The organism is Variovorax sp. J22G73 (assembly GCF_030317035.1).
In the GTDB taxonomy this organism is placed as follows: domain Bacteria; phylum Pseudomonadota; class Gammaproteobacteria; order Burkholderiales; family Burkholderiaceae_C; genus Variovorax.
In genome coordinates this window covers 1-56,838 of the sequence record NZ_JASZYK010000017.1, presented here as the reverse complement: position 1 = coordinate 56,838, position 56,838 = coordinate 1, and the positions used below count along the sequence as shown (strand labels likewise).

Sequence of the window (56,838 nt, the reverse complement as noted above, 5' to 3'; positions counted from 1 at the left end):
TAGCGCGGGTCGAGCGCGAAGAAGCCGATGGTGTCGTAGCCCCAGAAGTTGGTGAGTTCCTTTTCGAGCAGCGACGACTGGTTGAGGAACATCTGCACCGGCAGCAGTTCCACGCTGGTCACGCCCAGCGCGCGGATGGGCGCGAGCACCTCGTCGCGCGCCATGCCGGCGAAGGTGCCGCGGAACTGCTCGGGCACCTGCGGGTGCTTCATGGTGAAGCCGCGCACATGGGTTTCGTAGAACACGGTTTCCTTCCATGGCACGCGCAGCGCGTCGGTCTGCGTCCACTCGAAGCGGGAGTCGACCACCACGCACTTGGGCATGAAGGGGGCGCTGTCGCGCTCGTCGAAGCTCAGGTCGCCGTCGGCGTGGCCCACGGTGTAGCCGAACACCTCGGGCCCCCACTTGAGCTCGCCCATGTAGGCCTTGGCGTAGGGGTCGAGCAGCAGCTTGTGGTGGTTGAAGCGGTGGCCCTTCTCAGGCTCGTAGGGGCCGTGCACGCGCAGGCCGTAGCGCGCGCCGGGCTGCAGGCCCGGCACGAAGCCGTGCCAGATCTCGTCGGTGTACTCGGGCAGCGTGACGCAGCCGATCTGCGTGGTGCCGGCCTCGTCGAAGATGCAGACCTGCACCTGCGTGGCATGGGCCGAGAACACGGCGAAGTTGACGCCGTCGCCGGTGAAGGTGGACCCGAGCGGGTGCGAAGTGCCTTCCAGCACGGTCAGGGGCTGTGCAGCGGAGGGGGTGTCGGCCATGGTGTGTGGGGAGGCGTGGTGGTGCGGGTTGCAGAAGGAAGCTGCAAAGTTTCCACGCCGGTGCCCGCGGCACCGGTAGTCAATGGCGCAGCCGCGCGTAGGCGGCGGACCCATCCGGCGCGCAGGTCGGGCAAAGGCGCTCGAATGAACGCGTTTTGAAAGGCCGCCGGGTTACCCTTTGAACGAAGCGGCACGGTGCCGGATTTCATTCTCAGGGGGTACGCGTTTGTTCACGACAGTGATCTTGTGGCTGATCGCCATCGGTTGGCTGGTGGCCAACGGCATGTGGGCCCAGAAGCCTTCGTCGGCGTATGCGCGGCGGCGTTCGGTGTGGGCTTGGGCGCTGGCGGGCGGCTGCGTCGGCGCGCTCGCGGGATGGGCCCTGGCGGCCTCTCCCTTTGCCGGCTCCCTGCTGGGGAGCGTGGTGGCCGGGCTGGTGGCAGGCCGGCTCACCAGGGCGCGGTCGAACGCGCCCTGAAGCTTTTTGCTTGTCTGTTCTTACTTGTCGTGGTGCAGGTACGAGGCCTGCTTCGGCAGCAGCAGGCTCACCAGGAAGGCCACGGCCATCATGCCGGTCACGTACCAGTAGAAGTACGACTCGTGGCCGATCGACTTCAGCCCCAGCGCCACGTACTCCGCGCTGCCCCCGAAGATCGCGTTGCCCACCGCGTACGACAGGCCCACGCCCAGCGCGCGGACTTCGGGCGGGAACATCTCGGCTTTCACGATGCCGCTGATCGAGGTGTAGAAGCTCACCACCGCCAGCGCCACGGTGATCAGCACGCCGGCCATCAGCGGGCTGGCCACGTTCTGCAGGCTGCTGAGCACGGGCACCGTCATCAGCGCGCCCAGCGCGCCGAACAGCAGCATGTTGGTGCGGCGGCCGATGCGGTCAGACAGGGCGCCGAACACCGGCTGCATGCACATGTAGATGAACAGGCAGGCCGTCATCACGTTGCTGGCCGTCTTGATCGACATGCCGGCCGAGTTCACCAGGTACTTCTGCATGTACGTGGTGAAGGTGTAGAAGATCAGCGAGCCGCCGGCCGTGTAGCCCAGCACCACCAGGAAGGCGCGCTTGTGGTGCGTGAACAGTTCGCGCATGGTGCCCGCGCCCTTGGCGGCGCGGGTCTTGTTGCTGGCGGTTTCGGTGAGCGTGCGGCGCAGCATCAGCGCCACCACGGCCGCCACGGCGCCCAGCACGAAGGGAATGCGCCAGCCCCAGCTCTTGAGCTCGGTGTCGTCCAGCAGCTGCTGCAGCACCACCACGACCACTACCGCCAGCAGCTGGCCGCCGATGAGCGTGACGTACTGGAACGACGAGAAGAAGCCGCGCTGGCCGCGCATGGCCACTTCGCTCATGTAGGTGGCGGTGGTGCCGTATTCGCCGCCGACCGACAGGCCCTGCAGCAGGCGCGCGGCCAGCAGCAGCGCGGGCGCGGCGGCGCCGATCTGCGCGTAGGTGGGCAGGCAGGCAATGATCAGCGAGCCCACGCACATCATCGTGACCGAGACCACCATCGAGGTCTTGCGGCCCTTGCGGTCGGCCAGCCGGCCGAACAGCCAGCCGCCCACCGGGCGCATCAGGAAGCCGGCCGCAAACACGCCGGCCGTGTTCAGCAGCTGCACGGTCGGGTCCGACTTGGGGAAGAATGCCGGCGCGAAATAGATCGCGCAGAAGGCGTACACGTAGAAGTCGAACCATTCGACCAGATTGCCCGACGATGCGGCAAAGATGGCGAAGATGCGCTTGCGTTTTTCTTCGAAGGTGTAGGGCGCGTTGGCGTCGGAGGTGTCCGCGCCGGCGCTGCCGGTGTTGGCGATGGTGGTCATGGGAGCAGTCCTTGTCGTCTCTGGCGGCGTCTGCCGCGCGGCCTCGGTGGCCGCGGGGAGCCGTACCGGCGAGTCTCTTCGGCGGCGGGGCGCTTGTCGTCCGTAGCCGGCCGGCGGGGGGCTACGTATCGGTACGCAAGGGTAAATACCTAGAAGACCCGGCAGCCGCCTCGCCCACGGGGGTGTTCACCAGGAGACCAGCGGCGACCGGTGCAGCCAGGCATCGCTGCTCACCTGGTCCAGCACAAAGCTCGCGGCGTCCGCCCTCGCGATGGTTCCCCCGTGGAAGCCCGAGAGGTCCGTGAAGGCGCGGACCACCGGCCCGGAGGCCTTGTCGTTGAGCACCGAAGGCCGCACCAGCACCCAGTCCAGCCCGCTCTGCCTGACCAGCGCTTCCTGCCGGTTCTTGTCGGCGTAGACCTTCTTCAACAGCGCCGGAAAAATCACGCGATCGAAGAAGAACCCGCCGTGCCCGACGCTGTCGCCTGCCCCCATGCCGGTGATGCACACCAGCCGCCTGACGCCTTCAGCCCGCATGGCACCGACGAGTGCGCGCGTCGACTCGGAGAGCGCCGTCACCTCCCGCAACGGGCTGGCCGGCGTGCCCAGCGCGCTGACCACGGCGTCCCTGCCCCGCAGGGCGTTGCGCAACGCACGCTCGTCGCGAGCGTCCCCGACGGTGACCGTCGCGCCCTCCAGGCCCGTCGCCTTCTCCAGCTTCTCGGGTGAGCGCACCAATACGTGAACGTCGTGTCCGCGCGCCAGCGCCTGCGCGACGATGAGCCGGCCCGTGCCGCCGGTGGCGCCGAGCACCAGCACGCTCCGGCGAGCCGGCCCGGTACCGGCAGGGGTTGCGGTCGAATAGATCATGAGGCGGTCCTTTCCTTGAGGTGGCTCGGGGCTCGGGCGCTCGCCCTTCAGGCCGAGGCGAAGGCCTCGGAAGCGAACTCGCGGTACGAGCGCAGGGGCCGCCCCAGCAGCGTCGCCAGCCGCTCCACATCGCCGGCCTGCGGGACCATTCCGTCCGACAGGAAGCGCTCGCTCATGAGGCGCATGTCGTACGCCATCCAGCCCAGCATGAAGTTCAGCAGGTTCTTCTCGAAGCCCGCGGTGTCGTCGCCGCCATAGGCCACGGCGCGACCCGTCACGGCGGACCAGATGCCGGCGACGTCGGCACCCGTCAGCGTGTCGGGGCCCACCAGGTTGATGCGCTTGAGCGGCAACGGCTTCGAGGTGCCGCGCTCCAGCAGCTCGACGGCGGCGATCTCCGCGATGTCGCGCGTGTCGATCATCGCGAGGCCCTTGGCGCCGATGGGCATCGGGTACACGCCGTGCCCGAGCACCACGTCCTTGATGGTCAGGTCGTTCTGCATGAAGTAGGCCGGCCGCAGGATGGTGGCGCCGAAGCCCATCTGCTCGAGCATTCGCTCGACGCCGAACTTGCCCGCGAAGTGGGGCACGTTGAGGTACTTGTCGCTGTGGATCACCGACAGGTACACGACACGCTCTATTCCCGCTTCTCGCGCCAGGTTCAGCGTGACCAGGGCCTGGGTGAATTCGTCGGGCACCACGCCGTTGAGCAGGAACAGGGTGGTCACGCCGGCTAGGGCACGGCGCAGCGCCTGCACGTCCAGCAGGTCGCCCTGCACGACCTCGACCCCCGCGGGGAAGCTGGCCTTGGATGGATCGCGCACCAGTGCGCGCACTGCCGCACCGCGTTCGACGAGTTGCTGGACGACCTGGCGGCCGATGTTGCCGCTGGCGCCGGTGATAAGGATGGTCATGGAATTGCTCCGGTTCGTTGAAGGAGCCTCGATCTTCAAAGTTCCAGGGGCGGACCGATAGCCTCTATATTTAGACACCTCGTCTCACTGTTGGAACACATGGACTTCCTCGCCCTCACCGACTTCAACCTCGTGGCGCGCCATGGCGGCTTCGGGCGCGCTGCCCGGGAATCCGGGCGGCCGAAGGCCACGCTGTCGCGGCGGGTCGCCGACCTGGAACGCGGGCTCGACCTGCGTCTGTTCGAGCGGGGTGCGCGCACGCTGAAGCTCACCGAGGAAGGGCGCGCGCTCTACGAGAGAACCTCCGTGCTGCTGATCGAAATTGACGAGACCGCGGCGGCCATCGCGGCCGGCGGCGGTGCGCCGCGCGGCAGGCTGAGGGTGAGCGCGCCGCTGCTTTTTTCGCAAGCCGCGATGGGCAAGCTCGCCGCGGGCTTCGCCGCGAGGTACGGCGACGTGCGGCTCGAGGTCACCACGGAGGACCGGGCGGTCGACATGGTCGAGGAGGGCTACGACCTGGTGATTCGCGTGAACCCCGACCCCGACGCGCGGCTGGTCGGGCGGGTCTTCTTGAGGGACCGGCTCGTCGTGGTCGCAGCGCCGGAACTGACGCGGCCCAAGGGCACCGTGCCGGTCCCGGCGGTGGTGCGCGGCGGCGGCACGGGCGACCAGAACTTGTCATGGGAGATGACCGGTGCGTCAGGCACGAAGCGCATCGCCGTGGAGCCTGTGCTGCACCTGTCGTCGTTGTTCATGGTGCGCGACGCGGTCAGGGCGGGCGTCGGCGTCGCGCGCCTGCCGTTGTCGCTGGTCACGCACGACCTGGCCGCGGGAAAGCTGGTGCATTGGGGCGATGTGGAGGGGCCCGAGATCGCGCTGTGGGCGCTGTACCCGTCGCGCCGGTTGCTGAGCACGCGGGTCTCCGTGTTCCTGGATTTCCTTAAAGAGTGCTTTCCCACCGGGGCGCCTGACGAGCTGGCGGCGTTCATCGATTGAAATTCGCGGACGCAATGCTCCGAGCGTTCACTTGCCGGATGTCGTCCCCGCCCGACCCCGCCTACATGCCGGCACACGCATGGCTCACCACAGGAGAAGCTCCAGCAGCGCCAGCCAGCGGCTCAGGTTGCAGCTCGACACGGAAAACGCAGGAATACGGCGGCCACCGGTTGGACCGCTGGCTGGTGCATTCCAGCGCCGCCTTCTCGCCGGACGCCGCTTGCGTGCCTGCGCTGCAGGCGTAGCCATTCGCCGCCAACGTCCGGGCGAGCCTGTCGGTCGGTTGTCCCTTGGCCGAGGCCAGGATGGCGTCGAGCCGTTGGCCTTCTTTCACCTCGACGGAGGCGCATCCGCTTGTCACTAGCAGCACCGTGGAAAAGACCAGCACGGGCCAAGCTGCCGGGAAACGCCGTGAAGAATTTGCTGCTGGCATAGGTTCAGGTTTGCGATTGGTGAGAGGTTCCGGCCGCTAGCCGGCTTGGCGAACCCGCTGCAGCGCACGCTCCCCGGCCCGAGCGGCCTGCGGATGCCGATGCGCCGCGCACAGCTGCGCAACCGGCAACAGCGCAGGCGACGGACGCTTCGCGATCTCGTTCGCCACGGCCTCGCCGAGAAAGAAGTCTTCGTCCTGCACGAGCCGCTGCAGCAAATCGATGTCCGCGAGGTCCAGCGATGGAACCAGGCAAACCACCACATCGCTCAGTTCGTCGGAGGCGAGCAGGCCGCGAACGAATGCGCCCAGCGCGCCCTGGTCTTGCGCGACCGGCGATTGCGCGGGATGCAGGTCGGTCACGTCGACATCGCTTTCACGCGCCTCGTGAACGGCGGCCAGAAAGGCCACGCCGGAGTCGAACACGACGCGCGTGTCGGCGTCGTGCGCGAGGAAGAGCACGCTTCCGGCGAGGGGCGAGCGGGTCACCAGAACGTGGTGGTCGCTCGTGTCGGCATCGTCCAGCACGTAGCCGCCCAACTGCGCAACGACGGGGTGGTAGGCGAAGCGCTCGCTTTGCTCGCGCACCGCAGGTTCGGGGAGAAGGGCCGAGCCCTCACCGTCGAACAGTGCGAGCGCATCGAAGTAGGCCTGCAGCACCGCCGCCGCAGACCCGTCCGGGTGCTGCTGCCCGTCGTCACCCTCGGGCAACTTGTCGAAGAAAGAACTCGCCATGGTCCAACGCCTCCCGATGTCACGACAACCGACCGACAAACTGACAAACAGAACAAGGCCCTACAGCCCATGCTCCCGCAGGAACCTGTCGAGCTGGTGGCTGTTCGACAGCCCCAGCTTCGCGAACACATGCGCCCGGTGGGTTTCCACCGTGCGCTGCTCCAGCGGCGCGAGCTCCAGGGCAATCTGCTTGTTCGGCTTGCCCTCGGCCACCAGCCGCGCGACCTGCATCTCGCGCGGGGTGAGCTTGTTCCACAGGGCCTGCGCCGCCTGGCGGGCCTGCTGCCGCACGGCGATGTCGCCGGCCTGCTGCAGCGCCTTGGCGATGCTCTCGAGCAGGCGCTCGTCGTTGCACGGTTTCTCCAGCCAGCCGAAGGCGCCGTTCTGCACGGCCTCCACGGCCATGGGAATGTCGCCGTGGCCGGACAGGAAGATGACCACCAGCGGGCTGTGCTGCGCGCGCAGCGCGTCGAACACCTGCAGGCCGCTCACGCCCTCCATGCGCAGGTCGAGGATGACGCAGCCCGCGCGCTGCAGGTCGGCGCCCGCCAGAAAGGCCTCGCCCGACGCAAAGGTCTGCACCGCGTAGCCGCGCGACAGCAGCAGCAGGCCGAGCGAACGGCGCACGGCCTCGTCGTCGTCCACCACGCAGAGGTTGTTGGCCAGGGGGTTGATGGCGTTGGCTGCGTTCATGGCGGTGAGATCTCCAGCGCAAGGGTGAAAACGGTGCCGCCGCCGGGCCGGTCGGCAAAAGACAGCCGGCCCCGGTGGGCCTCCACGATGGTGCGGCAGATGTTCAGGCCCAGCCCCAGCCCGCCGGCCTTGGTGGTGAAGAAGGGCGCGAACACCTGCTCGGCCAGCGCGGCGTCGATGCCGGGGCCGTGGTCGGCCACGCGAATGTGCACGCGGGCGTCGAGCAGCTCGGCCTCTATCTCCACCACGCGCTGTTCCACCGGCGTGGCTTGCATGGCCTGCAGGCTGTTGGACACCAGGTTGAGCAGCACCTGCTCCAGCAGCACGCGGTCGCCGCGCACCGGCGGCAGGGCGGCGGGCATGCGCACCTCGGCGCGCGCCTGGCGCTGGCGCATCTCGCCCTGCAGCAGCGCCAGCGCGTTGGCCACCAGCGCGTTCACGGCGCAGTCTTCGGTGCCCACGGTGCGCTGGCGCACGAAGCCGCGAATGCGCCGCACGATCTCGGCGCTGCGCTGGGCCTGCGCCATGGTCTCGTCGAGGCTGCTCACCAGCAGCGGCTGGTTGCCCTGTTCCGCGAAGGCCTTGGCCGCGCTGGCGAAGTTGCTCAGCGCCATCAGCGGCTGGTTGAGTTCGTGGGCCAGGGTGGAGGCCATTTCTCCCAGGCTGGCCAGGCGCTGCGCGTGCTGCAGCTGCTCGTCGTTCTGGCGCTGGCGCAGCTCGGCGCGCTTTTGCTCGGTGATGTCGACCACCGAGCTCATCCAGCCGCTGTGCGCGCCGTCGGCGTCGATCAGCGGCGCCGTGTAGACCATGGTGATCACCTCGCGCCCGTCGCGGTGCCGCAGGCGCGACTCGAAGCCCGAGCGCGCGGGCTGGCCGCTCATCATGGCGTCATAGTGGTGCCAGTGCTGCGTCACGTCGTCGGGGTGCCAGTAGGGGTAGGGCGGCAGCTTGCCGAGCAGCTCGTCGGCGCCGTAGCCGGTCATGTCGCAGAAGGCCGGGTTGACGTAGGTGATGCGGCCCTCGCGGTCGCGCGCGCGCATGCCGACCAGCAGTGAGTCTTCCATCGCCTTGCGAAAGGCGTGCGCCTCGTCCAGCGCATGGGTACGCTCGCGCACGCGCAGCTCCAGGTCGCGCCGCGCGTCGCGCTGCTCGGCAAAGCGACGCTCGCGCAGCCGCCAATACAGGCCGCCCAGCAGCAGCACGCCGGCGCACAGCAGGCCCAGCATCCAGGCGCGCTCGCGGGCGCGGCTCACCTCGGCGTGGTCGGCCATGACGGTCAGCGTCCAGCCCAGGTCGGGCAGCGGCTCGTCGACGGCCAGGAAGCGGCGCGGCTTGCCCGCGATGTCGGTGCGCACCAGGTAGCCGGGCTGGTCGTCGCTGCGCTCCACCTTCCAGGGCAACGCCGCGAAGCGGGTGCGCGCGCCGTACTGCTGGTCGCGCCGCACGCGGTCGAGCTCGGCCGGGGCGATGTCGCGCGTGGTCTGGTAGAGCCACGAAGGCACCGAGCTCAGGAACACCACGCCGCGCGCGTCGGTCAGCAGGATGGGGTCGCGCACGAAGGTCCAGGCCTCCTGCAGCTGGCGCAGGCTGACCTTGACGGTGACCACGCCCAGCACCGCGCCAGCCGCGCCGCCGCCGGTGCCACCCCCTGTGCCACCCTCCGCGCGCACCGGCGCCGAGATGAACAGCCCCGGCTCCCCCGTGGTCTGCCCCACGCCGTAGAACATGCCGCCGCGGCCTGCGCGCGCGTCGATGAAGTAGGGCCGGTTGGCATACGACTCGCCCACGAAGCTCTGCGGCGTGGCCCAGTTGCTGGCCGCCAGCGTCGTGCCGTTCAGGTCGATGAGGTAGAGCGCGTCGGAGCCCGCCTGGCGGTTGACCTCCTCGATGTAGAGGTTGGCGCGCTGCCGCACCGCGGCGTCCTGCGGGTGGGCCAGCGCGGCCAGCACCTCGGGGTGCAGGCCGGTGGTGAACGGCAGGTAGTTGTATTTGCCGGCCGAGTCGCGCAGGCCGAGCACGTGCACTTCCATGGCGCGGCGGATGGAGTCGGCCTGAAAGTTCGCCTCGCGCGTCGCGGCCCATTGGGCGGCCAGGCCGATGAGCAGCAGGGCCAGGGCGAGCGCGGCGGCCCAGGGGGCGAGCTTGCGCAGGCGCGTGCGGCGAAAGCGCGCGGGGGCTGGCGCGCTATCTGGCGTCGACTCGGGCGCTAGCTCGGGCGTCGGCTCTGACGAAGGGGGCAGGGTGGGCGGCATGGTGGAGGAGGCCGACCGGCGCGGCGAGCCGGAATTTTGCCCTGCCGCCGTGTCAAGCCTGCGCGGCTGCCGCCCACTCCCTCGCGATGTCCGCCACGTCGTGCTCGCCCAGCCCCGGTGCGCTCGCCCGAATGCTGCCCGGCGTGCGCGAGAAACCGGTCGGAATCCCCAGCATCTGCAGCGCGCCTTCCGTCGGGTGCGCGTGCGACTGCACCAGCCCGCTGTCGTGCAGGTGCGGGTCGGCCATCACGCCTTCCATCGACAGCACCTGCGAATGCGGAATGTCCGCGTCCGCCAGCAAGTCCAGCCACTGCGCGGTGGTGCGTTGCAGCACCAGGTCGGCCAGCATGCCGTACAGCGCGTGGATGTTGCGGCTGCGCTGCGCCGGCTCCATGTACCGCGGGTCTTCGGCCACCTCGGGCCGGCCCGCCAGCAGAAAGAAGCGCTGCCATTGCGCGGTGGTGTAGGGCAGCAGGGCGATGAAGCCGTCCTGCGTCTGGTAGGGCCGGCGCGCGCTGGAGAGCAGGCGCTCGTAGCCCATCGGCCCCTCGGGCGGCGCGAAGGTGTGGCCCGCCAGGTGTTCCACCATGGTGAAGGCCGCCAGCGTCTCGAACATTGGCACCTCGACGGCCTGCCCCAGCCCCGAGCGCTCGCGCTCGTACAGCGCCATCGCCACGGCATAGGCCACGGTGAGGCCGGCGGTCTTGTCGGCCACGATGGTGTTCACGTAGGCCGGGTGCCCCGTCTGCGCATTCGCCTGCACGGCCGCGAGCCCGCTCATGGCCTGGATGATGTCGTCGAACGCGGGCCGGCCCGCATAGCGGCCCTTCTCCGAGAAGCCGACCGCCGCGCAGTAGACGAGCCGCGGGTTCAGCGCGCGCAGCGTGGCGTCGTCCAGCCCAAGGCGCGCCATCGACTTTGGCCGCACGTTCGACACGAACACGTCGGCATGGCGCACCAGCGCGCGCAGCCGCTCGGCGTCGGCGGGCGACTTCAGGTCGAGCACCACGCTGCGCTTGTTGCGGTTGAGGTTCAGAAAGGGCGCGCCCATGCCCGCATGCCGCGCGGGCGCCACGTGACGGAACACGTCGCCGTCCTTCGACTCGACCTTGACCACGTCGGCGCCCATGTCGCCCAGGATCTGCGTGGCATAGGGGCCCATGGCGACCGAGGTCAGGTCGATCACGCGCACGCCACTCAGCGGGCCGCTCATCGTGCGTCCTGCGCTGGCTGCGCAGCCTGTGCTATTTGCACCGCTTGCCCCACCGGCATCGCCAGCACGCGCACCGCGCGCTCCACGCCGGGGCCGTAGGCGATGCCGCTCGCGCTCATGGCCGCCTCGACGCCGGCCAGGCAGCCCAGCACCATCGGCGCGTTCAGGTCGCCCAGGTGGCCGATGCGAAAGATCTTCCCCGCGAGCGCGCCCAGCCCGCCCGCGATGCCGACCTGGAAGCGCTCGCGCGCCAGCGTGCGCAGCGCCTCGGGGTCGATGCCCGCTCGCACCGCGACGGTGGTGACCGACACCGAGCGGTGCGCGGGCGTGCGCACGTGAAAGCCCACGTCGCCGCGCTCGCTCCAGCCCTCCACCGCCGCCTGCACCGCCTGCGCCAGGTGGCGGTGGCGCGCAACGACCTGCGCCAGCCCTTCGGCGAACACCAGGCCCAGCGCCGCCTCCAGCCCCATTAGCAGGTTCTGCGGCGGCGTGCCGCAGAACTTGCGGTAGCTCAGCTCACTCTTGCGGCGCATCCAGTCCCAGTAGACGCGCGGCGTGGGGTTGGCTTGCGCGACGCGCAGCGCCTTCTCGTTCACGGCCACGAAGCTCAGGCCCGGCGGCACCATCAGCGCCTTCTGCGAAGCGCCGATGGCCACGTCGACGCGCAGCGCGTCCATGTCGAAGCGCGCGGCCGCCAGCGAGGCCACCACGTCGACCACCAGCAGCGCGGGGTGCGCGGCGGCGTCGATGGCGTCCCTGAAGGCCTGCATGTCGCTGGTCACGCCGCTGCCGGTGTCGGTGTGCACCACGAACACCGCGACGATCTCGCGCGCGGCGTCGGCGCGCAGCAACTGCTCGACCGCGCGCGGGTCGGCGCCGTGGCCTTCCTCGCAGGCGGTGCGGCGCACGCGCACGCCCATGCCCTCGGCATGCAGCGCCCAGGCCTCCGAGAAGGTGCCGCTGCCCACCACCACCACGCACTCGCCCGGCGCCGCCAAGTTGCTGATGGCCGCCTCCCAAGCGCCGTGGCCGTTCGCCGCATACATGAACACGTCGGAGCGCGCCGTGCCGAACACGCGCCGCAGGCCCTGCTCGCAGTTGGCGATGAGGGTGTCCAGCGCGGGGTCGCCGAGTTCCAGTGGCTGGGTGCCCATGGCATCGACCACCTGAGGGGGCAACCGCGTGGGGCCGGGCGCGTGGAGGAACACGCTGCCGGGGATGCGGGGAAGGGAAACAGAAGAGCGAGCGGAAGCGGAGGGGTTCAAGGCGGTCGTCCTGAAAAGAGAAAGCACTTCGTGCCGATCTGTGCACGAAGCTTGCTTAAATGAATCGTATAGCAAGTTATGTGTATTGCTAAAAGATACTTAACGCACATGGTGCACCACGATGAGGCTTTTCCACAGGTGGGTTTGTACCAATGGGCTGCGGATTGCTCTTCGCCGGCAAACATGGGAATATATCAATATGCACTATCCAAAGATCGCAATGCAATACTTTAGCCGCGAGGCCCGCGCATGAACGTGCTCTCGCCCACCGATTACGACGCTCTCGACGGCCTGGCAATGGCCCAGCTGCTGGCGGAGCGCGAACTCAGCTCGCAGGCGCTGATGCAGGCCGCCACCGACGCCGCACGCCGCCATGCGGACCTCAACGCGCTGACCTACGAGCGCTTCGACGAATCGCTGGCGCTGGCGCGCGACTGGCAGCCGCGCGGCGTGTTCGGCGGCATTCCCTTCCTGCTGAAGGACTCGGGGCTCGCGGCCACGCGCTTTCCGTCGAGCATCGGTTCGCGCCTGCTCGACGACACCACCTACACCGTGAACGCCACGCTGACCGAGCGCTTCGAGCAGGCTGGCCTGATCTCGTTCGCGCGCTCCACCGTGTCCGAGCTGTGCATGGGTCCGTCGACCGAGGCCGTGCGCAACGGCGGCGCCACGCTCAACCCCTGGGACCGCACCCGTTCCGTGGGCGGCTCCAGCGGCGGCGCGGCAGCCGCGATTGCGGCGGGCATCGTGCCGGTGGCGCACGGCAGCGACGGCGGCGGCTCCATCCGGCTGCCGGCCGCCTGCTGCGGCGTGTACGGGCTGAAACCTTCGCGCGGCCGCGTGCCGATGGGCCCGTTCCGCGGCGAAGGCTGGGGCGGCATGGCGGTGGACGGCGTGCTCACGCGCACCGTGCGCGACACGGCCGCGGCCATGGACGCCATCAGCGGCTACGAAACCGGCGCGCCCTACGCGTCGCCGCCCAAGGCGGGCAGCTACCTCGACCTGATTGCGCGCCCACCCGAGCGGCCCTTGCGCATCGGCGTGTGGCGCCAGGCGTGGAACGACATCGCCATCGCGCCCGAATGCCTGGCCGCCGTGGACCGCACCGCGGCGCTGTGCCGCGACATGGGCCACGAGATCGTCGAGGTGCCGCTGCCCGACATCGACTACGAAGCCTTCGTGCGCGCCCACGGCACGGTGCTGGCGTCGAACATCGCCATGGCGGTCGACACGCGCGTGAAGCTGCGGGGCCGGCCGCTGGCGCAAGGCGACATCGAGGAAGTGATCCACGACGGCTACGCCGTCGGCAAGGCGCTGGCCGCCACGCAGTACGTGGAAGCCATCCAGCGCTTCCATGCCATCGGCCGCGCCTTCGAGGCGGCGATGAACGGATGCGACATCGTCATCAGCACCACGCTCACACAATTGCCGGCCAAGCTCGGCGAGCTCGCGCTCACGGGCGGCTTCTGGAACTTTCGCACCAAGGTGTCGCGCTACGCCACCTTCCTGGCCGTCATCAACGCCTCGGGCCAGCCCGCGGCGACGCTGCCGATGAACCGCACCGCGCAGGGCGTGCCCGTCGGCACGCAGCTCATCGGCCATTTCGGGCGCGAAGACCAGGTGCTGGCGCTGTCGGCGCAGCTCGAACGCGCGGCGCCTTGGGCCCACGTGCGGCCGGCGCAGCGCTGACCTGCCGAGCGCCTTCGCATTCGCTGCATCACTGCATTCACCTTTCCATTCATCAAGGATCCGCATGAAGAAGAACCTGCTCCTCGCCGCCGTCGCCCTGTGCGCGGCGATGGTCTTGCCGGCCGCCCCCGTGTTCGCCAAGGACACCAAGGACGACGTTGCCGTGAAGGTCGTCATGCACGCTCCCCTGCGCGTGCTCGACCCCATCTTCACCAACGCCTACATCACCCGCAACCACGGCTACCTGGTGTTCGACACGCTGTTCTCGCTCGACAGCGAAGGCAAGCCGCAGCCGCAGATGGTCGGCAGCTACAAGCTGTCGCCCGACAAGCTCACCTACTCCTTCACGCTGCGCCCGGGCCTGAAGTTTCATGACGGCTCGCCCGTCACCTCGGAAGACGTGATCGCCTCGCTGCAACGCTGGGCCGCGCGCGACGTGCTGGGAACGCGCCTGCTGGCCGTGACCGAGAAGATGGCCGCGGTCGACGCCGGCACGTTCACGCTGCAGCTGAAGAAGCCCTACGGTCTGGTGCTCGACTCGCTCGCCAAGCCCGGCTCGCCGGTGCCTTTCATCATGCCCAAGCGCCTGGCCGCCACGTCGCCGAACGAGGCCATCACCGAGATGGTCGGCTCCGGCCCGTACAAGTTCGTGCAGGGCGACTTCCTGCCTGGCGTGAAGGCCACCTACGTGAAGTTCGCCGACTATGTGCCGCGCAGCGAGCCGGCCAGCAATTTCGCCGGCGGCAAGGTGGTGAACATCGACCGCCTTGAGGTCGTCAACATCGCCGACGGCCAGACCGCGGTGAACGCGTTGCGCAACGGCGAGATCGACTTCATCGAGAACGTCGCGCCCGACCTGCTGCAGCAGTTCGACGGCGTGAAGGGCGTGAAGACCGAGCCCAAGAGCCGCGAGACCAACATGTACACGCTGCGCATGAACTGGATGCAGCCCCCGTTCGACAACGTGAAGGTGCGCCGCGCCGCCATGGCCGCGCTCTACCAGCTCGACTACCTCGATGCCTCCATCGGCGACCCCAAGCGCTACCGCGTGTGCGGCGCGGTGCTGACCTGCTCGTCGCCCTACAAGAGCGACGAGGGCGCCACGCAGGTGCACAAGCCCGACCTGGCCAAGGCCAGGCAGATGCTGAAAGACAGCGGCTACAAGGGAGAGAAGGTGGTGGTGCTGCACTCCACCGACGTGCGCAGCCTGGTCAACATCGCGCCCATCACCGCGCAGGCGCTGCGCAGCATCGGCATGAACGTCGACATGCAGGCCATGGACTTCACCACGCTGCTGGCGCGCCGCACCAAGAAAGACCCGGTGGACAAGGGCGGCTGGAGCATCTTCCAGTCGAGCATCGTGGTGCTCGACCTGATCAACCCGGTGGTCAACCCCAACCTGGACGGCCGCGGCGAAGTCGGCTACCCCGGCTGGACCAAGGACGACACCATGGAAGGCCTGCGCGACCAGTTCGCCAGCGAGACCGACGCGGCCAAGCGCGCGCAGATCGCCCAGGCCATCCAGAAGCGCGCCTACGACCAGGTCATGTACGTGCCGCTGGGCGAGGTCATCGAGTACAAGGCCTACGACGCGAAGATGGGCAAGCTCGTGGACGCGCAGTTGCCCCTGTTCTGGTCGAGCAAGTGACGTGCTGAGCCTCGTCTTCAAGCGCCTGCTCGCCGCCGTGCCGGTGGTGCTGATCGTGGCCACGGTGGTGTTCCTGCTGCTGCGCATGGCGCCCGGCGACCCGGCCAGGGTCATCGCCGGCGACATGGCCAGCGAGGACACCATCGCGCAGATCCGCACCAACCTCGGGCTCGACCGGCCGCTGCCCACGCAGTACGCGATGGCCATGGGCGCCCTGGTGAAGGGCGACCTGGGCACTTCCATCGTGTCGAAGCAGCCGGTGTCCGCGCTCATCGGCTCGCGCATCGGGCCCACGGCCGCGCTCGCCGTGAGCTCGCTGCTGCTCACGGTGCTGCTGGCCATTCCGCTGGGCGTGCTGTCGGCCTGGTGGCACCGCCGCGCGTTCGACCGCGCCACCATGGCGCTGACCGTGCTGGCCTTCTCTGTGCCGGCCTTCGTGGTGGGCTACGTGCTCATCCTGGTGTTCTCGGTCACGCTGAACTGGTTTCCGGTGCAGGGCTACGCGCCGCTGGCCGACGGCGTGGGCGGCTTCGTGTACCGGCTGGTGCTGCCCAGCCTCACGCTGGCCACGGTGTTCGTCGCGCTCATCACGCGCATCACGCGCGCCAGCATGCTCGACGTGCTGGGCGAAGACTTCGTGCGCACCGCGCGTGCCAAGGGCGCGCCCGAGCGCTACGTGCTGTTTCGCCATGCGCTGCGCAACGCGGCCGCGCCCATCGTCACCGTGGTCGGCGTGGCCGTCACCACGCTCATCAGCGGGGTGGTGGTCACCGAGACCATCTTCAACATCCCCGGCGTGGGCAGCCTCATCGTCGATGCGGTGCTGGCGCGCGACTACCCGGTGGTGCAGGGGACGATCCTGTTCTTCTCCTTCATCTACGTGTTCGTGAACCTTGCGATCGACCTGATCTATGTGCTGCTCGACCCGCGCATTCGCTACTGAACCGGAACGACCATGCCAGCCGCTGTGACGAACCCTCCTTCCTCCCCTTCCTCCCCTTCTTCACCGTCTTCTTCAATGCCCGTCCCGGTGTCGCGCCTGCGCGCCGCGGCCGGCGCCGTGCTGCACGACCGCGTGATGCTGCTGTCCCTGGTGCTCTTGCTGCTGCTGGTCGCGGTGTCGGTGTTCGCGCCGCTGCTCGCCTCGCAAGACCCGGCGGCCATCGCACCGCGCGAGCGCCTGCAGGGCGCCTCGACCGCGCATTGGCTGGGCACCGACTCGCTCGGGCGCGACCTGTTCTCGCGCATCCTGCACGGCGGGCGGCTTTCCATCTCGCTCGCCTTGCTCGTGAGCGTGAGCTCGGTGGTGGTGGGCCTGCTGTTCGGCATCGTGGCGGGTTACTTTCGCCGCATCGACTCGCTCGTCATGCGGCTCATGGACGGCATCATGGCCATTCCCGGCCTGCTGCTGGCCATTGCCATGGTGGCGCTGGGCGGCGCGCAGATATCGACCATGGTGCTGGCCATTGCCATTCCCGAGGTGCCGCGCATCGCGCGCCTCGTGCGCAGCGTGGTGCTGTCGGTGCGCGAGGAGCCTTACGTGGAAGCCTCCTTCGGTATGGGCTCGTCGACGCTGCGCGTGCTCACCTGGCACATCCTGCCGAGCACCATCAACCCGCTGGTGGTGCAGGCCACCTTCGTGTGCGCCGCGGCCATCCTCACCGAGGCCGTGCTGGGCTTCCTGGGCCTGGGCTTTCCGCCTGAGGTTCCGAGCCTGGGCAGCATCATTGCCGAGGGCCGGCCGTACTTCCAGCGCGCGCCCTGGATCATCCTGTTTCCCGGCGCGTTTCTCGCGCTGCTGATATTGGCCATCAACATGTTCGGCGACGCCCTGCGCGACCGGCTCGACCCGCGCCTTGCGCGCAAAGGCAGGAACTGATGCCCCATCCCCCCTCTCAATCCACGCAAGCAACCCACGCGTCCGCCTCTGGGGCGGCACCCATTCTCGAGGTGCGCAACCTGCACGTGCGCCTGCCTGGCACCAGCGAGCGCGCGTATGCGGCGCAAGACATCAGCCTCACCGTGGGCCGCAAGGAAATCGTCTGCATCGTCGGCGAGTCCGGCTCGGGCAAGTCCGTGACCGCCGGCGCCGTGATGGGCCTGCTGCCCAAGGACGTGCTCACGCTCGAAAGCGGCCAGATCCTGCTGGAGGGCAGAGACATCACGCACACCTCGCGCGCCGGCCTGCGTGCCCTGCGCGGCGACCGCATGGCCATGATCTTCCAGGAGCCCATGACAGCTCTGAACCCGCTGATGCGCGTGGGCGACCAGATTGCCGAGGTCTTCGAGTTCCACGACGCCTCGCTGGGCGCGGCAGAAGTGGCGCGGCGCGTGCTCGCGCTGCTGGTCGACGTGAAGCTTCCCTCGCCCGAGACGCTGCGCAGCGCCTTCCCGCACCAGCTCTCGGGCGGCCAGCGCCAGCGCGTGATGATCGCCATGGCCCTGGCCATGAAGCCCGCGCTCATCATTGCCGACGAGCCCACCACCGCGCTGGACGTCACCTCGCAGGCGCAGGTGCTGCGCCTGCTGAACGAGCTGCGCGACAAGCACGACAACGGCGTGCTGTTCATCACGCACGACTTCGACGTGGTCGCCGAAATTGCCGACCGTGTCGTCGTCATGCAGCACGGCCGCATCATCGAGAGCGGCACCGCGCAAGAGGTGCTGCGCAACCCCCGGCAGCCCTACACGCGCAAGCTGCTGGCGGCCGTGCCGCGCGGCGAGTTCGGCGCCGACGCGCACGAGACGGGTGGCACTGCGGACACCGTGCTGGCCGTGAAGAACCTGGCGCTGCGCTACGAAACCGCCAGCTTCTTCGCCTCGCGCCGGCGCGTGGTGAACGCGCTGGACGGCGTCACGCTCTCGCTCGCGCGCGGCGAAACGCTGGGCGTGGTGGGCGAGTCGGGCTCGGGCAAGACCACGCTGGGCCGCTGCCTGGCGCACATGGCCGCACCCACCGGCGGCCAGGTGCTGCTCGACGGCATCGACGTGACGCACCTGTCGCGCGCGCAGTGGCGGGTGCATTGCAAGCGCGTGCAGATGATCTTCCAGGACCCGTTCCGCTCGTTCAACCCGCGCATGAAGATCGGCAGCTCGCTGGCCGAAGGGCCGATGAACTACGGCGAGACCCGCGCCGAGGTCGACGCCCGAATGCTGCGCATGCTCGCCCTGGTGCAGCTGGACGCCAGCGCGCTGCAGCGCTTTCCGCACGAGTTCTCGGGCGGCCAGCGCCAGCGCCTGTCGATCGCGCGGGCGTTGATGATGGAGCCCGAGGTGCTGATTGCCGACGAGGCCGTGTCCGCGCTCGACGTGTCGGTGCAGGCGCAGATTCTCGACCTGCTCGAGGAGATCCGCGCGCGGCTGGGCCTGAGCATCGTGTTCATCACGCACGACCTGCGCGTGGCCGCGCGCCTGTGCCACCGCATCGCGGTGATGCAGCGCGGCAAGGTGGTCGAGCTGGGCACGGCCCGCCAGGTGTTCGGGCAGCCCGCGGCCGCGTACACGCGCGAGCTGCTGTCGGCCATTCCGGGCCAGCAGCACAGGCACGAGCACGACGCCGACGCCGACGCCGACGCCGCCGCCGCCGGCGCGCGCGAGGGGGCGCTGGTATGACGCGCATCGCACTCATCAGCCAGTCGGCCAACCTCGGCTACTTCGCGCCGCTGGTGCAGGCCGTGGCGCCCGAGCTCGAGGTGGTCGTGTGGCCCGACCCCGGCTTTCGCGAGGCCGACGTGGCCATGTGCTGGAACGCGCCGGCCGGCGTGTACGCGCAAATGCCCAAGCTGCGGCTGGTGCACAGCATCGCCGCCGGTGTCGACAACGTGGTGGCGGGGCAGGACCTGCGCGGCCTGCCGGTGTGCCGCGTGGTCGACCCGAAGCTCGCGGACGGCATGGTGCAGTACGTGCTGTGGTCGGTGCTGCACTTTCATCGCAGGTTCGACGTGGCGCTGGCCAACCAGCGACAGCGCGTTTGGCAGCGCCCGCAGCAGACGCCGGCCGGTGAATGCCGCGTCGGCCTCATGGGCCTGGGCAAGCTGGGCGGCGCCATCGCGCGCAGCCTGCTCGGGCTGGGCTATGCCGTCAACGGCTGGTCGCGCAGCGCGCATGCCATCGAGGGCATGGCGATGTACGGTGGCGCCGAGGCCCTCGACGACTTCCTGGGCGCGACCGACGTGCTGGTGTGCGTGCTGCCGCTGACCGAGGCCACGCGCGGCATCCTGGGCCGGCGCACCTTCGACGCGCTGCCGCGCGGCGCGGCGGTCGTCAACTGCGGCCGCGGCGAGCACCTGGTCGCCGCCGACCTGCTCGCCGCGCTCGGCAGCGGCCAGGTGCGCGGCGCCGTGCTCGACGTGTTCGCGAGCGAGCCCTTGCCCGCGGAAGACCCGCTGTGGCAGGCCCCGGGCGTGATCGTCACGCCGCACATGGCCACCATGGCCTCGTCCGCCGTGGTGGCGCGGCAGGTGGTGGACAACGTGCGCCGGCTGGACGCCGGCGAACCCCTTCTCAACGTGGTCGACATGCACCGCGGTTATTGACCCCTTCCTTATCTTTTTGCTGAATTCGCTGGAGAACCCATGAGTTTCGAAGACCCCGCCATTTCCGTTCCCATTCCCACCCGCTCGCCGCTGGACCCGCAGGTGGCGCAGTTCGTGCGCGCCATGGACGCCGACGCCGGCCAGTTCGGCCGGCGCGAGACTGTGTCGATCGCCGAGGCGCGCGAAATCGCCGAGACCGTGCGCAAGCGCTGGGTTGTCGGCGGGCCGGTGATGGCCCGGTCGGTCGAGCACACCGTGCCTACGCGCCATGGCGAGGTGCGCGTGCGCGCGCACTACCCGGTGCAGCGCGCGCTGCCCGGCGTGTTCGTCTACCTGCACGGCGGCGGCTTCGTGCTGGGCAGCCTGGACACACACGACCGCGTGATGCGCGAATACGCGCAGCGCGCGGGCATCGTCGTTGTCGGCGTGCACTACACCCGCGCGCCCGACGCCAAGTTTCCTCGTCCCATGCAGGAGTGCGCCGACGTGCTGCGCTGGGTGGCGGCGAACGGCGCGCTGCTCGATGTGGATGCGGCGCAGCTCTTCGTGGGTGGCGACTCGGCCGGCGCCAACTTCTCGATGGGCGCCAGCCTGGAGCTGCGCGACCGCGGCGAGCAGCTGCTGAAGGGCATCGTGCTGAACTACGGCAGCGTCAGCAGCAACCTGTACCGCAACTCGGTCATCCAGTACGGCGGCGGCGACTACGGCCTGTCGCTGCTCAGCATGATGTGGTTCCGCGCCATGCACGTGGCCAGCGGCGCCGACCTGACCGACCCGCGCGTGGACATCCTGCGCGCCGAGCTGCACGGCCTGCCGCCGGCCTGGCTGGTGGTGGCCGAGTGCGACCCGGTGCACGACGACATGATCGAGCTGGAGCAGATGCTGCGCGATGCCGGCAACGACGTGCGCATGAAGGTGTACGCCGGCGCGGCGCACAGCTTTCTGGAGGCGGTCTCGATCTCGGACCTGGCCGTGGAGGCCTTCGAGGACACGGCGCGCTGGCTGCGCGAGCGCTCGGCTGCCGCCGCGCTTTCGAACTGAGGGCCGCGCCATGTTCGTCCAACCGGCCTACGCCGAGACAGACACGGCCGCGCTGCACGCGGGCATGCGCGCGTGGAGCTTTGCCACGCTGGTGACGCAGGGCGCGGGCGGCATCCAGTCGTCGATGCTGCCCTTCCTGCTCGACAGCGCGACCAGCGAGGCCGCGCCCTTCGGCACGCTCGTCACCCACCTGCCGCGCCACGACCCGCTCTATGCAGACCTGCTGGCGGCCGGGGAGGTGCTGGTCATATTCCAGGGCCCGCACGCCTTCGTGTCGCCCAGCTGGTACCGCCACCAGATGACCTTCCCGACCTGGAACTACACGCTCATCCACGCGCGCGGCAAGCCGCGCGTGAGCGAGGACGAGGACAAGGTGATGGAGGTGCTGCGCCGCACCGTCGCCCACTACGACACGCCGCTGGGCGGTAGCTGGGACTTCGAGAAGATCCCGATGTCGCATACCGGCTCGCGCCTGCGGGTCATTGCCACGCTCGAGATCCCGATTGCCACGCTCACCGGGAAAATGAAGCTCAACCAGGACAAGACGGTCGAAGACCGGCTGGGCGTGATCGCCGCGCTGCAGGCGCAGGGCGACGCTCAGAGCCTGCAGATGGCGGGCCTCATTCGCGCGCAGCCCGACATGCGCGAGGCCCTGCAAGTCCCTTCGATGGAAAGCACCGCATGAACCTCGCAGACATTCCCCTCCAGAACCCGGCTGATGCCGCCACGCCTGCTGCCACGCAGACCGAAGCGCAGGTGCGCCAGGACCTGGCCGCGCTCTACCGCCTGGTCGCGCATTTCAAGATGACCGACCTGATCGACACGCACATCAGCGCGCGCGTGCCGGGGCCGGAGAACCACTTTCTCATCAACCGCTACGGCGTGCTCTTCCACGAGATGCGCCCGCAGGACCTGGTGAAGATCGACACCGACGGCAGGCCTGTCGACCCCGGCGACCCGGAGACCACCAACCGCGTGAACGCCGCCGGCTTCACCATCCACTCGGCCGTGCACATGGCGCGCCACGACCTGGCCTGCGTCATCCACACGCACACCGCCGACGGCATCGCGGTGGCCTGCCGCGCCAAGGGGCTGTTGCCCATCACGCAGCACGCGCTGCGCTTCTACGACCGGCTGGGCTACCACGACTACGAAGGCATCGCGGTCGACCTGCAGGAGCGCGAGCGCCTGGTGGCCGACCTGGGGCCGCACAAGGCGATGGTCTTGCGCAACCACGGCCTGCTGGCCGCGGGCACGACCATTCCCGAAGCCTTCGTGAACATCTACTTCCTGGAGCGCGCGTGCCAGGCGCAGATCAAGGCCACCTCGGGCGGCGACGAGCTGGTGTACCCGCCGGCGGAAGTCTGCGAGCGCACCGCGCGGCAGTTCGAGCGGCCCACCGCCATGGCTTACTGCAACCGCGTGTGGGCGGCGGCGCTGCGGCTGTTGTGAGGCCGGGTGGCCGATAGCTACCGGTAGCTCAGGAGAGCCCGGCCTTGCCGCTGAGCGCCTTGGTGGCGCTCATGAGCATCGGCGCGAAGCGCTTGGCAAAGGCGTCGGGGCTCCAGTCGGCCAGCGAGCCCGAGATGTCGATGGCGGCAATCGGGCGGTTCTCGTTGTCCAGCACCGCGCTGGCCAGGCTGATCTCGCCGAGCATGCTTTCTTCCGACGCTATGGCGTAGCCGTCGGCCGCGCTCCTGGCGATGAGCTCGCGGATCTGCGCCGCATCGGTCACGGTGCGCGAAGTGAGCGGCGTGGCGACGGAGCGCGCGAGGATGCTGTCGACTTCCTCAGCGCGCAGGTGCGACATGATCGATCGGCCGCTGGCGGTGTGGATGGTCGCGAGCCGCCGCCCGATCAGCGTGGTGGTGTAGGTCTGGCGCTTGGTCTGGCGGCGCAGCGCGAAGATGATGGTGAGGTCGTCGAACAGGCTCAGCTCCACGCGCTCGCCCGATTCGCGCTGCACGTCGACGATGAGCGGCGTGGCGCGCTCCAGCAGGGGCACGCTGCGTAGGTAGTCGAAGGTGCGCTCCAGTATCTTCTTGCCCAGCACGTAGCCCCGGCCGTTGATGCCGCGCTCCAGGTAACCCAGCGTCACCAGCGTGTAGGCCATGCGCTGGGCGGCGCTGCGGTCCATCTCGCAGAATTCGGCAATGTCGTTCAGGCTGAGCGGCGCCGGATGGTCGGCGAAGCACTCCAGCACCTTCATGCCCTTGGCGAGCGACTGGATGTAGAGCGTGTCGGGGCGAGCGGTCATTCGGTGGGTGGGCCTTCTTGGGGCTTTTTGGCGCGGAAAGCGGGGGCGGGGCGCGAAGCCCAGAGGATAACGCAAGAGTATTGCATCGCAATGCTTGAAGCGCGATTAACGATATGCGCATGCAGCAAGGCGCTGCGCCGTTCCTCGCCGACTTTCCCCGATGCCCTGCGCCTCAACCGAGCATCGGCACCAGGTCCGGATCACCCTTCGCCATCGCCCGGCGGTACGCCGGCCGCTCCCCGATGCGCTGCAGGTACGCGCGAATGTTCGGGTACGCCGCCAGGTCCAGCGGCTGGAACAGCCGCATCGTCGTGAGCGAGAACACGCTCATGATGTCCGCCGCCGTGAACTCGCTGCCCGCCAGGAAGGGCGTCTCGCCCAGCCGTGTTTCCACCAGCGCCAGCACGCGGTCGAGCCGGCTCTGCGCCGACGCCAGCACCGGGTGGTCCGGCGCCAGCTTGGCCCGGCTCGCCATCATCAGCCGGCCAACCACCGGCTGCAGGTTGCCGTTCGAGAAGTGAAACCAGTACAGGAAGGAGGCGTAGTCCGCATGCTCGGGCCCGGGCTTCAGCCGGCCGCCGCCGTGCTTCACGATGATGTATTCGACGACCGCCGCCGACTCGGCCAGCATGAGTTCGCCGTCTTCGATGACCGGGGCCGCGCCCAGCGGGTGCAGCGCCACCAGCTCGGGCGGCGACAGGCGGGTGACGGCGTCGCGCGTGTAGTGCTGCAGGTCGTAGGAAATGCCGAGCTCTTCGCAGAGCCAGACGATGCGTTCCGATTGGGAGTGGCCGAGGTGGTGGATCTTGAGCATGGAGTGCAGGTGAACGTGCAAGTGAAGATGCAGATGAAGGCGTCAGGTCGTCAGGCGACGGGATTGTCCGGAGGGTCGTCTGCCTTCATCGGGTCATCCGCCGCGGTGTCCGGCACGCCGTTCCTGGCTTTTTTCTCGTCCTGCTCGCGCAGCCACTGCTCGGCCGTGGGCTGCCGGGTGCTTTCCTGCCTGGACAGGCTCTGGATGAGTTCGATGAGGCGACGCCGATCTTGCATGGGATTCGTTGTAGGTGCACGCCGCCGCATTGCCTGTAGGCCGAGCGCCTGACCCGTCGGCCATCGGGACTCCACCCATTGTGGGCGGGCAGACGCAAATTAAGATGCCAGCCGCGCCCGAAAAGCACCTTCCGCGTGTCGCCGCGGCGGCCTTCCTGAACCAGCCACGTACCCCCTTCGTCTTCTCATGCGCACCGATCTCCGCACCGATCCCTGCACGGGTCCCACGCAACTCAGCGCTGCCCCAGCCGGCGCCCGGCGTCCGTGAGCGACCGACGCAGTTCCGCCTTCCACTCCGGCGGCGGCGCCATGGGCGCGCGCATTCGCGCGTTCGACTGGGCCGCCACGGCCGTCGGTGCGATCGACACCTGGCCCGCCGCGCTGAAGATCTCGGTCGACAACATGCTGTCGTCTGACTTTCCGGCCTGCATCTTCTGGGGCGCGGACTTTGTCGCCATCTACAACGACGGCTACCGCGTGCTGCTCGGCGACAAGCCGGAGGCGCTCGGCCAGCCGATGCGCGTCACCTGGAGCGAAGCCTGGGCCGACCTGCGCCCCATCGCCGAGAAGGCCATGCAGGGCGAGTCGACCTTCATCGAGGACTACCTGGTGCGCTCGGATCGCCGTGGTTTCATGGAAGACGGCTTCTTCACTTTTTGCTACAGCCCGCTGTACGACGAGCACGGCGAGGTGCTGGGCATCCTGGACACGGTGGTGGAAACCACCGGCAAGGTGCTGGCCGACCGCCGGCTGCAGGGCGAACGCAAGCGGCAGAACCAGCTGCTGCAGCAGATGCCCGGCTTCGTCGCCGTGCTGGCCGGGCCCACGCATGTGTACACCTACGTGAACGACGCCTACGTGGCCATCTCCGGCCCGCGCGAATTCCTCGGGCGCACGGTGCGCGAGGTGTTTCCCGAGCTGGAGGGCCAGGGCATCTACGAACTGCTCGACGGCGTGTACGCCACCGGCCAGCCGGTGCACGCCAAGGCGCTGCCGCTGAAGCTGCAGGGCAAGGACGGCGGGCAGGGCACCCGCTACATCGACCTGCTCTACGAGCCCATCCACGGCGACGACGGCCAGGTGCTGGGCATCTTCGTGGGCGGCTACGACACCACCGAGCATGTGCGCGCCAAGGCCGAGCTGGCCGACAGCGAGGCGCGCCTGCTGGCGCTGGCGGCGTCGCTGGAGCGGCAGGTCGACCAGCGCACCCGCGCGCTGCAGGACTCCGAAGATTTCACCCGCCTCGCGCTCGGCGCCACCGGCGGCGTGGGCGTGTGGTCGTACCTGGTGGCGGTCGACAAGTTCTACTGCGACGCGGCCATCTCCGAGCTGTACGGGCTCGACGCGACGGTGGCGGCCAACGGCATCTCGCGCCGCGGCTTCCTGGCCAACGTGCACCCCGAAGACATGCCGCGCCTGCGGCAGACCATGTCGGGCGGCCTGCAGACCGAAGGCGAGCTGGAGCTCGAATACCGCATCTGCCACCCCGACGGCTCGGTGCGCGCCGTGCTCTCGCGCGGCCACACCTACTTCGACGAGGCCGGCCACGCGGTGCGCCGCACCGGCGTGGGCATCGACATGACGCGCCAGCGCCAGCTCGAGGAGCAGCTGCGCCAGTCGCAGAAGATGGACGCGCTGGGCCAGCTCACCGGCGGCATCGCGCACGACTTCAACAACATGCTGCAGGGCATCGTGATGCCGCTGCAGCTCATTCGCAAGCGCGTGGCCGCGCAGAAGTACGAGGGGCTGGAGCGCTACATCGAGGCCGGGCTCGAATCGGCGCGGCGCGCCGCCTCCATCACGCAGCGGCTGCTGGCGTTTTCGCGCAGGCAGCCGCTGGTCAACCGCAGCATCTCCCTCAGCGCGGCGCTGCGCGGGCTGGAAGCCATCCTGCGCAACGCCGTGGGCGAGAACGTGACGCTGGTCATCGAAGAGGCGCCCGACGCCTGGGACGTGCTGACCGACCCGCACCAGTTCGACAGCGCGGTGCTCAACCTGACCATCAACGCGCGCGACGCCATGCCCGACGGCGGCACGCTGACCATCGCGCTGTCCAACGTGGCGCTCACGGCGGCGCAGGCCGCGCGCATCGAGGGCCTGGCCGCCGGCGACTACGTGCGCGTGGCCGTGCGCGACACCGGCGTGGGCATGTCGAACGCGGTAATGGCGCAGGCTTTCGAGCCCTTCTTCACCACCAAGCCGCTGGGGCAGGGCACCGGGCTCGGGCTGTCGATGATCTACGGCTACGCCCGCCAGTCGCAGGGCACCGTGGTGCTCGAAAGCGTGGAGGGCATAGGCACCGCGGTCAACCTGTACCTGCCGCGCGCCACCGCGCTCGCGGTGCCCGCCAGCGTGGCGCTGCCCGACATGCCGTCGCCCAGCGCGTCGCAGCGCCAGATTCTGGTGGTGGAAGACGACGAGGTGGTGCGGCGCATGGCCGTCGAGTTGCTGCGCGACCAGGGCTACCAGGTGCTGGAGGCGAGCGACGGCGCGCAGGGCATGGCCTTGCTGGAGCGCTCGGCGCCCATCGACCTGCTGCTGTCCGACGTCGGGCTGCCCGGCCCCAACGGCCGGCAGCTGGCCGACTTCGCGTTGTCGCGCATGCCGGACATGCGCGTGATCTTGATGACCGGCTACGCGGCGCACGTGGCCAGCGACGCCGCGCTGCTGCGCGGCGACGTGGAGCTGATGGTGAAGCCCTTCGATGCCGATGCGCTGCTGCGCAAGGTCGGCGAGCTGCTGGGGCGTTAGAACGCCGTGCTTTTCAGTCGATCAGCCGCAGCGCCGACTCCCACGCGAACTGCGCGTGCGCCAGCCCCTCGCCGCGGTTGAACTGCGCCGCCGTGCGCTCGCACACCGCCTGCGAAGGCATGCTCAGCTTGCGCCCACCGCTCAGCGCCTTCACCTGCGCCTGGCACGCCCGCTCCAGGAAGTAGATGTTCAGGAAGGCCTCGGCAATGCTGCGCCCCGCGGCCAGCAGGCCGTGGTTGCGCAGGATCATCACGCGGTGCTCGCCCAGGCTCTTCACCAGCCGCTCGCGCTCGTCCAGGTCCAGCGCGATGCCCTCGTAGTCGTGGTAGCCCAGGTGGCCGTAGAACTTCAGCGCGTGCTGGGTGATGGGCAGCAGCCCCTCTTCCATGCACGACACCGCGATGCCGTCGGCCGTGTGCGTGTGAATGACGCAGGCCAGGTCGTGGCGCGCCATGTGCACGGCCGAGTGGATGGTGAAGCCCGCCGCGTTCACGCGCTGCGGTGCCTCGTCGGCGTTCACGGCCTTGCCGCTCGGGTCGATCTTCACCAGGTCGTGCGGCTGCATCTCGTGGAACAGCACGCCGTAGCGGTTGATGAGGAAGTGGTCGGGCGTGCCCGGAATGCGCGCGCTGATGTGCGTGTCGACCAGGTCGGTCATCTTGAAGTGCGCGATCAGCCGGTACAGCGCGGCCAGGTCGTGGCGCGTGCGGGCTTCGGCGTCCTCGACGGGGAGTGTCTCTGTGCTTGTCATGGGTCGGGTCGGTAGGTGCTTGAAGGCGTGAGGAGCGTGATGTGCGTTGTCAGGTGGCGGCGATGCCAGGCTGCTGCCGGATGAGCGCGGCCACCGCCAGGCTCTGCGCGTCGCCCTGGCGCTCCAGCGCGGCGATCACGCCGAGGCGGTCGGCCACCGGCTTGTCCTGGTTGAGCTTCATCTTTCCCTCGATGCGCGCGATGGGAATGCGCACCGCGGCAATCGCCTTCAGGCGCAGCGCGGTGTAGTCGGCCGGCACGCCGGGAAACGACCAGTCGCCGCCCAGCGGCGTGTCGTAGGTGGCCACGGTGCGCTCCAGCACCGCGCGGATGGCGTCGGCGTCTTCCACCACCTCGGGCGTGCCCTGCACGTGGATGGCGGTGTAGTTCCAGGTCGGGAAGGTCATGCGGTTCTCGTACCAGCTCGGCGAGATGAAGGCATGCGGCCCCTGGAAGATCACCAGCGCCGGCGCGCCGGCCTTCAGGTCGTGGAACTGCGGGTTGCCGCGCGCCAGGTGGGTGGTGAGCAGGCCGTGCATGTGGGCGGTTCCCTCCGGGCCCTCCTCGTCCACCAGGAAAGGAAGGTGCGTGGCGTTCAGGCCGTTGTCACCGTGCGTCACCAGCGTGGCAAAGCTCCATTCGCGCATGCGCGCGCGCAGCAGCACCTCGTCTTGCTCGGCATAGGCCGGGGGCGTGTACATCGGCGCGGTCCTCAGGCGTGGCGGTGCAGCCAGGCCGCGGTGTCGTCGAAGGCCACGCCGGCCACGTCGGCGATGGACACCGCCTCCAGAAAGCTGTGCACCGTGCCCTTGTAGACCTTGGCCTCCACCTGCACGCCGGCGGCCTTCATCTTCTCCACCATGTCGATGTTGTCGTCGTACAGCGGGTCGCACTCGGTGATGACCATGAACGCCGGCGGAATGCCTTCGAGCTGCGCGGCCAGCAGGTTCATGCGCGGGTCGGTGAAGTCTTCCGTGCGGCGCAGGTAGTTGCGGTAGAACCAGACCATCATGTGCAGCGAGAGGCCGTAGTCGCCCGCGCCGTAGCGCACCACCGAGTCGCGGTACAGGTTGGTGCTGAAGCCGGTGTAGTTCAGCACCATGCCCTTGATGGGGCTCGCGCCGTGGTCGCGAAAGTGCAGGCAGGTGTTCAGCGACAGGTTGCCGCCGGCCGAGTCGCCGCCGATGAAGAACTGCGCCGGGTCGAAGCCGATCTCGGCCGCGTTGGCCAGCAGCCAGGTCACCGTGTCCACGCACTCCTCGATGGGCTGCGGAAAGCGCGCCTCGGGCGCACGCGTGTAGTTGATGCCCACCACCACGATGCCCGCGCGCTGCGCGTACTCGCGCATCAGGCGGTCATGGGTGTCGATGCTGAACAGCACGAAGCCGCCGCCGTGGATGTACAGGAACACGCCGGGCATCTTCACCTCGGCGGGGTAGTGCACGCGCATCTCGATCTCGCCGTGGCGCGTCGGAATCATGCGGTTCACGGTGCGCGCCATCTTCGGGCCGCCTTCGGTCCAGGGCGCGCGCACCTTCTCGGCAATGTCGCGGCCTTCGGCCATCGAGACGGTGTCGCGGCGCGGGTACTTCGAGGCGTCGGCGGCCATGCGTTGCGCGAAGTCGCGGACCTGAGGGTCGAGCGGCGCGGGCGCGGCGCCCTCCATCGAAGCGGCGAATGCGGGGTCGAGTTGGGTCATGGTGCGTTGCTTGTTGGGCTACAGAAAAGGGAGGGAAAAAGAAACGACGAACAGGCGCTCAGTACCCGCGCGCCATGTCCACCTGGTTGAAAAGCGGCGCGCCCGCGCGCAGCTGCGCCACGTTGCGCGCAATCTGCGAGGCGACCACGTCGAAGGCGGCCATGGTCGCCATGTGCGGCGTGACGACCACGCCCGGCGCGGTCCACAGCGGGTTGTCGGCCGGCAGCGGCTCCTGCTCGAACACGTCGATCACGGCGCCGCGCAGATGGCCGCTGTCCAGCGCGGCCAGCAGGTCGGCCTCGACCAGGTGCTCGCCGCGCCCGCAGTGAATGAGCGTGCTGCCCCGGGGCAGCGCCGCGAAGGTGCGCGCGTTCAGGATGCCGCGCGTCTCCGGCGTGAGCGGCAACAGGCACACCAGCACGTCGGTCTGCGCCAGGAAGGGCTGCAGCCCCGCCTCGCCGCTGAACACCGTCACGCCCGGCAGCTCGCGCGCGCTGCGCGCCCAGCCGCTCACCGCGTAGCCCAGCGAGGGCAGGTACGAGGCAATGTGCCCGCCCAGCTCGCCCAGGCCCATCAGCCCCACGCGGCAGGACGACGCGGGCGTCTGCAGCGGGCGCTTCCATTGCTGCTGGCGCTGGCTGGCCATCGCCTGGTCGAGCTTGCGGTGAAAGTGCAGCACGCCCCACAGCACGAACTGCAGCATGCCGTCGGCCAGCAGCGGGTCGACCACGCGGCACACCGGCAGGCCGCGCAGGTCCTGCCCGGCCACCACGTTGTCCACACCCGCGGCAATGCTGTGCACCAGCTTCAGGTTCGGCATGCGCGCGTAGATGTCCGGCGGCGACTGCCAGCAGGCGGCCACCTCGGCGTCGAGGCAGCGCGGGTCGGGCCAGGTGGCGATGTCCAGCGTGGGGTCGGCGGCCAGCAGCAGCGGGCGCAGGAAGTCGAGGTCGGCGGAACGGCTCAGCAGTGCAACGGTGGTCATGGGGTGGCGAGAAGGTGCTGCGCCAGCGCGTGGTACGCCGGCAGGGTGGTGGGGTCGAGCCCGGCGTTGCCGGCCCGGGGGTGCGAGGCGAAGCGCGCGATGGTCATCTTGGCCACGGGGTCGATGTAGATGCCCTGGCCGTGGATGCCGCGCGCGCAGTACGCGCCGTGGGCGTTGTGCGTCACCCACCACATGTGGCGGTAGCTCCAGCCCTTCAGCAGCGCGTAGCCGGCACGCGCGAAGTGCGCGGGGGCTGCGCCCTGGCGAATGTCGGCCACGGCCGCCTCGGGCACGATCTGGCGGCCGTTGAAGAAGCCGTTGCCGCGCATCACCTCGCCGAAGCGCGCCATGTCGCGCAGCGTGCCGTTGAAGGCGCCGCCCGCGCCGGCCAGGCGCTTGCCGTCGACGCCGAAGTACGCGTCGTGCTCCGCGCCCATGGGCCGCCACAGGCGCTCCTGCACCAGCTGCTGCAGCGTTTGCCCGGTCACGTTGCACAGCACCCAGGCCAGCACCTCGGTGTTGACGGTCTTGTACGCGAAGGCCTCGCCGTGCCAGTCGTTGCGCTGCACCGTGCACAGGAAGGCACGAATGCCCGCGGGGTCGATCACGCCGGGCTCGCGCGGCAGCTGGCCGGCCGCGCGCAGGTACGACCACACCTCGGCGCCGGGGCGCGTGTAGTCCTCGTCGTATTCGAGCGCGGTGGTCATGTCCATCACCTGGCGCACGGTGGCGTTGCCCCAGGCGCTGGCCTCCAGCTCGGGCACGTAGGCGGTCACCAGCGCGTCGGGGTCGATGCGGCCGGCCACCATCTCGGCGGCGGCCAGCGTGCCCACCAGCGACTTGGTGACCGACATGCACACATGCGGCGTGTGCGGCTGCAGCGGGCCGTCGTAGTGCTCGTAGACGATGCGGCCCTTGTGCAGCACCACGATGCCGTCGGTGTGGTTGGCGGCCAGCGACTGGCGCCAGGTCATCGGTGCCATCTGTGCCATGGAGGCGGTGCCGCCCAGCGGCGTGAAGACCACCGCGTCGATGTCGTCGCGCAGCGCATACGGCAGCTCGCTCGCGGGCCCGTCGCCGCGCCACACCTGCGCGGTGGGCTCGCTCTCGCGCAGGGCGCTGAAGCGTTCGCGCACCCGCGGTGCCGACCAGGCATCGGGGTCTTCCGACAGGCGGGGCGCACCCATGCGCCAGCCCAGTTCCACAGGCGCCGTCATGCCGCGAGCTTGTGTTCGAAGTAGTCGAGGCCCGGCATCGCGCCGAGCAGCTGCCGCGTGTAGTCGTGCTGCGGCGCGCTGAACAGCTGCCCCGGCGCGCCGCGCTCCACGATCTGGCCCTTGCGCATCACCACCACCGAGTTCGAAATCTCGGCGGCCACGCGCAGGTCGTGCGTGATGAACATCATCGTCAGCCCCAGCTCGGCCTTCAGCTCCGCCAGCAGCGCCAGCACCTGCGACTGAATCGACACGTCCAGCGCCGACACGGCCTCGTCGGCGATGAGCAGGCGCGGCTTCAGCGCCAGCGCGCGTGCAATCGATATGCGCTGGCGTTGCCCGCCCGAGAACTCGTGCGGAAAGCGGCCCACGGCCGAGGCGCCCAGCCCCACGCGCTCGAGCAGCGCGGCGGCCATCTTCAGGGCTTCGGCGCGCGGGGTGCCGAAGATCATCGGGCCGCGCGCTATGGCGTCGCCCACCTTCTGGCGCGGGTTCAGCGAGGCGAAGGGGTCCTGGAAAATGATCTGCACCTGGCGCCGGTATTCGCGCAGCGCCGCGGCGTCCTGCGACAGGATGGAGCGGCCCGCGAAGGCGATGTCGCCGCTGTCGGGCGTCATCAGCCGCATCACCATGCGCCCGAGCGTGGACTTGCCCGAGCCCGATTCACCGACCACCGACACGGTTTCGCCCTCTTCGATGGCCAGGTCGATGCCGTCGGCCGCCACCACGGTGCGCGGCGGCGCGAACATGCCCGACTTCGACACGAAGGTCTTGCGCAGCTGCGAGATCTTCAGCAGCGGCTCGGTGCGCGTGCGCAGTGGCGTGCTGCGCGCCTGGCGGCCCGGCACCGCGTCGATGAGCTTGCGCGTGTACTCGTGCTGCGGGTTGCGCAGCACCTCGTCGCGCGTGCCGTGCTCCACCACGCGGCCGTGGCGCATCACCACCACGCGGTCGGCAATGTCGGCCACCACGCCGAAGTCGTGCGTGATGAAGAGCACGCCCATGCGGCGCTCGGCCTGCAGCTTCTGGATCAGGTCGAGAATCTGGCGCTGCGTGGTCACGTCCAGCGCGGTGGTGGGCTCGTCGGCCAGCAGCAGGCGCGGGTTGTTCAGCAGGGCCATGGCGATCATCACGCGCTGGCGCTGTCCGCCCGAGAGCTGGAACGGGTAGCTGCGCACGATCTGCCGCGGCGCGGGCAGGCCCACCGCCTCGATCAGCGCGATGCAGCGCTCCTCGATGGCCGAGGCCGCCAGGCCCGCCGTGTTGTGCAGCTGCAGCGCCTCGGCCACCTGCGCGCCGATGCGCTGCAGCGGGTTGAGCGCGCTCATCGGCTCCTGGAACACCATGGCGATGCGCTCGCCGCGCAGCTTGCGCATGCCGGCCGCGTCGAGCCTGGTGAGGTCGGCGCCTTCGAGCAGCACGCGGCTCTTGGCGTCGAGCTTCACGCGCGGCGGCAGCAGCCCGAGGATGGCGTGCGCCGTCATCGACTTGCCCGAGCCGGACTCACCGACCAGGCACACGATTTCGTTCTCGGCGATGTCCAGCGAGAGCCGGTCGACCGCGTAGCTGCGGTCGCCGGAGCTGGGCAGCACGATGGAGAGGTCCTGGATCGACAGCAGGGGAGCGGAAGGTGTCGTCATGAGCGTGGTCACTTGCGCGAGATTCGTGGGTTGAGCACGTCGTTCAGGCCTTCGCCCACGAGGTTGATGGCCAGCACCGTCAGCAGGATGGCCAGGCCGGGGAAAAAGCTCATCCACCACGCCTGGCGCAGCATGGTGCGCGCCGCGCCGATCATGAAACCCCAGCTCATGAGGTTGGGGTCGCCCAGCCCCATGAAGCTCAGCGCGCTCTCGATGAGGATGGCGCTGGCGATGCTCAGCGAGCCCGCCACGATGATGGGCGACAGCGCGTTCGGCAGGATGTAGCGCACGATGAGCGACAGCGGCGACTCGCCCTGGCAGCGCGCGGCCTGCACGAACTCGCGCTCCTTCAGGCTCAGGAACTCGCCGCGCGTGAGGCGCGCCACCTGCGGCCAGCTCACCAGCGCGATGGCGATCACGATGGTGCGGATCGAAGGCTCCAGGATGGCCACCAGCAGGATGCACAGCATGAACGCCGGAATGGTCTGGAACAGCTCGGTGAAGCGCATCAGCGCCTCGCCGATGCGCCCGCCCAGGTAGCCCGACAGGGCCCCCACCACCACGCCGATGACCAGCGCCACCAGCGTGGAGGCCAGCCCGATCATGAGCGACACGCGCGTGCCGTGCGCAATGCCCGAGGCAATGTCGCGCCCCAGGCTGTCACTGCCCAGCAGCAGGCCGTCGGTGCCCGGCGGCGTGAAGGGCGCGGCGGAGGTGTCCCAGGGGTCGCCGGGGAAGAACACCGGCGCGGTCAGCGCCAGCACGACGACGGCCAGCAGTATCACCAGGCCGAGCATGCCGCTCGGGTGGCGAAGAAAAGAACGCAGAGTGGCTTTCATTGGGGGCTTGTAGAGGCGTGTGCAGCGCTTGTCTGGCGCTCACGCGGCCTTGATTCGAGGGTCGATCACGCGGTACAGCAGATCGGTCAGCCAGTTGAAGGCGATGACGAGAACGGAAAGCACCAGGAAGATGCCCAGCATCACCTGGTAGTCGCGCTGCAGCACGGCGTCGTACGTGAGGCGGCCCAGGCCGGGCCAGGCGAACACCGTCTCGATGACCACCGAGCCGCCGATGAGCGTGCCGGCCTGCACGCCCGCCATGGTCACCACCGGCAGCAGCGCGTTGCGCAGCATGTGGCGCCACAGGATGCGGCTGTCGGAGGCGCCCTTGGCGCGCGCCGTCTTCACGTAGTCCTGGTGGCTCACCTCGATGATCGACGAGCGCATCAGCCGCGCGTAGATCGCCAGGTACAGCATGCCCAGCGTGAAGGCCGGCAGCACCAGGTGCACCAGCTTGTCGGTCACCGCGGCCCAGCCGCTCATGGTGACGCCGATGGTCTCGTAGCCGAAGGCCGGCAGCCAGCCCAGCTGCACCGAGAACAGCAGCACCAGCATCAGCCCCAGCCAGAACACCGGCGTGGCGTAGATCACCAGCGCCAGCAGGCTGATGAGCGTGTCCGAAGGGCGCCCCGCGCGCACGCCGGCCAGCGCGCCCAGCACCACGCCGCCCACGAGAGAGATGGCGAAGGCCGACAGCGTGAGCAGCAGCGTGGCGGGCAGCCGCTCCAGAATGGCGCTGGCCACCGTGCGCTGCTGGCGGTACGAGTAGCCCAGGTCGAGCGTGACCACCTTGCCCAGGTAGGTCGCGAGCTGCGTGGCGACGGGCTTGTCGAGCCCGTAGTCCTTGCGAACGCGCGCCAGGAAGGCCTCGTCGGTGGCGCCCGACTGCCCGGCGATCACCAGCGCCGGGTCGCCCGGCGCGGCGCGCACCAGCAGGAAATTGAAGACGGCGATGAGCAGCACCACCGCCACCATTTTTGCGAGCCGCGCGCCGAGCGAACCCAGCACGCCCAGCCCGCCCAGCCATTGGACTTTCATGTGCGCGTCAGGCCTTGAACGACACGGTGTCGAAGCTCTCGTGGATGCCGATGGCCGTGGTCACCAGGTTCTGGATGCGCTTGTCGTAGATGGTCGGGAATTCCATTTCCACCAGCCAGGCGATGGGCACGTCTTCGACGATGAGCTTCTGCATCTGGCTGTACAGCGCGCCGCGCTTGGCCTCGTCGATTTCCACCGCCGCCGCCTCCGCGATGCGGTCGACCTCGGGGTTCGAATAGCCCACCGTGTTGGTGAACAAAATCTTGCGGATGTTCGAGCTGACGTAGTTGCGCGTGACGCCCAGCGCCGGGTCCCCGAACTGGTAGAGCCACGACAGGTTCATGTCGTAGTCCCAGTTGCTGATGCGCTGCGTGTAGCTGCCCGGGTCGGTCGACTCCAGCGTCACCGCGATGCCCACCTTGGCCAGGCACTGGCGGATGTACTCGCAAGAGCGCTGCACCATCTCGCCGTAGGGCGACACCGGCAGCTTCACGCGGGCGCGAATGCCCTTGTCGTCGGGCTTCAGGCCCATCTCGTCGAGCAGGGCCTTGGCCTTCTCGATGGAGAAGTCGTACTTGCGCACGTTGGGCTCGTAGTACTTGGTCTTGGAGTTGACGGGGCCGGTGGCGACCTTGCCGAAGCCGTACAGGATCTTGTCCTTGATGAAGTTGCGGTCGATGGCGTGCATCACCGCCTGGCGAAAGCGCTTGTCGTTCAGCGGCGCGGTGCGGTTGTTGATCTCCAGCCACATGATGGGCGCGAAGTATTCATAGCCCTTGGTGGTCACCGCCAGGTTCGACTTCTTGCCCAGGCGCTGCGCGTCGAACAGCTCCAGGTCGGTCCACTGCGTGAGTTGCACCGTGCCGTTTTCCAGTGCGAGCGCGCGCGAGGCGCCGTCGGGCACCACGCGGTAGATGATCGCGTCCAGGTACGGCAGGCCGGGCTTGAAGTACTCGTCGTTGCGCACCAGGTGAATGTGCGAGCCGCGCACCCATTCCTTGAGCTTGAACGGGCCCGAGCCGATGGGCGCCAGGTTGGCCGGGTTCTTCGTGACGTCGGTGCCCGCATACACATGCTTGGGCATCACCGGCAGGTTGGAGATGTCGAAGGCGCCGATGAAGGGCGCGAACGGCTGCTGCAGCTTGAAGACCACCGTGTACGGGTCGGGCGCGGTGATCGACTCGCAGCGACCGAACAGCGCCTTGGCGCGCGGGTGCGTGACGGGCAGGAATTCTTTCACCGTGTAGAGCACGTCGTCGGCCGTGAGCGGCTTGCCGTCGTGCCACTTCACGTTGCGCTCGAGGTTGAAGGTGTAGGTCTTGCCGTCGGGAGAGATCGTCCAGCTCTTGGCCAGGCTGGGCAGCGGCTTCAGGTTCGTGTCGTAGGTCAGCAGGCTTAGGAAGATCTTGCCCGCCACCATCTGCGTGGGCGTGAGCTGGCTGATGGCCAGGTTCAGGATGGGCGGCTCCGGCTGCACGATGGAGTTGAGCGTGCCGCCGCGGGTCTGGCCGTGCGCGAGCGTGATGCCCAGGTTGAGGTCGAGCAGGCCCATGGCGCCGGCGGCCATCAGGAACTTGTTGAAGTCGCGTTTCTGCATGAAGGTCCTCAGAGGAGAGTTGGAGTCACTGGCGAGCCGCACGGGGCGCCCCGAATTGCGAATTTCAGTTTAGGGAAGGGGCCCCCGCGTGTTTGCAGGGATCGAGCCGAGTTCTGTTCCGCGCGGGCCATCCGCACGGGCACCTTGGCGGTGCCGATCAGTGGCACATGTCTTGCATGACTACCTTCCCCTGCATACGGGGGAAGCGCGATGGCCAAGCCGATGGGTCGCAGCCACCAACCGTGGCTCCTCCAGCAGGCCAGGAACCGCATGATTCGAAGCAACACTTTCCACGCCTACCAGTCCATTCCGAGGCCGGTATCGATGATCGTGGTCGAGCATGACCCCGAACCGTCTCTCATCGTGCCCTCGCATTCGCACCCGCGCGCGCAGCTTGCGTATGCGGTGAAGGGCACCTTCACGCTGCACACGCCCACGGGCGCCTGGCTGGTGCCGCCCAACCGAGCGGTGTGGGTGCCGGGCGGCGTGGTGCATGAAATGCATGCGCGCGGGCAGGCGGTGTCGAACCGCTCGCTCTACATACAGCCCGACGCCTCGCCCAACCTGCCCACGGAGTGCTGCGTGATCGAGGTGTCGCCGCTGATGCGCCAGCTGGTCATCGACGCCATCGGCATTCCCTTGCTGTACGACGAAGCGGGGCGAGACGGCCGGGTGATGCGGCTCATACTCGACGAGATTTGCGCGGCGCCCAAGGTGCCGCTGCACGTGCCCATGCCGCAAGACGCGCGGCTGCTGCGCATTTGCCGCGCGCTGCTGGACGACCCGGGCAGCGAGGGCGACCTGGAGTACTGGGCGCGCTTCGGCGCGCTGGGGCGGCGCACGCTCACGCGGCTGTTCCGCGACGAGACGGGCATCACCTTCACCATGTGGCGCCAGCAGGTGCGGTTGATGGAGGCCTTGCGCAGGCTGGCCATGGACACGCCGGTGACCACGGTGGCGATGGACCTGGGGTACGAGAGCCCGAGCGCTTTCACCGCGATGTTCCGTCGCGTGATGGGCAAGACGCCCAAGCACTACCTGGGGCGGTGCGACCTGGACATGGGCTGAGCTGGAAAGCGGGCTGCGGCCAGGAAAAGGGCCCAGCAAAAAAGGACAGCAAAAAAGACAGCAAGAGGGCGCCCATCGAAAGGGCGCCCTGCGCGTTGGCTACTTAAGTGCCTGCGCGCAGCGCGCACTGCTGGAACAGCTCCGCCGCTTTGCGCGCCAGCTCGGACGCCAGCCAGAAAACGTTGTTGCGATGCTCGGGGCCCGCGTCTTCCTGCGCCGGGTGACCGTGGTCATGGCAATAGCACAGCAACGAGTGCAATTGCGTGAGCGTTTCTTCCAGCAACCGCGTGGAGACCGTTGCCGCGCCCCACGCCCTTGACGCTGGACAGTGCTGCGGCCAGCGTGCCATCGATGGAAGCCGAATGGGAGACGCGCAGCACCACATCGCGGCCAGTTTGCCGGCGACGCCCCTAAATTTCTCGCCCGCGAAATTCGACCAACCGAAAATAGACAAAACGCTATCAAAATGAACTAGACTGATCACATTGCAACCACATCGAACAATCATGCTTGGAAGAATGGTAATCCGAGGGATCCCCAAAAGCGTCCTAGACAACTTGGAGGCCTCCGCCGTGCGACACGATAGGTCTGTTGAAGCAGAGGCCCGCCAAGCGTTGAGCGCCTGGGTCGAACCGATCGCGATCGAGGCCGAGCAGAGCAAGCGATCCGCCGAAGTCGGAACCCGGCTCATGCGCCTCCTCGAGCAACTGAACGACGAAAACACCGGCAAGACCCTCAGACCCTCCGAGATCGCAGAGAAGATGGGCGAGGAACGTGCAGGCGAAGTCGAAAAGTGGTTCCTCGGCCGAGCCGAGCCAACATTTGCGCAGCTGGACGCGCTGGCCAAGCTCTTCGCCGTGTCGCCGGGATGGATCAAGCACGGGAACAACACCATGTTTCCCATCGAAAATCACCGGCTACCCGAAGACGCCGTCGAAGCCGCGACCTGGTTGAGCGAATGGGAAGACGGTGAACCCATCGACGCCATCCACCTGGTGCGCGAAGCCTCCAAAACAGGCTCGCTGCTGGTCATCAAGGAAAGCACGCGGCACCAGTTCAAGGTCTTTGCCACCGGCATCCACGTCAGCGAAGAAATCGGCAACGGCGGCGAATCCATGCTGACCCACCTGTGGGTAACGCTAGCGCTTCTCTACAAGCGCTATACCCGCGGAAGCCGCCATTTCATGGTGTTCAGCTACCTCGCGCAGCCCAACACGTACAAACAGATGACGTCGGGTCAGGTCAACGCACTGACCCTCCTGCGCGACTGCGAGAAGACGCCTTGGTGGGAGGACGCATGGGACCAGTCGATGTACGCGAAAAACACTTACTGGAAGGGCTGGAAGGAACTTTGCGAGCGCATCGTCAGAGCCATCGCGCGCAACGATCGGTTGAGCACGCAGCTGGATGCAATCAAGCGAGGCGACATGGCGGCCGCGATGTCCAGCGAAGCCCATACGGCCTGAAGAATTTCGCGGGCGCGCAATTGGTCAATCTGTCGAGGGTTCGGACTGGTGTTAGCGCCCGTGCAATCGAGATCAGCGGTGCCAGTCGAACATTGACCAGGGGCTGGAGCTGGTTCGGTAGGAGCTAGCTGTGGATAACTATGGGTTGGATGCCTCGGTAGGTCCTCCTTTTCTTGAACTGGTTGTTGGTATTCCCGAGCCGTCAGGCGAGGCCCCTTCCTCCGGTCTCGCTCACCTGGGCCGCCGCTGCCTTCCTTGTCTGCTCGCGCGTCTTGATGCGCCCCCTGGGCCTCGTGCGTGCTGTGACGGAAGCGGTAAGACTCGTTGCCCGTTTCGATGATGTGGCAGTGATCGTCAAGCGATCCAGCAGCGCCGTGGTCATCTTGGCGTCGCCGAACACATGCTGAGGTTGTTGCGCCATATCGGCCTTGTTGGCAAAGCGATCCTGCTCCTGATGCGCGTGTCGTTAGACGGCACAACGTCTTGGGCGGTGCCGCGATTGCAACTGTCAGCTTGGACCATGCGTTCAAAAAGTGCACGACGTCCCCGGCGCGGTCGCCGAAGATGGGTTGAATGGCGGGTCCAAACCTGCATATCCGCGTGCTCGCGCATCGCCATGTTCGCTTCCGACGCGTCGGTCCTATGCACTTGGTGTCGCCCAGGAAGGATCTGCGTTTTTGACGCTTGTGACCAAAAGCGGTTAGTATTTCTATGCCTTTGGCAACGGCACGCCGCCCGCAGCAGCGCAGCTCAGAGAGTGTTGCCTTCAATTCTCAAACTCCTGGCATGACTTTTCTCAAGGTCCATGTGGAGACGGTGGCGGGCGACGTTTTCGGTATGGACCATGGAGAACGGACATGTCCATGATTTCCCAAGTCCCGTCATCGATCGGCGGCATCAAGAGCTTCGCCCGAAAGATCAAGCACGCCACGGGCGCTTCGCACAATGAGGCTCTAGACAGCGCAGCGCAGGCGGCAAATTTCCAGAACTACGCTCACGCGCAGCGAACGCTGACTGCTCATGCGAACACTGCGCTGCTGCGGACGGGCACGCGGACGAACTTGCATCTGCTCTATCTCACGTTCTACTGGAAGAACAAGGAGACCGGTGAGCGAGGCCGCGAGACCCTCACAATTCAGCTTGCGGCCACTTGGGCGTCCTTGATCACGGTGCCACAGCTGAGCCATAACTGCGCACTACATGATCTGTTCCCGATGGCGCCCGATCATCTCGAAGGGCGGTACCTGTGTGCTGATCAAAAAGAGGCTCGTGAGCACGCATGCGCTGCGGCACGGGCTTTCTATTTCATCGATGCCACCAGGCTACGGCCCTCTGCGAGCTTTGGCCGTGCCTATCCGAAGGGAGACTCACGCAATTGTGTGCCGCACTCCGACCATCCAAGCATCTGGTTTGAACCTTCGACGCGTCGCTACCTGTTCATCGACGAGCCATACGAGAAAGCGATTGGTGAGCGCGAGCAACGGGCTCGGGAGAGGTGGGCGGTCGGCCATTTCCGAGTCATCGTCAAGCCCACTTGGAAGGGAATGTACAACTCCCTGCCGCAAGATGGGACGCAAATCTATTTCGTTAGCCACGCATTCAATGGCGTACCAGTTGGGCCCTTGGTCGCTGCGGTCGATGCACTTCCCTCATGTACTGCTGACCATTGGACAGGAGAGTCCGCCTCCGCGACATCGCGCTTCAGCAGTCCGATGGAAGGGCAACCTATTCCAAAGCCTGAACCGATACCGCGCCTCAGCATTCAACACGATGATATGGCGGCTCCAGCGGTCATTTTTCACAAGCAGGCGGGACTGCTGCTGACACGGCTGATCGGTCTATGTCGCCGTCGGTCCGGAATCAAAACCCATCTTGATTCCGTACGGGACTTGCTGCGCGAACTACTCATGACCTCCTCGACCGAGGAGGAAGTGTCCGACGCCGAGTTGCTGGCCATCTACGGAGTGGGCGTCTTTTCTATGCAAGCGATTCTTCGTCCTGACCCCGACCAGCGACATGCTTTGGAAGAGGACATGCGAAAGCTTCGCGAGCTGCTCCTTCAAGAGTTCGCGTTCAAAGCTGATGGGCGCACACTGGGAAGGCACTTGGCTGCGGCGGAGCGCTCGCTTGAAAGCTGGCACCGTGCCGCTTAGGCCCGAATCGCAAGGCGTCCCGCGTGCGTCATTTGCCAGCGCCCTCGCCGGGATGCTCCTCGGTTGGCGGTCATCGGGACCTCTGAGGCGGGACCGATAGAAGCAACCTTCCAGGAAGAGTTCGCAGGCTTGCTGGCGCGGTAGCGCTTCTCCTGAGCGGCATGCCGATGCCGCCCTGAAGAAGGGCCACTGCCCTACCAGGGGTTTGTCATGACCAAGGACGACGCGCCACAGTTCTCTGCGACTACGTCGATCGTCCAAGGCGCCCGGGCTTGAGCGATATGTGCTGACACCATCAGCCCCCTCTCGAACCTCGTACTAGGCAGGATGCGGGTATGCGTCCGGCAAAGTCATCTTGATCCCGTCTTCGCTCCATAGGAGGCTCTACTCCACTTAACTTCTTCGCGGACACGTGGACACTTCTGTTTTGGAGCCAGCCGGGCGGCGCCGCAGGCGCAAGCACAGCGCCGAGTTCAAGGCCGAACTCATCCGGGCCTGCCAGCAGCCTGGCGTGTCGAGCGCGGCGATCGCGCTGGCCAACGGGCTCAACGCCAACATGCTTCGCCGGTGGGTCAACTGTGCCGAGCAGCCTGAGTCTGCCGCTGCACCTGCCAGGCCGCCGCCGCCCCCTGAGTTCGTCCCCCTGAAGTTGCCTGCACCGCAACTGCAGACCGACATCCGCATTGAGCTTCAACGCTACAAGGTCATGTTGATGACCGGCAGGAAGGATGAGGCGACGTTTCGGTTCTATGAGGCGGCGGGGTTCAATCGCGATGACAAGCAGGCGTTCATTGCGAAGGCGCCTCGGGCGTAACACGTGGCCATGAATCCTCGTGCCGTCTTCTTCGACCTGGACAACACGCTCACGCATCGAGCGCGCAGCATCGCTTCCTACGCGCGCCAGTTCGCGGCGGATTTCGCCGGAGCGCTCGACGTGGAAACGTCGGGCGAGCTTGTCGCGTCGATCATTACGAAAGAGGACTGCGGAGGCTATCTGCCGCCAGGCAGTCGGTTTGCTTCCATTCAGGAAGCGATAGGTTTTGCGCTTGCGAACGGAAGTGGGCTGCGGTGGAAAAGCGCGCCGTCGGCGCAACAGCTTCGTGCCCACTGGGCCGGACACTTTCCGCAGCACGCGGTCGAGATGCCGGGAGCGTCGAAGCTCTTGCGGCAATTGAATGAACAGGGGTTCCACGTCGGGATCGTGACGAACGGCGCGGAGCGTTCGCGCAAGGCCACCGTCGATGCGCTGGGGTTCGGCGATGCCGTTGGCTCGCTGCTGAGTTCGGAGCGCTCGGGCTTCAGGAAGCCGGACCCACGAATCTTTCTCCAGGCTGCCGCGGAGGCCGGGCTTGACGCACGCGACTGCTGGTACGTCGGCGACCACCCGGTGAACGACATCGTGGGTGCGGTGAGCGCGGGCATGCAGGCGGTGTGGCTCGAGGGCTTTCACGATTGGCCGAGCGACCAGCCGGAACCGCGCTTGCGCGTGGCGTGCTTGTCGGAGGTCTGGGAGCTGCTGGCGTGTTGACCGAGCGCACTGCGCGCGCTTCGGAAGGTCTTGTGCGGTACGGGTTGGTCATGTGGACGCGTCGGCTCGATCCTCCAGGCCGAGCGATCAAATCGCCGCGTACTGCCCCGTGCCTCCAGGCCACGCCGTCAGCACCTCGTACCCCTCGGGCGTCACCGCCACCATGTGTTCCCACTGCGCGGACAGCGAACGGTCCTTCGTCACGACCGTCCAGCCGTCGGGCAATTGCCGGGTGTCGCGCTTGCCCGCGTTGAGCATGGGCTCGATGGTGAAGACCATGCCCGGCTCCAGCGTGAGCCCTTCGCCGCGCTGGCCGTAATGCAGCACCTGCAGGTCTTCGTGATAGACCTCGCCGATGCCGTGGCCGCAGTACTCGCGTACCACGCTGAAATGTTCGCGGTGCGCCACCGACTGGATGGCATGGCCAATGTCGCCCAGGGTCGCGCCGGGCCTCACCTGCCGAATGCCCGCGCACATGGCTTTGTAGGTGGTCTCGACCAGGCGCCGCGCCAGCACGCTCGGCGCGCCGACGAAGTACATGCGGCTGGTGTCGCCGAACCAGCCGTCCTTGATGACGGCGACGTCGATGTTGACGATGTCGCCCTTCTTCAGGATCTTCTCGGGCGACGGAATGCCGTGGCAGACCACCTGGTTGACCGAGGTGAGGACGGTCTTCGGATAGCCCTGGTACCCCACGTTCGCCGGAATGGCGCCCTGCACGTTCACGATGTGGTCGTGGCAGATGCGGTCGAGCGCCTCGGTGCTCACCCCCGGCACGACATGGGGTTCGATCATGGCGAGCACCTCGGCGGCGAGCCTGGCGGCGCGCCGGGACTTTTCGATCTGCTCGGGGGACTTGATGCGGATGTCGCGGGCCATCAGCGGGCTCCGCGCGAGCCCTGCGGGCTCTCGTGCATCGGGGCAAAACCTTCTTCGATCCTCATTGCCGACCTTCTATATGAAACATATACAAATTATATATGTTTCGTATGATCTGGCGGTGTTCGGTCGAATGCGAGGCATGCGGCCTTGAGAAAGCGTGCGCCTGCCTCTGGAGGGGCGTGGAAAGGGGCGGCACGCCCGAAGGAACGGCGCGGGCGCGGCAGGACGCGTGCCGCGCCCCTGGTCGCTCAGACCCCTTCGATGATCCGCAGGTCCCGCTCGGCGCCGTCGCCCAGTGCGGCGAGCGCGGCCTTGTAGTCGGGGCTGTCGTGCGTGGCGGTCGCTTGTTCGACGCTGTCGAACTCGATCAGCACGGTGCGTTCGGTCAGGCCGAACTCGTAGGTCTTGGCGGGCAGGCCGCGCGCCAGGAAGCGGCCGCCGCCGGCGGTGATCGCCGGGCCGGCGAGCTTTGCGTAGGCCGCGAGTTTGTCGGCGTCCTTGACGGCACGGTACGCACTGACCCAATAGGCTTTTGCCATGGTGATTTCTCTGGTGTTGTTGAACGAACAATATAGCGCGCGACTACATTCGGCGAACCCGTTCGCCCCCATGCCCACAGGCTCTCGATGCCACAGCTCGTCTTCGTCTTCGGAACCCTGAAACAAGGGTTTCCCAACTTCGCCACCAACAAGGGAACGCGCGTGGGCGGCGACTTCGTCACGGTCGAGCGCTATCCGCTGTACCTGGTCGGCGATCGGTTTTCTCCGTGGCTGGTCGACGCCGCGGGGGAGGGCGAGCAGGTGGCGGGCCAGGTGTTCGAAGTCGACCAGCCGGCGCTGGACGCGATGGACGTGCTCGAGCGAATCACGGAGCCCGATGGTTACCGCCGGGTGAAGATGAAGGTGCGGGCCGTGGGCGGCGAGCCCGCTTCGACGCTCGACGTGCATGCCTACGTCAAGCAGCGTGCGCACTTCCGTCCCGCGGACGCGCGTCTCGGGCCGCTGCGCGAATACAGCCTCGAGCACGCCGCGCTGTATCGCGGCAGAGGGGCGCCAGGCCACCTCGCGCGAGCCGCCGTTCTGCATCCGGAGTAACCCGAAGGTTTGACGCGGCGCCACGCCCCATCGGGGGCCGCCTGTACCCATGGCGACACGGCCCGGCAAAGCTCGTCCCCGCCGCGCAACGCGCCACCCCGTTCGCAGACCGAACCCGCGTGATCCTGTGTCATGATGAATTTCTGAATATTTCCCTGCGCTCAAGCGCTGTACCTGCACCCCCTCGCACGGCGTAATCGTGGTTTATCTGGTCGGCCTCCTGATGTTCTTCGCGTCGCTGTGCAATGCACAGACGGCGCCCGCCCAGCGTTTGCGCATCGTCGGTGGCCTGGGGGGTGTCTCGCAGTACACGGGCCACGAGGAACAATTCTGGACGCGCGACCTCGCCACGCTGTCGGGCGGGCGCTACACCGCCAGCATCGTGCCCTTCGACCGTGCCGGCGTGCCGGGCCAGGAAATGCTCAACCTGATGCAACTCGGCGTGGTGCCCTTCGGCACGGCGCTCATGAGCCAGATGTCAACGCAGTTTCCAGAATTGGGCGCGCCCGACATGGCCGGGCTGAACCCCGACATTCCCACGCTGCGCCGGGTGGTGAGCGCGTTCCGCCCGTACCTGGCGCAGCAGCTGCGCGAGCGCTACGGGGTGGAGCTGCTGGCGGTGTACATCTACCCCGCGCAAGAGGTGTTCTGCAACAAGCCGGTGCAGCAGCTGGGCGACCTGGCAGGCCGGCGCACGCGGGTGTCGAGCTCGACGCAGGCCGACTTCGTCTCGGCGCTGGGCGGCACGCCGGTGTACACCGAGTTCGCTCAGATCATGGCGAACATGAAGTCGGGCAACACCGACTGCGTCATCACCGGCACCATGTCCGGCCACTCGCTGGGCCTGCACGAAGTGACCAGCGCCATCTACGCCATGCCGCTGAGCTGGGGCGTGGCGGTTTTCGCGGCCAACCGCGAAAGCCTGAACGCGCTGCCGCCCGACCTGCAGGCGCTGCTGCGCAAGGAGCTGCCGCGGCTGGAGGCCGCGGTATGGGCCCAGTCGGAGCGCGAGACCGAAGAAGGCATTGCCTGCAACACCGGCGTGGCCAGCTGCGGCAAGCCCACCAAGGGGCGCATGGTGGCGGTGCGGCCGTCGGCGCAGGACGAGGCCCGCCGCCGCGAAATCTTCGCGACCCGCGTGCTGCCGGGCTGGGTGCAGCGCTGCGGTCCGGTGTGCGCCAGGGTGTGGAACCAGACGGTGGGGCCGGTCGTCGGCCTGCAGGCGCAGACCACGCAGTGAAGCCGCGCTTTCTTCGTCGCGTGAGCGCCATCGTCTATGGCGTGGCGATGCTCTTTCTTTTCACGGTGGGCGCAGTGGCCACGGTCATCGTGTGGGAGGCGCACCAAAAGGCGATCAGCGACCACGAGAGCCAGGCCGTGCGCTTCGTGGCCGGCTCCGAGGCGGCGCTGAACCGCTCGCTGCTCAGCGTCGACATGCTGCTGGCGGGCGCCAACGAGCTGCTGCGCGGCTCCACCGCCGCCAGCGCGGGCGCCGACGCGGGCAGCTTCGACGCGCACCGCCTGCTCGACAACGTGGTGCGGCAGAACCTGCTGGTGCGCCACGTCGCGTTCGTCGATGCGCGCGGTACGGTGGTGGCCTCGTCGGACCGGCGCGGCGAACGCCTGCCGCTGGTGCTGCCGGCCGGCTTTGTCGACGGCGTGCTGGCGAACCCGGTGTCCACGCTGGCGATCAGCGACCCGGCCGCCAGCCTGGTCACGTCGCAGAAGGTGCTGTTCTTCGCGCGCGCCGTCACGCTGGCTGACGGCTCGCGCATGCTGGCGGTGGCCGAGGTGCAGCTGTCGCTGCTGGCGACGATCATGACGCAGGGCGCGGGCATTCGCGGGCTCGAGGTCACGCTGGAGCGCGACGCCGGCGCCCTGCTGGCCAGCCTGCCGCCGCGCGACGACCTCACCGGCCGGCAAATAGAGCCGCCCCTGCACGAGCAGACCAGCGACGGCAAGCCGCAGCGCATGGCCGCGCGCCTGAGCGGACAGCCGGGCATCGTGGTGGCGCGGCCCACGCTGCACCGCAACCTGCTCATCGTGGCGAGCATTCCGCTGACCGCGGCGCTGCAGGACTGGCGCCGCGAGCGCGACCTGATCGCCTGGACCGCCGCGGCCATCGGGCTGATGATCCTGGCGGTGGCGCTGTTCACGCACTTCCAGCTGCGCCGCCAGTGGCGCGCGCGCATGGAGCTGGTGCGCTCCAAGTCCACGCTCGACCAGGCGCTGGAGTCGATGATCGACGGCTTCATCCTGCTGGACGCCGACAGCCGTGTGCTCACCTGGAACCGCCGTTTCGTCGCGATGTTCCCCTGGACCGAACCGATGATCGCGCCGCAGGTGCCGTTTCGCCGCATCATGGACGAGACCGCGCGCCACGTGGTGCACGGCCGCGGCCCGGCCGACTGGTCGGCCATGAACATGCCGCAGATGGCGCAGCCGCACTCCGAGCAGGAGGCGCTGCTGCAGGGCGGCCAGGTGATCCGCGCCACGCGCAGCCGCACGCCCGACGGCGGCACCGTGTGCGTCTACCAGGACATCACCGAAAAGCGCCGCCACACGGCCGCCATCATCGAGAGCAAGGCGCAGCTGCAGGCCACGCTCGACGCACTGCCCGACCTGCTGCTCGAAGTGGGGTTGGACGGCCGCTGCCACGGCTACCACGCGCCGCGCGTGCCCTTCCCGGCCACCGACGTCGAGAACCCGGTGGGCCACATGCTGACCGAGCTGCTGCCGGCCGAGGCCGCGGCCGAGGTGATGAGCGCGCTGCGCGAGGCCGATGTGTCGGGCTATTCGGCGGGCCGGCAGTTCGAGCGGCGCGACGCGCGCGAGAAGGCGTGGTTCGAAATCTCGGTGTCGCGCAAGCTGGTGGGCGACGAGGGCGATTCGCGCTTCATCGTCATCCTGCGCAACATCACCGAAAGCAAGCTCGCCGCGCGCGAAATCGAGCACCTGGCCTTCTACGACACGCTCACCGGCCTGCCCAACCGGCGGCTGCTGCTCGACCGGCTCAACCACGCCATTGCCGCCGCCGCGCGGCGCCAGCGGCTGTGCGCGGTGCTGTTCCTCGACCTGGACAACTTCAAGACGCTGAACGACGCGCTGGGCCACGACATCGGCGACGTGATGCTCAAACAGGTGGCGCAGCGCCTGAAAGACTGCCTGCGCGAAGGCGACATCGTGGCGCGCCTGGGCGGCGACGAGTTCGTGGTGATGCTGGAAGACCTCAGCGAGCAGGCGGTCATTGCCACTTCGCAGACCGAGACCATGGGCGCGACCATCCTCGCGCGGCTCAACCAGCCCTACCAGCTCGGCCTGCAGCAGCACCACAGCACCTGCAGCATCGGCGCCTCGCTGTTCGAGGCCAAGGGCGCATCGACCGAAGAGGTGCTCAAGCAGGCCGACATTGCCATGTACTACGCCAAGACCGACGGCGGCAACGCGCTGCGCTTCTTCGAGGCGGGCATGCAGACCACCATCACCGCGCGCGCCACGCTGGAAAACGAGCTGCACGCCGCCATTGCGGCCAAGCAGTTCGTGCTGCACTACCAGAGCCAGGTCACGGGCGAGAACCGGGTGGTTGGCGCCGAGGTGCTGGTGCGTTGGCGCCATCCGGTGCGCGGGCTGCTGCTGCCGCGCGAGTTCATCGATGTGGCGGAAGACACGGGCCTCATCATTCCGCTGGGCCTGTGGGTGCTGGAAACGGCGTGCAGGCAGCTCACGGCTTGGCGCGACGACCCGCGCCGCAGCCACCTGCAGCTGTCGGTGAACGTGAGCGCGCGGCAGTTTCGCGAGGAAGACTTTGTTGACCAGGTGCGCCTGGTGCTGGAGCGCACCGGCGCCGACCCGCGCCGGCTCAAGCTGGAGCTCACCGAGAGCCTGCTGCACGAGAAGGTGATCGACGCCATCGGCAAGATGGAGGCGCTGGTGGCGCTGGGCATCCAGTTCTCGATGGACGACTTCGGCACGGGCTTCTCGTCGCTGTCGTACATGACGCAGCTGCCGCTCAGCCAGGTGAAGGTCGACAAGTTCTTCGTGCACAGCATCGGGCTGAACCCGAAGGTGGAGCTGATCATCCAGACCATCATCGGCATGGCGCGCAACCTGGAGCTGGAGATCGTGGCCGAGGGCGTGGAAACGCACGCACAGCGCGACTTTTTGGCGCGCCACGGCTGCCTGATGTGCCAGGGCTACCTGTTCGGCCGGCCGCAGCCGCTGGAGGCCTACGAGCGCGAGTTCGACGTCGGCGCCATCGCCTGAACCCTGGCGAACCCGCACAGCCGCGCCCTCCGGCGGGTTGCCCGCGGGGCCCGCAAACACCCGCACTGCATAATCGCGCCCTTTTCCCTTTGGAAGCCGGATGCCCCTAGAGATTGCGCAATCGACGCCGACAGCCGCCAGCATCGCCGCGCTCGTGCAGGCGAACTATGACCTGGGCGAGGTGGTCGAGAGCGAGTTTCTGCGGCGCAGCTTCAACCAGGTGTACCGGTTGAGCTTTGCCAGCGGCCAACGCGTGGTGGCGCGCCTGTGCGCCGCCCGGCCGCGCGGCGGCCCCAACACCCTGTTCGAGGCGGCCGCGCTGCAACACTGGTCGAACGCCGGCTGCCGCGTGTCGCGCTGCCTGCCGGCGGCTGACGGCGGCGTCGCCATCGAGGTGCCGCTGCCCGAAGGCCCGCGCGCGCTGATGCTGTTCGAGCACCTCGACGGCGAGTTCACCGGCGACGCGGGCGAAGACATAGAGGCCTTCGCGCGCGGCCTGGCCGGCCTGCACATCGCGGGCGAAAGCTACCAGGGGCCGAGCAGCGCCTACTGCCTCGACCTCGACTACCTGCTGCTGCACCCGCTCGAAGGCCTGCTGCACGCCCCCACCATGACCGCCGAGCTGCGCCCGCAGTTCGAGGCGCTGGCGCGGCGGCTGCAGGACGACATCCTGTCGCTGGGCGAGCTGGCCCGCGTGCTGTGCCACGGGGACGCGCACGGGAGCAACAATTTCGTGGTGGATGCGAAGGCTGGGACGGGCGATGAAGCCGACGCCAACGCCGACGCCAAGGCAAAGCGCGAGGCCGTCTTCTTCGACTTCGACGAGGCCGGCCCAGGCTACCTCGCCTACGAGCTCGCCGTGTACCCGTGGAGCCTGCACCCGCACACGCCCGACGGCGTGGCCACCGACAAGGCCAAGGCCAAGTGGCTGCACTTCATTTCCGCGTACCGCGAGGTGCGGCCCGTGTCCGACGCCGATCTCGCGGCCATTCCGCGCTTCATGGCCATCCGCCAGTTCTGGCTGCTGGGCGAGTATTCGGGGCGCATCGACGTCTGGGGCTCGCAGGCCATTCCCACGGACTACCTGCGCCGCCAGGTCACCATGCTGGGCAACTGGCAGACGCTGGAGCTGCCGCTGCACGCGTCCTGAGCCGCTTTGAACCGCTTGTTCAGCCGGCATCCTTGCCGATGCGGTTCACCCCGCACCAGCGCGCCATGAACACCGCGAGCACCGCCGTCACCTGCACCACGCTGTCGATGGACACCCACTCGTCGATGCCATGGATGTTCTCGCCGCCCGACGGGCCGTAGCAGATGGCCGGCGTCTCGCCGTACAGGTTGAAGAACTTCGCGTCGGTGGTGCCGGTGAAGGCCGTGGGCGTCAGCACCTTGCCGACGATGTCCAGGTGGCACTGCGACAGCGCCGCGACGATGGGCGCGTCGGGCGCCACCTCGCAGCCGTCGGCCTGGAAGCCCTCGTACACGATCTTGTAGCTCAGCGCGGCATGCGCGGGGTGTGCCTCGTAGGCGGCGGCCAGCAGCGCCTCGACCTCGGCCTTCACCTTCTCCACCTTCATGTCGGGGTAGAAGCCCAGGCGCACGTCGGCGCGGCAGGCCGAGGGCACCGACGAGGCCCACTCGCCGCCCTGGATCTTGCCCAGGTTGAAGTTCACCGGGTGGTTGTGGTGCGCGAACGAGCGGTAGCGCGCGCTCGGCGCGTTCCATTTGTCTTCGAGCTTCTTGAGCTCGCCGAAGAGGTACAGCGCGAAGTCGATGGCGCCCACGCCGGTCTGCGCCACCGAGGCATGCACCGGCTTGCCCAGCACCTCGATGGCCAGCCACAGCACGCCCATCTGGCAGGTCATGACGCCGTCGGCCGCCACCGGCTCGGTGATGACGGCCGCGTCGGCGCGGTAGCCCTCCGCCAGGCAGGCCAGCGCGCCGTTGCCTGTGCACTCTTCTTCGATGACCGACTGGAAGTACACCGGCGAGGCCGGCTCCAGCCCGAGCGACTTCAGCGCCTTGAAGGCCATGGTGTACGCGATGATGCCGGCCTTCATGTCCGACGAGCCGCGCCCATAGAGCCGGTCGCCCTCGACCTTGCCCGAGAAGGGCGGGTGCGTCCACAGCACCTCGGCGCCCGTGGGCACCACGTCGATGTGGCCGTTGAAGATCAGCGAGTTGCCCTTGAACGGACCCGAGGGCCGGTGGATGCCCACCACGTTCGTGCGGCCCTCGTAGGAGACGATGGAGGGCGAGTAGCCCGGGTGGGCGCGCAGCTTTTCCTCGTCGATCTGGAACTCGTCCACCTGCAGGCCGAGCGCGCCGAAGGCATCGGCCATGAAGCGCTGCGCGCTCTGCTCGTGGCCCAGCAGGGAAGGGTGAGTGACCAGCTCGCTCAGCATGGCGACGGTTTCTTCGCGCAGGGCGCGCGCGGCAGCGACGATGGCGGCTTCGTCGGCCTGGAATGTGGTGGCTTCTTTCATGAAGCCATTCTTTCAGCGGGGCGCGCGCCGCGCCGTTGGGAACGGGCCGGTGACTGTCGCGTATGCGCCGTTCTCTCCAGCGCGGCGCATCCGCAACGCTTGCCGCTCAGGCGGCCAGCGCCGCGGGGCGCGGGGCCGCCCGGGGTGTGGCCGCCGTGCCCGCCGTACCCGCATCGAGCTGCTTCGCCAGCGCGCTCCACCGCACGCGCGCCGACACCACGCTTTCTTCCTTCACATGGCCGAACCCGCGAATCTGCTCCGGCAGGCGCGCCAGGGCGAGCGCGGTGTCGAAGTCGATGCGGTCGAAGCGCGCCAGCACGTCCTCGACCATGGCGCGATAGTCGGCGATCAGCTGGCGCTCCATGCGCCGCTCGGCCGTGCGCCCGAACACGTCGAGCGCCGTGCCGCGCAGGCCGCGCAGCTTCGCGAGCACGCGAAACGCGTTCAGCATCCACGGCCCGAAGCTCGTCTTTACCGCGCGGCCTTCGGCGTCGCGACGGCCCAGCACCGGCGGCGCCAGGTGAAAGCGCAGCACCAGCTTGCCTTCGAACTGCTCGCCCAACTGCTCGATGAAGCGCTTGTCGGTGTACAGCCGCGCGACCTCGTACTCGTCCTTGTAGGCCATGAGCTTGAACAGGCCCGACGCCACCGCCTTGGCCAGCAGCGTGGTGCCGCGCTCGCGCTGCTCGGCCACGCGCACGCGCTCCACCAGCTCCGCATAGCGCTGCGCATACGCCGCGTTCTGGTACGCGGTAAGGAACGCGGTGCGGTCCTTCACCAGCGCCTCGAAGCCCTGCGGCCGCTGCAGCGCCACCACCTTCGCCGGCGCGGCCTCGCGCGTGACCGCGGCCAGGTCCAGCGCCGCCTTGCGGCCCCAGCGAAAGGCCGACTGGTTGGCCTTGACCGCCACGCCGTTGATTTCGATGGCCTTGTCCAGCGCCTCGGCCGACAGCGGCACGCAGCCCTTCTGGAACGCGAAGCCCAGCAGGAACAGGTTGGCCGCGATGGCATCGCCCATGAGCCGCGTGGCCAGTTGCGTGGCGTCGATGAAATCGGCGCGGCCTTCGACCGATTCCTCGATCAGCGCGCGCACCTGCGCCGCCGGAAACTCCCAGTCGGGCTGCTGCGCGAAATGGCCCGTCGGCTGCTCGAAGGTGTTGACCAGCGCATAGGTGCGCCCCGGCCGCATGCGCGCGATGGCGTCGGGGGCGCCCGCCGTGAGCATGTCGCACCCCAGGATCAGGTCGGCCTCGCCCGTGGGAATGCGCTGCGCCTTCAGCTGCGCCGCGTCGCGGGCGATGCGCACGTGCGAGGTGACCGAGCCGTTCTTCTGCGACATGCCCGTCATGTCGAGCACGCTCACGCCCTTGCCTTCGAGGTGCGCCGCCATGCCGATCAGCGCGCCGATGGTGATGACGCCCGTGCCGCCGATGCCGGTGATGAGAATGTTGTGCATGCCGTCGAGCGCCAGCGTGGGCGGTGCCGGCAGCGGCGCTTCTTCGGCGGCCGCCTTGGCCGCGACGGGCGCGTGCTTGCGCGGCTTCACGCCTTCGACCGTGACGAAGCTCGGGCAGAAACCCTTGATGCACGACTCGTCCGCGTTGCACGCGCTCTGGTCCACGCTGCGCTTCAGGCCCAGTTCGGTCTGCTTGGGCAGCAGCGCGGTGCAGTTCGATTGCTCGCCGCAATCGCCGCAGCCTTCGCACACCGCGTCGTTGATGAACACGCGCCGCGCCGCCTGCGGAAACTCGCCCTTCTTGCGGCGGCGGCGCTTCTCGGCCGCGCACACCTGGTCGTAGATGAGCACCGACACGCCCTCGAACTCGCGCAGCTCGCGCTGCACCGCGTCCATGTCGTCGCGGTGGTGCACGGTGAGCACGAAGCCTTCGCGGTCGGCCGGCAGGGGGCTGCGGTCGGCCCAGCGCGTCGGGTCTTCGGCCACGAGCGCCAGGCGCTTCACGCCCTCGGCCGCCATCTGGTGCGCGATGCGTGGCACGTTGATGGGCCCGTCGACCGGCTGGCCGCCGGTCATGGCCACCGCGTCGTTGTAGAGGATCTTGTAGGTGATGTTCACGCCCGCCGCCACGGCCGCGCGGATCGCCATCGAGCCCGAGTGGTAGTACGTGCCGTCGCCCAGGTTCGCGAACACGTGCCTGCGCTTGGAGAACCAGGCCTGCCCCAGCCACGGCGCGCCTTCGCCGCCCATGTGCGTTGTCGTCTTGTTGTGCTCGGGGTAGATGGCCGTGGCCATCACGTGGCAGCCGATGCCGGCCAGCGCCAGGCTGCCTTCGGGCACCTTGGTCGAGGTGTTGTGCGGGCAGCCCGAGCAGTACCAGGCCGGGCGCGAGGGCGTGGCCACCGCCTTGCCCAGCACCACGTCCTTCGCGTCGAGAATCGCCAGCCGCATGCGGATGCGGTCGCTGGTGTGAAAGCGCGCCACCCGGCCCGCGATGACGCGCGCCACCTGCGCCACCGAGAAGTCCGCCGTGGCTGGCAGCAGCCACTGGCCGCGCGGATGCGCGCCCCATTCGCCCTGCTCGTCGAACTTGCCGATCACGCGCGGGCGCACGTTTTCGCGCCAGTTGTACAGGTGCTCCTTAAGCTGGTACTCGACGATCTGGCGCTTCTCCTCGACCACCAGGATTTCTTCGAGCCCATCGGCGAACTCGCGAATCGAGTCCGGCTCCAGCGGCCAGGGCATCGACACTTTGAACAGGCGGATGCCGATGCGCGCGGCCCCGTCCGCGTCGATGCCCAGTTCTTCCAGCGCCTCGAGCACGTCGCGGTACGACTTGCCCGAAGCCACGATGCCCAGCCGCGCCTTCGGCGAATCGATGGTCACGCGGTTGAGCTTGTTGGCGCGCGCGTAGGCGATGGCGGCGTAGATTTTGTAGTCCTGCATCAGCGCTTCCTGCTTGCGCGCCTGCACGCCCAGCGTGTCGGTCGACAGGCGCGCGTGCACGCCGCCGGGCGGAAACACGAAGTCCGCGGGCAGGCGCGTGTGCACGTCGAGCGCGCCGGCCGCGATGGAGCCCGACGACTCCACCGTGTCCGCCAACGCCTTGAAGCCCACCGGCAGCCCGGCAAAGCGCGACATCGCGAAGCCGTGCAGGCCGAGCTCGATGTACTCCTCCACGCTCTGCGGGTAGAGCATGGGGATCATCGAGGCCGCGAACAGGTGGTCGCTCTGGTTGGGCAGCGTGGAAGAAGACGCGCCGTGGTCGTCGCCCGCCACCAGCAGCACGCCGCCGTGGGGCGAGGTGCCCGCGTGGCTCATGTGCTTGAAAACGTCGCCGCAGCGGTCCACGCCCGGCGCCTTGCCGTACCACATGGCGAACACACCATCGACCGCGCTTTCGCCGGTCAGGTGCACCTGCTGCGTGCCCCACACGGCGGTGGCGGCCAGCTCTTCGTTCACGCCGGGCAAGAACTTGACCGCGTTGGCCTCGAGCTGCGGCTGCGCCTTCCACAGTGCTTCGTCCAGGCCGCCGAGCGGCGAGCCGCGGTAGCCGGAGACGAAGCCCGCTGTGTTGAGCCCGGCCCGCTGGTCGCGCCATTTCTGCACGAGCATGAGGCGCACCAGCGCCTGGATGCCGCTCAGGTAGATCCGGCCTTCGGTGGCCGTGTATTTGTCGTCCAGCGCAACGCTGGCCAGTTCGTGGGATGCCATGACTGAAAAAGACTCCGGGTAGGACTCGTGGGATGCGGGCGTGGCCCCGGTAAGGGGCCGGCTCGCGCAGTGCCGCGCCGGGGTAGACGGCAGGGCAGCAACGATTCTTCAGGGTTGTGGGCGGAAAGTGCTTCTTCTTTTTGGCAGCGCGCAGCGCCGCACGGAAGATTTGTCTTTTTAAGGCGCCATCCGCCGAAAGGATTTCGGCGCGCGCTGGCCGGGTCGCTGGCCCGACAATGGCGGCCCCGCAGAAAGACCCCGACCCCCATGAGACCCGACCTCGACTCGCTCGCACTTTTCCTGCGCGCCATTGAGCACGGCAGCCTGTCAAAGGCCGCCGCCGAGAGCCACATGGTGTTATCGGCCGCCAGCCGGCGCCTGGCCATCTTGGAGGGGCAACTGGGCGTGGCGCTGCTCAACCGAAGCTCGAAGGGCGTGACGCCGACCGGCGCGGGCGAGTCGCTGGCGATGCATGCGCGCCAGATATTGCGCGACGTCGACCGCATGCGCGCCGACCTGTCGGACTACGCGCAGGGCGCCACGGGCCGGGTGCGCCTGCATGCCAATGCGTCGGCCATGGGCCAGTTCTTGCCCGACGACGTGGCGAGCTTTCGCCAGCGTTACCCCGAGATTCGCGTGAGCGTGGAGGAGCACCGCAGCGTGTACATCGTGCAGGCCATTCGCGACCGGCAAGCCGACGTGGGCGTCATCACGAGCGAAGCGGCAGACCCGGCGCTGCACTTCATTCCCTACCGCACCGACCGGCTGGTCGCCATCGTTCGGCAGAAGCATCCGTGGCGCGGGCGCGAGGTGTCTTTCGAAGAACTGCTGGACTTCGACTTCGTGGGGCTCGAAGACGACTCGGCCATTTCGCGCACCATGGAAGACGCGGCCATGAGCGCGCGCAAGGTGCTGCGGCTGCGTGTGCGGGTGAAGAGTTTCGAAGCCGTGTGCCGGATGATCGAGGCCGGCATGGGCGTGGGCATCTTGCCCGAGGGGGCCGCGGTGACTTACCGCAAGGAGATGAAGCTGCGCTTCATCAACCTCACCGATGCGTGGGCGTCACGTCGCATGTACCTGTGCACGCGGCAGGAGGCGTTGAGTTTTCCGCAGCGCAGGTTGGTCGATCATTTGTTGGCGCGGGGGATGCCTTAGGGCGCTGGACCGGGACCTGGACCTGGATCGGGGTCGGGTCATTCAGGGCGGCGCTCACGCCGACGCGGTACCTCTTTTCTCGAATGTCCCCCGGCCTGCGGCCTCCTCCTTTTACCGGGACTTCTCCAATCCGCAAGCGGCGGTGCGAGTTTGGTTTTTCAATAGGCAGTATTGGCTGCGTCAAGGTGAGGGCCAAGCTGCAATAGAACCAGGAACAGACTGCACATCTACCGTCGGCCTTGTTGCACCGGCGCATGGCCGTGCGGACCCAGATAAGAACCGCTCAGCGGGGCTCCATTCATTTTTCGTGGCGCTCACCGCGATCGGTGCCACACAGGAGGAGTCGAGCTTGCCCGCTGCCGGTCTGACCTGTTTATTGCATCTTCG

General features: G+C 68.1%; 49 protein-coding genes and 2 pseudogenes (1 of these 51 only partly in view). 23 read left to right on the top strand and 28 right to left on the bottom strand.

Going from position 1 to position 56,838, the window contains the following annotated elements; genetic code table 11:
- On the bottom strand, nt 1–752 hold the beginning of the coding sequence (gene glgX / locus QTI51_RS34980) for a glycogen debranching protein GlgX (protein WP_286517595.1). The gene continues 1,393 nt to the left of window position 1, outside the view; 752 of the gene's 2,145 nt are visible here — the first part of the coding sequence; it begins with the start codon at nt 750–752; its stop codon lies off the left edge, out of view.
- Nucleotides 753–978: 226 nt separating this feature from the next.
- Between glgX and QTI51_RS34975 the strand changes: the two genes are divergently transcribed.
- Nucleotides 979–1,230, top strand: coding sequence for a hypothetical protein (locus tag QTI51_RS34975; RefSeq protein WP_286547690.1), 252 nt, complete (start codon nt 979–981; stop codon nt 1,228–1,230).
- 20 nt (nt 1,231–1,250) lie between these two features.
- Here QTI51_RS34975 and QTI51_RS34970 read toward each other — a convergent pair whose 3' ends face one another.
- From QTI51_RS34970 to QTI51_RS34960, 3 genes are all read right to left on the bottom strand, one after another.
- A complete protein-coding gene (locus tag QTI51_RS34970) occupies nt 1,251–2,585 on the bottom strand; it encodes an MFS family transporter (protein WP_116913906.1) in 1,335 nt (444 codons plus the stop codon).
- A 186-nt stretch (nt 2,586–2,771) separates the two neighbouring features.
- Entirely contained in the window at nt 2,772–3,455 is a 684-nt protein-coding gene (locus QTI51_RS34965) for an NAD(P)-dependent oxidoreductase (RefSeq protein ID WP_286517593.1), read from the bottom strand.
- A 47-nt stretch (nt 3,456–3,502) separates the two neighbouring features.
- Nucleotides 3,503–4,369 carry an SDR family oxidoreductase gene (locus QTI51_RS34960; RefSeq protein WP_286517592.1) on the bottom strand — a complete coding sequence of 289 codons (867 nt, stop codon included), beginning with the start codon at nt 4,367–4,369 and terminating at the stop codon, nt 3,503–3,505.
- A gap of 99 nt (nt 4,370–4,468) precedes the next feature.
- Here QTI51_RS34960 and QTI51_RS34955 point away from each other — a divergent pair, with 99 nt between their 5' ends.
- Nucleotides 4,469–5,365, top strand: coding sequence for a LysR family transcriptional regulator (locus tag QTI51_RS34955; protein WP_286517591.1), 897 nt, complete (start codon nt 4,469–4,471; stop codon nt 5,363–5,365).
- A 61-nt stretch (nt 5,366–5,426) separates the two neighbouring features.
- Here QTI51_RS34955 and QTI51_RS34950 read toward each other — a convergent pair whose 3' ends face one another.
- The 6 genes from QTI51_RS34950 to QTI51_RS34925 all read right to left on the bottom strand — a co-directional run bounded on the left by QTI51_RS34950 (nt 5,427) and on the right by QTI51_RS34925 (nt 11,953).
- The gene (locus QTI51_RS34950; RefSeq protein WP_286517590.1) at nt 5,427–5,753 is read right to left on the bottom strand and encodes a hypothetical protein; all 327 of its coding nucleotides are present in this window, start codon (nt 5,751–5,753) and stop codon (nt 5,427–5,429) included.
- 81 nt (nt 5,754–5,834) lie between these two features.
- On the bottom strand, nt 5,835–6,530 hold the full coding sequence (locus QTI51_RS34945; RefSeq protein WP_286517588.1) for a hypothetical protein: 696 nt from the start codon (nt 6,528–6,530) through the stop codon (nt 5,835–5,837).
- Between the two features lie 60 nt (nt 6,531–6,590).
- Entirely contained in the window at nt 6,591–7,205 is a 615-nt protein-coding gene (locus QTI51_RS34940; RefSeq protein WP_116913932.1) for a response regulator transcription factor, read from the bottom strand.
- Nucleotides 7,206–7,219: 14 nt separating this feature from the next.
- On the bottom strand, nt 7,220–9,475 hold the full coding sequence (locus QTI51_RS34935; RefSeq protein ID WP_286517585.1) for an ATP-binding protein: 2,256 nt from the start codon (nt 9,473–9,475) through the stop codon (nt 7,220–7,222).
- 52 nt (nt 9,476–9,527) lie between these two features.
- On the bottom strand, nt 9,528–10,688 hold the full coding sequence (locus QTI51_RS34930) for a CaiB/BaiF CoA transferase family protein (RefSeq protein WP_286517583.1): 1,161 nt from the start codon (nt 10,686–10,688) through the stop codon (nt 9,528–9,530).
- Nucleotides 10,685–11,953 (bottom strand): pyridoxal-phosphate-dependent aminotransferase family protein, encoded by a 1,269-nt coding sequence (locus QTI51_RS34925; protein ID WP_286517582.1) that lies wholly within the window; start codon nt 11,951–11,953, stop codon nt 10,685–10,687. The genes QTI51_RS34930 and QTI51_RS34925 overlap by 4 nt, the downstream gene beginning before the upstream one ends.
- A 249-nt stretch (nt 11,954–12,202) precedes the next feature.
- Between QTI51_RS34925 and QTI51_RS34920 the strand changes: the two genes are divergently transcribed.
- The 9 genes from QTI51_RS34920 (at nt 12,203) to QTI51_RS34880 (ending at nt 22,318) form a co-directional block, all read left to right on the top strand.
- Nucleotides 12,203–13,642 (top strand): amidase, encoded by a 1,440-nt coding sequence (locus tag QTI51_RS34920; protein WP_286517581.1) that lies wholly within the window; start codon nt 12,203–12,205, stop codon nt 13,640–13,642.
- 64 nt (nt 13,643–13,706) lie between these two features.
- Complete coding sequence (locus QTI51_RS34915; RefSeq protein WP_286517580.1) at nt 13,707–15,290, top strand: ABC transporter substrate-binding protein; 1,584 nt, start codon at nt 13,707–13,709, stop codon at nt 15,288–15,290.
- A 1-nt stretch (nt 15,291) separates the two neighbouring features.
- Complete coding sequence (locus QTI51_RS34910; RefSeq protein WP_286517578.1) at nt 15,292–16,233, top strand: ABC transporter permease; 942 nt, start codon at nt 15,292–15,294, stop codon at nt 16,231–16,233.
- A 75-nt stretch (nt 16,234–16,308) separates the two neighbouring features.
- A complete protein-coding gene (locus QTI51_RS34905; protein ID WP_286517577.1) occupies nt 16,309–17,169 on the top strand; it encodes an ABC transporter permease in 861 nt (286 codons plus the stop codon).
- Nucleotides 17,169–18,902: a dipeptide ABC transporter ATP-binding protein gene (locus QTI51_RS34900; protein WP_286517576.1), complete on the top strand. Its 1,734-nt coding sequence runs from the start codon at nt 17,169–17,171 to the stop codon at nt 18,900–18,902. Before QTI51_RS34905 ends, QTI51_RS34900 begins: the two co-directional genes overlap by 1 nt.
- Nucleotides 18,899–19,825, top strand: a complete 927-nt coding sequence (locus QTI51_RS34895; protein ID WP_286517575.1) for a 2-hydroxyacid dehydrogenase — start codon at nt 18,899–18,901, stop codon at nt 19,823–19,825. The genes QTI51_RS34900 and QTI51_RS34895 overlap by 4 nt, the downstream gene beginning before the upstream one ends.
- A gap of 39 nt (nt 19,826–19,864) precedes the next feature.
- On the top strand, nt 19,865–20,866 hold the full coding sequence (locus QTI51_RS34890) for an alpha/beta hydrolase fold domain-containing protein (RefSeq protein WP_286517573.1): 1,002 nt from the start codon (nt 19,865–19,867) through the stop codon (nt 20,864–20,866).
- A 10-nt stretch (nt 20,867–20,876) separates the two neighbouring features.
- Nucleotides 20,877–21,551 carry an FMN-binding negative transcriptional regulator gene (locus QTI51_RS34885; protein ID WP_286517571.1) on the top strand — a complete coding sequence of 225 codons (675 nt, stop codon included), beginning with the start codon at nt 20,877–20,879 and terminating at the stop codon, nt 21,549–21,551.
- Entirely contained in the window at nt 21,548–22,318 is a 771-nt protein-coding gene (locus QTI51_RS34880) for a class II aldolase/adducin family protein (RefSeq protein WP_286517570.1), read from the top strand. The genes QTI51_RS34885 and QTI51_RS34880 overlap by 4 nt, the downstream gene beginning before the upstream one ends.
- A gap of 28 nt (nt 22,319–22,346) precedes the next feature.
- Here QTI51_RS34880 and QTI51_RS34875 read toward each other — a convergent pair whose 3' ends face one another.
- From QTI51_RS34875 to QTI51_RS34865, 3 genes are all read right to left on the bottom strand, one after another.
- Nucleotides 22,347–23,123: an IclR family transcriptional regulator gene (locus QTI51_RS34875; protein ID WP_286517568.1), complete on the bottom strand. Its 777-nt coding sequence runs from the start codon at nt 23,121–23,123 to the stop codon at nt 22,347–22,349.
- A 172-nt stretch (nt 23,124–23,295) separates the two neighbouring features.
- Nucleotides 23,296–23,937, bottom strand: coding sequence for a glutathione S-transferase family protein (locus QTI51_RS34870; RefSeq protein WP_286517567.1), 642 nt, complete (start codon nt 23,935–23,937; stop codon nt 23,296–23,298).
- 50 nt (nt 23,938–23,987) lie between these two features.
- On the bottom strand, nt 23,988–24,173 hold the full coding sequence (locus QTI51_RS34865) for a hypothetical protein (RefSeq protein ID WP_286517566.1): 186 nt from the start codon (nt 24,171–24,173) through the stop codon (nt 23,988–23,990).
- 264 nt (nt 24,174–24,437) lie between these two features.
- On the opposite strand from QTI51_RS34865, the gene QTI51_RS34860 reads away from it, so the two are divergent.
- Complete coding sequence (locus QTI51_RS34860; protein ID WP_286517565.1) at nt 24,438–26,924, top strand: PAS domain-containing hybrid sensor histidine kinase/response regulator family protein; 2,487 nt, start codon at nt 24,438–24,440, stop codon at nt 26,922–26,924.
- A 13-nt stretch (nt 26,925–26,937) separates the two neighbouring features.
- On the opposite strand, the gene QTI51_RS34855 is transcribed toward QTI51_RS34860, so the two are convergent.
- From QTI51_RS34855 to QTI51_RS34815, 9 genes are read right to left on the bottom strand one after another with little or no spacing between them, the layout of a single operon-like run.
- Nucleotides 26,938–27,675 (bottom strand): class II aldolase/adducin family protein, encoded by a 738-nt coding sequence (locus tag QTI51_RS34855; protein ID WP_116913884.1) that lies wholly within the window; start codon nt 27,673–27,675, stop codon nt 26,938–26,940.
- A 49-nt stretch (nt 27,676–27,724) separates the two neighbouring features.
- Nucleotides 27,725–28,375, bottom strand: a complete 651-nt coding sequence (locus QTI51_RS34850; protein ID WP_286517564.1) for an FMN-binding negative transcriptional regulator — start codon at nt 28,373–28,375, stop codon at nt 27,725–27,727.
- 11 nt (nt 28,376–28,386) lie between these two features.
- Nucleotides 28,387–29,373 carry an alpha/beta hydrolase gene (locus QTI51_RS34845; RefSeq protein WP_207786856.1) on the bottom strand — a complete coding sequence of 329 codons (987 nt, stop codon included), beginning with the start codon at nt 29,371–29,373 and terminating at the stop codon, nt 28,387–28,389.
- Between the two features lie 58 nt (nt 29,374–29,431).
- Complete coding sequence (locus QTI51_RS34840; RefSeq protein WP_286517562.1) at nt 29,432–30,358, bottom strand: 2-hydroxyacid dehydrogenase; 927 nt, start codon at nt 30,356–30,358, stop codon at nt 29,432–29,434.
- A complete protein-coding gene (locus QTI51_RS34835; protein ID WP_286517560.1) occupies nt 30,355–31,575 on the bottom strand; it encodes a serine hydrolase domain-containing protein in 1,221 nt (406 codons plus the stop codon). Before QTI51_RS34835 ends, QTI51_RS34840 begins: the two co-directional genes overlap by 4 nt.
- Nucleotides 31,572–33,212 carry an ABC transporter ATP-binding protein gene (locus QTI51_RS34830; RefSeq protein WP_286517559.1) on the bottom strand — a complete coding sequence of 547 codons (1,641 nt, stop codon included), beginning with the start codon at nt 33,210–33,212 and terminating at the stop codon, nt 31,572–31,574. Before QTI51_RS34830 ends, QTI51_RS34835 begins: the two co-directional genes overlap by 4 nt.
- Before the next feature lie 8 nt (nt 33,213–33,220).
- Entirely contained in the window at nt 33,221–34,051 is an 831-nt protein-coding gene (locus QTI51_RS34825) for an ABC transporter permease (RefSeq protein ID WP_116913880.1), read from the bottom strand.
- A gap of 39 nt (nt 34,052–34,090) precedes the next feature.
- Nucleotides 34,091–35,089, bottom strand: coding sequence for an ABC transporter permease (locus QTI51_RS34820; RefSeq protein ID WP_116913879.1), 999 nt, complete (start codon nt 35,087–35,089; stop codon nt 34,091–34,093).
- Nucleotides 35,090–35,096: 7 nt separating this feature from the next.
- Nucleotides 35,097–36,686, bottom strand: a complete 1,590-nt coding sequence (locus tag QTI51_RS34815) for an ABC transporter substrate-binding protein (protein WP_116913878.1) — start codon at nt 36,684–36,686, stop codon at nt 35,097–35,099.
- A gap of 270 nt (nt 36,687–36,956) precedes the next feature.
- On the opposite strand from QTI51_RS34815, the gene QTI51_RS34810 reads away from it, so the two are divergent.
- A complete protein-coding gene (locus QTI51_RS34810; protein WP_286517556.1) occupies nt 36,957–37,754 on the top strand; it encodes an AraC family transcriptional regulator in 798 nt (265 codons plus the stop codon).
- 103 nt (nt 37,755–37,857) lie between these two features.
- Here QTI51_RS34810 and QTI51_RS34805 read toward each other — a convergent pair whose 3' ends face one another.
- Complete coding sequence (locus QTI51_RS34805) at nt 37,858–38,262, bottom strand: hypothetical protein (protein WP_286547689.1); 405 nt, start codon at nt 38,260–38,262, stop codon at nt 37,858–37,860.
- Between QTI51_RS34805 and QTI51_RS39115 the strand changes: the two are divergent.
- Together QTI51_RS39115 and QTI51_RS34800 are read left to right on the top strand one after the other, a co-directional pair.
- Nucleotides 38,261–38,368: pseudogene (locus tag QTI51_RS39115) on the top strand (FitA-like ribbon-helix-helix domain-containing protein); the annotation flags it as partial. The gene QTI51_RS34805 and the pseudogene QTI51_RS39115 sit on opposite strands and share 2 nt — an antisense overlap.
- On the top strand, nt 38,369–39,220 hold the full coding sequence (locus tag QTI51_RS34800) for a helix-turn-helix domain-containing protein (protein WP_286517554.1): 852 nt from the start codon (nt 38,369–38,371) through the stop codon (nt 39,218–39,220).
- 263 nt (nt 39,221–39,483) lie between these two features.
- On the opposite strand, the pseudogene QTI51_RS34795 reads toward QTI51_RS34800, so the two are convergent.
- Nucleotides 39,484–39,620: pseudogene (locus tag QTI51_RS34795) on the bottom strand (ATP-binding protein); the annotation flags it as partial.
- Between the two features lie 457 nt (nt 39,621–40,077).
- Here QTI51_RS34795 and QTI51_RS34790 point away from each other — a divergent pair.
- The 3 genes from QTI51_RS34790 to QTI51_RS34780 all read left to right on the top strand — a co-directional run bounded on the left by QTI51_RS34790 (nt 40,078) and on the right by QTI51_RS34780 (nt 42,901).
- Nucleotides 40,078–41,373 (top strand): hypothetical protein, encoded by a 1,296-nt coding sequence (locus QTI51_RS34790; protein ID WP_286517552.1) that lies wholly within the window; start codon nt 40,078–40,080, stop codon nt 41,371–41,373.
- A gap of 412 nt (nt 41,374–41,785) precedes the next feature.
- Nucleotides 41,786–42,187: a transposase gene (locus QTI51_RS34785; protein ID WP_286517551.1), complete on the top strand. Its 402-nt coding sequence runs from the start codon at nt 41,786–41,788 to the stop codon at nt 42,185–42,187.
- A gap of 9 nt (nt 42,188–42,196) precedes the next feature.
- On the top strand, nt 42,197–42,901 hold the full coding sequence (locus tag QTI51_RS34780; protein ID WP_286517550.1) for an HAD family hydrolase: 705 nt from the start codon (nt 42,197–42,199) through the stop codon (nt 42,899–42,901).
- 87 nt (nt 42,902–42,988) lie between these two features.
- Here the strand turns inward: QTI51_RS34780 and map are convergent, their stop codons facing one another.
- The gene (map, locus tag QTI51_RS34775; RefSeq protein WP_286517549.1) at nt 42,989–43,780 is read right to left on the bottom strand and encodes a type I methionyl aminopeptidase; all 792 of its coding nucleotides are present in this window, start codon (nt 43,778–43,780) and stop codon (nt 42,989–42,991) included.
- 251 nt (nt 43,781–44,031) lie between these two features.
- Nucleotides 44,032–44,322: a DUF1330 domain-containing protein gene (locus QTI51_RS34770; protein ID WP_116913870.1), complete on the bottom strand. Its 291-nt coding sequence runs from the start codon at nt 44,320–44,322 to the stop codon at nt 44,032–44,034.
- A gap of 87 nt (nt 44,323–44,409) precedes the next feature.
- On the opposite strand from QTI51_RS34770, the gene QTI51_RS34765 reads away from it, so the two are divergent.
- The 4 genes from QTI51_RS34765 to QTI51_RS34750 all read left to right on the top strand — a co-directional run bounded on the left by QTI51_RS34765 (nt 44,410) and on the right by QTI51_RS34750 (nt 50,290).
- Nucleotides 44,410–44,877 (top strand): gamma-glutamylcyclotransferase family protein, encoded by a 468-nt coding sequence (locus QTI51_RS34765; protein WP_286517547.1) that lies wholly within the window; start codon nt 44,410–44,412, stop codon nt 44,875–44,877.
- A gap of 223 nt (nt 44,878–45,100) precedes the next feature.
- Nucleotides 45,101–46,117: a TRAP transporter substrate-binding protein gene (locus QTI51_RS34760; RefSeq protein WP_116913868.1), complete on the top strand. Its 1,017-nt coding sequence runs from the start codon at nt 45,101–45,103 to the stop codon at nt 46,115–46,117.
- Nucleotides 46,114–49,140, top strand: coding sequence for a bifunctional diguanylate cyclase/phosphodiesterase (locus tag QTI51_RS34755; RefSeq protein WP_286547688.1), 3,027 nt, complete (start codon nt 46,114–46,116; stop codon nt 49,138–49,140). The genes QTI51_RS34760 and QTI51_RS34755 overlap by 4 nt, the downstream gene beginning before the upstream one ends.
- 100 nt (nt 49,141–49,240) lie before the next feature.
- Nucleotides 49,241–50,290 (top strand): phosphotransferase enzyme family protein, encoded by a 1,050-nt coding sequence (locus tag QTI51_RS34750; protein ID WP_286517545.1) that lies wholly within the window; start codon nt 49,241–49,243, stop codon nt 50,288–50,290.
- A gap of 19 nt (nt 50,291–50,309) precedes the next feature.
- On the opposite strand, the gene QTI51_RS34745 is transcribed toward QTI51_RS34750, so the two are convergent.
- Nucleotides 50,310–51,626 (bottom strand): ArgE/DapE family deacylase, encoded by a 1,317-nt coding sequence (locus tag QTI51_RS34745; RefSeq protein WP_286517543.1) that lies wholly within the window; start codon nt 51,624–51,626, stop codon nt 50,310–50,312.
- A 106-nt stretch (nt 51,627–51,732) separates the two neighbouring features.
- On the bottom strand, nt 51,733–55,296 hold the full coding sequence (locus tag QTI51_RS34740; RefSeq protein WP_286517542.1) for an indolepyruvate ferredoxin oxidoreductase family protein: 3,564 nt from the start codon (nt 55,294–55,296) through the stop codon (nt 51,733–51,735).
- A gap of 267 nt (nt 55,297–55,563) precedes the next feature.
- Between QTI51_RS34740 and QTI51_RS34735 the strand changes: the two genes are divergently transcribed.
- On the top strand, nt 55,564–56,451 hold the full coding sequence (locus QTI51_RS34735; protein ID WP_116913864.1) for a LysR family transcriptional regulator: 888 nt from the start codon (nt 55,564–55,566) through the stop codon (nt 56,449–56,451).
- The last annotated feature ends 387 nt before the right edge of the window (nt 56,452–56,838 follow it).

Bases quoted from the DNA above. Each gene is read 5' to 3' on its own strand.
- QTI51_RS34970 (WP_116913906.1), bottom strand. From the start codon at position 2,585: ATGACCACCATCGCCAACACCGGCAGCGCCGGCGCGGACACCTCCGAC.
- QTI51_RS34965 (WP_286517593.1), bottom strand. From the start codon at position 3,455: ATGATCTATTCGACCGCAACCCCTGCCGGTACCGGGCCGGCTCGCCGG.
- QTI51_RS34960 (WP_286517592.1), bottom strand. From the start codon at position 4,369: ATGACCATCCTTATCACCGGCGCCAGCGGCAACATCGGCCGCCAGGTC.
- QTI51_RS34955 (WP_286517591.1), top strand. From the start codon at position 4,469: ATGGACTTCCTCGCCCTCACCGACTTCAACCTCGTGGCGCGCCATGGC.
- QTI51_RS34945 (WP_286517588.1), bottom strand. From the start codon at position 6,530: ATGGCGAGTTCTTTCTTCGACAAGTTGCCCGAGGGTGACGACGGGCAG.
- QTI51_RS34935 (WP_286517585.1), bottom strand. From the start codon at position 9,475: ATGCCGCCCACCCTGCCCCCTTCGTCAGAGCCGACGCCCGAGCTAGCG.
- QTI51_RS34930 (WP_286517583.1), bottom strand. From the start codon at position 10,688: ATGAGCGGCCCGCTGAGTGGCGTGCGCGTGATCGACCTGACCTCGGTC.
- QTI51_RS34920 (WP_286517581.1), top strand. From the start codon at position 12,203: ATGAACGTGCTCTCGCCCACCGATTACGACGCTCTCGACGGCCTGGCA.
- QTI51_RS34915 (WP_286517580.1), top strand. From the start codon at position 13,707: ATGAAGAAGAACCTGCTCCTCGCCGCCGTCGCCCTGTGCGCGGCGATG.
- QTI51_RS34905 (WP_286517577.1), top strand. From the start codon at position 16,309: ATGCCCGTCCCGGTGTCGCGCCTGCGCGCCGCGGCCGGCGCCGTGCTG.
- QTI51_RS34900 (WP_286517576.1), top strand. From the start codon at position 17,169: ATGCCCCATCCCCCCTCTCAATCCACGCAAGCAACCCACGCGTCCGCC.
- QTI51_RS34895 (WP_286517575.1), top strand. From the start codon at position 18,899: ATGACGCGCATCGCACTCATCAGCCAGTCGGCCAACCTCGGCTACTTC.
- QTI51_RS34890 (WP_286517573.1), top strand. From the start codon at position 19,865: ATGAGTTTCGAAGACCCCGCCATTTCCGTTCCCATTCCCACCCGCTCG.
- QTI51_RS34885 (WP_286517571.1), top strand. From the start codon at position 20,877: ATGTTCGTCCAACCGGCCTACGCCGAGACAGACACGGCCGCGCTGCAC.
- QTI51_RS34880 (WP_286517570.1), top strand. From the start codon at position 21,548: ATGAACCTCGCAGACATTCCCCTCCAGAACCCGGCTGATGCCGCCACG.
- QTI51_RS34875 (WP_286517568.1), bottom strand. From the start codon at position 23,123: ATGACCGCTCGCCCCGACACGCTCTACATCCAGTCGCTCGCCAAGGGC.
- QTI51_RS34870 (WP_286517567.1), bottom strand. From the start codon at position 23,937: ATGCTCAAGATCCACCACCTCGGCCACTCCCAATCGGAACGCATCGTC.
- QTI51_RS34865 (WP_286517566.1), bottom strand. From the start codon at position 24,173: ATGCAAGATCGGCGTCGCCTCATCGAACTCATCCAGAGCCTGTCCAGG.
- QTI51_RS34855 (WP_116913884.1), bottom strand. From the start codon at position 27,675: ATGACAAGCACAGAGACACTCCCCGTCGAGGACGCCGAAGCCCGCACG.
- QTI51_RS34850 (WP_286517564.1), bottom strand. From the start codon at position 28,375: ATGTACACGCCCCCGGCCTATGCCGAGCAAGACGAGGTGCTGCTGCGC.
- QTI51_RS34845 (WP_207786856.1), bottom strand. From the start codon at position 29,373: ATGACCCAACTCGACCCCGCATTCGCCGCTTCGATGGAGGGCGCCGCG.
- QTI51_RS34840 (WP_286517562.1), bottom strand. From the start codon at position 30,358: ATGACCACCGTTGCACTGCTGAGCCGTTCCGCCGACCTCGACTTCCTG.
- QTI51_RS34835 (WP_286517560.1), bottom strand. From the start codon at position 31,575: ATGACGGCGCCTGTGGAACTGGGCTGGCGCATGGGTGCGCCCCGCCTG.
- QTI51_RS34830 (WP_286517559.1), bottom strand. From the start codon at position 33,212: ATGACGACACCTTCCGCTCCCCTGCTGTCGATCCAGGACCTCTCCATC.
- QTI51_RS34825 (WP_116913880.1), bottom strand. From the start codon at position 34,051: ATGAAAGCCACTCTGCGTTCTTTTCTTCGCCACCCGAGCGGCATGCTC.
- QTI51_RS34820 (WP_116913879.1), bottom strand. From the start codon at position 35,089: ATGAAAGTCCAATGGCTGGGCGGGCTGGGCGTGCTGGGTTCGCTCGGC.
- QTI51_RS34815 (WP_116913878.1), bottom strand. From the start codon at position 36,686: ATGCAGAAACGCGACTTCAACAAGTTCCTGATGGCCGCCGGCGCCATG.
- QTI51_RS34810 (WP_286517556.1), top strand. From the start codon at position 36,957: ATGATTCGAAGCAACACTTTCCACGCCTACCAGTCCATTCCGAGGCCG.
- QTI51_RS34805 (WP_286547689.1), bottom strand. From the start codon at position 38,262: ATGATTGTTCGATGTGGTTGCAATGTGATCAGTCTAGTTCATTTTGAT.
- QTI51_RS34790 (WP_286517552.1), top strand. From the start codon at position 40,078: ATGTCCATGATTTCCCAAGTCCCGTCATCGATCGGCGGCATCAAGAGC.
- QTI51_RS34780 (WP_286517550.1), top strand. From the start codon at position 42,197: ATGAATCCTCGTGCCGTCTTCTTCGACCTGGACAACACGCTCACGCAT.
- map (WP_286517549.1), bottom strand. From the start codon at position 43,780: ATGGCCCGCGACATCCGCATCAAGTCCCCCGAGCAGATCGAAAAGTCC.
- QTI51_RS34770 (WP_116913870.1), bottom strand. From the start codon at position 44,322: ATGGCAAAAGCCTATTGGGTCAGTGCGTACCGTGCCGTCAAGGACGCC.
- QTI51_RS34765 (WP_286517547.1), top strand. From the start codon at position 44,410: ATGCCACAGCTCGTCTTCGTCTTCGGAACCCTGAAACAAGGGTTTCCC.
- QTI51_RS34760 (WP_116913868.1), top strand. From the start codon at position 45,101: ATGTTCTTCGCGTCGCTGTGCAATGCACAGACGGCGCCCGCCCAGCGT.
- QTI51_RS34750 (WP_286517545.1), top strand. From the start codon at position 49,241: ATGCCCCTAGAGATTGCGCAATCGACGCCGACAGCCGCCAGCATCGCC.
- QTI51_RS34745 (WP_286517543.1), bottom strand. From the start codon at position 51,626: ATGAAAGAAGCCACCACATTCCAGGCCGACGAAGCCGCCATCGTCGCT.
- QTI51_RS34740 (WP_286517542.1), bottom strand. From the start codon at position 55,296: ATGGCATCCCACGAACTGGCCAGCGTTGCGCTGGACGACAAATACACG.
- QTI51_RS34735 (WP_116913864.1), top strand. From the start codon at position 55,564: ATGAGACCCGACCTCGACTCGCTCGCACTTTTCCTGCGCGCCATTGAG.